The sequence below is a fragment of the Pigmentiphaga kullae genome (genome assembly GCF_004216695.1).
GTDB classification, from domain to species: Bacteria; Pseudomonadota; Gammaproteobacteria; order Burkholderiales; family Burkholderiaceae_B; genus Pigmentiphaga; species Pigmentiphaga kullae.
This window is the reverse complement of sequence record NZ_SGXC01000003.1, coordinates 1,029,149-1,085,848: the sequence shown is the minus strand read 5'-3', so window position 1 is coordinate 1,085,848 and position 56,700 is coordinate 1,029,149. Positions and strand designations below refer to the sequence as shown.

52 protein-coding genes (2 of these 52 only partly in view) are annotated in these 56,700 nt (G+C 68.8%); 24 read left to right on the top strand and 28 right to left on the bottom strand.

Annotated features, from left to right (window positions below):
- The 6 genes from EV675_RS27890 to EV675_RS27865 all read right to left on the bottom strand — a co-directional run.
- A protein-coding gene (locus tag EV675_RS27890; RefSeq protein WP_130361870.1) for a xanthine dehydrogenase family protein molybdopterin-binding subunit crosses the window boundary here: on the bottom strand, positions 1-276 show its beginning. 1,971 nt of this gene lie to the left of the window's left edge; the window shows 276 of its 2,247 coding nt (coding positions 1-276); its start codon is at positions 274-276; its stop codon lies off the left edge, out of view.
- 13 nt (positions 277-289) lie between these two features.
- The gene (locus EV675_RS27885) at positions 290-751 is read right to left on the bottom strand and encodes a (2Fe-2S)-binding protein (RefSeq protein ID WP_124690046.1); all 462 of its coding nucleotides are present in this window, start codon (positions 749-751) and stop codon (positions 290-292) included.
- Positions 752-890: 139 nt separating this feature from the next.
- Positions 891-1,220, bottom strand: a complete 330-nt coding sequence (locus EV675_RS27880) for an ArsR/SmtB family transcription factor (RefSeq protein WP_130361869.1) — start codon at positions 1,218-1,220, stop codon at positions 891-893.
- A complete protein-coding gene (locus EV675_RS27875) occupies positions 1,204-1,722 on the bottom strand; it encodes an SRPBCC family protein (RefSeq protein WP_130361868.1) in 519 nt (172 codons plus the stop codon). Before EV675_RS27875 ends, EV675_RS27880 begins: the two co-directional genes overlap by 17 nt.
- 107 nt (positions 1,723-1,829) lie before the next feature.
- Positions 1,830-3,371: an acetolactate synthase large subunit gene (locus EV675_RS27870; protein ID WP_130361867.1), complete on the bottom strand. Its 1,542-nt coding sequence runs from the start codon at positions 3,369-3,371 to the stop codon at positions 1,830-1,832.
- Positions 3,372-3,486: 115 nt separating this feature from the next.
- On the bottom strand, positions 3,487-4,191 hold the full coding sequence (locus EV675_RS27865) for a Crp/Fnr family transcriptional regulator (protein WP_130361866.1): 705 nt from the start codon (positions 4,189-4,191) through the stop codon (positions 3,487-3,489).
- A gap of 174 nt (positions 4,192-4,365) precedes the next feature.
- On the opposite strand from EV675_RS27865, the gene EV675_RS27860 reads away from it, so the two are divergent.
- The gene (locus EV675_RS27860) at positions 4,366-6,105 is read left to right on the top strand and encodes a thiamine pyrophosphate-binding protein (RefSeq protein WP_130361865.1); all 1,740 of its coding nucleotides are present in this window, start codon (positions 4,366-4,368) and stop codon (positions 6,103-6,105) included.
- Positions 6,102-7,538 carry an NAD-dependent succinate-semialdehyde dehydrogenase gene (locus EV675_RS27855; RefSeq protein ID WP_130361864.1) on the top strand — a complete coding sequence of 479 codons (1,437 nt, stop codon included), beginning with the start codon at positions 6,102-6,104 and terminating at the stop codon, positions 7,536-7,538. Before EV675_RS27860 ends, EV675_RS27855 begins: the two co-directional genes overlap by 4 nt.
- 29 nt (positions 7,539-7,567) lie before the next feature.
- Here EV675_RS27855 and EV675_RS27850 read toward each other — a convergent pair whose 3' ends face one another.
- The 6 genes from EV675_RS27850 to EV675_RS27825 form a co-directional block, all read right to left on the bottom strand.
- The gene (locus EV675_RS27850; protein ID WP_130361863.1) at positions 7,568-8,551 is read right to left on the bottom strand and encodes a Bug family tripartite tricarboxylate transporter substrate binding protein; all 984 of its coding nucleotides are present in this window, start codon (positions 8,549-8,551) and stop codon (positions 7,568-7,570) included.
- 25 nt (positions 8,552-8,576) lie between these two features.
- On the bottom strand, positions 8,577-9,761 hold the full coding sequence (locus EV675_RS27845) for a Rieske 2Fe-2S domain-containing protein (RefSeq protein WP_242621623.1): 1,185 nt from the start codon (positions 9,759-9,761) through the stop codon (positions 8,577-8,579).
- 2 nt (positions 9,762-9,763) lie between these two features.
- Complete coding sequence (locus EV675_RS27840) at positions 9,764-10,633, bottom strand: fumarylacetoacetate hydrolase family protein (protein WP_130361862.1); 870 nt, start codon at positions 10,631-10,633, stop codon at positions 9,764-9,766.
- Positions 10,634-10,749: 116 nt separating this feature from the next.
- Positions 10,750-11,148, bottom strand: a complete 399-nt coding sequence (locus EV675_RS27835; RefSeq protein WP_130361861.1) for an MAPEG family protein — start codon at positions 11,146-11,148, stop codon at positions 10,750-10,752.
- 31 nt (positions 11,149-11,179) lie between these two features.
- A complete protein-coding gene (locus EV675_RS27830) occupies positions 11,180-12,661 on the bottom strand; it encodes a DNA recombination protein RmuC (protein WP_130361860.1) in 1,482 nt (493 codons plus the stop codon).
- Positions 12,662-12,717: 56 nt separating this feature from the next.
- Positions 12,718-13,965 (bottom strand): citrate synthase, encoded by a 1,248-nt coding sequence (locus EV675_RS27825; RefSeq protein WP_165404803.1) that lies wholly within the window; start codon positions 13,963-13,965, stop codon positions 12,718-12,720.
- Positions 13,966-14,184: 219 nt separating this feature from the next.
- On the opposite strand from EV675_RS27825, the gene EV675_RS27820 reads away from it, so the two are divergent.
- The 9 genes from EV675_RS27820 to EV675_RS27785 are packed head-to-tail and all read left to right on the top strand — an operon-like array spanning position 14,185 to position 22,928.
- Entirely contained in the window at positions 14,185-15,300 is a 1,116-nt protein-coding gene (locus EV675_RS27820; RefSeq protein WP_130361858.1) for an amidohydrolase family protein, read from the top strand.
- Between the two features lies 1 nt (position 15,301).
- Positions 15,302-16,357 (top strand): ABC transporter substrate-binding protein, encoded by a 1,056-nt coding sequence (locus EV675_RS29810; RefSeq protein ID WP_165404802.1) that lies wholly within the window; start codon positions 15,302-15,304, stop codon positions 16,355-16,357.
- A complete protein-coding gene (locus EV675_RS27815; protein WP_165404801.1) occupies positions 16,344-17,975 on the top strand; it encodes a gamma-glutamyltransferase family protein in 1,632 nt (543 codons plus the stop codon). Before EV675_RS29810 ends, EV675_RS27815 begins: the two co-directional genes overlap by 14 nt.
- A gap of 24 nt (positions 17,976-17,999) precedes the next feature.
- Positions 18,000-19,094, top strand: a complete 1,095-nt coding sequence (locus EV675_RS27810) for an ABC transporter substrate-binding protein (protein ID WP_130361856.1) — start codon at positions 18,000-18,002, stop codon at positions 19,092-19,094.
- Position 19,095: 1 nt separating this feature from the next.
- Positions 19,096-20,169: a 5-aminosalicylate 1,2-dioxygenase gene (gene mabB, locus EV675_RS27805; RefSeq protein WP_130361855.1), complete on the top strand. Its 1,074-nt coding sequence runs from the start codon at positions 19,096-19,098 to the stop codon at positions 20,167-20,169.
- A gap of 9 nt (positions 20,170-20,178) precedes the next feature.
- The gene (locus EV675_RS27800; RefSeq protein ID WP_242621622.1) at positions 20,179-21,030 is read left to right on the top strand and encodes an ABC transporter ATP-binding protein; all 852 of its coding nucleotides are present in this window, start codon (positions 20,179-20,181) and stop codon (positions 21,028-21,030) included.
- Positions 21,023-21,844, top strand: coding sequence for an ABC transporter permease (locus EV675_RS27795; RefSeq protein WP_130361854.1), 822 nt, complete (start codon positions 21,023-21,025; stop codon positions 21,842-21,844). Before EV675_RS27800 ends, EV675_RS27795 begins: the two co-directional genes overlap by 8 nt.
- A gap of 13 nt (positions 21,845-21,857) precedes the next feature.
- The gene (gene maiA, locus EV675_RS27790) at positions 21,858-22,502 is read left to right on the top strand and encodes a maleylacetoacetate isomerase (RefSeq protein ID WP_130361853.1); all 645 of its coding nucleotides are present in this window, start codon (positions 21,858-21,860) and stop codon (positions 22,500-22,502) included.
- Positions 22,503-22,535: 33 nt separating this feature from the next.
- Entirely contained in the window at positions 22,536-22,928 is a 393-nt protein-coding gene (locus EV675_RS27785; RefSeq protein WP_130361852.1) for a RidA family protein, read from the top strand.
- 17 nt (positions 22,929-22,945) lie between these two features.
- On the opposite strand, the gene EV675_RS27780 is transcribed toward EV675_RS27785, so the two are convergent.
- The gene (locus EV675_RS27780; RefSeq protein ID WP_130361851.1) at positions 22,946-24,304 is read right to left on the bottom strand and encodes an FAD-dependent oxidoreductase; all 1,359 of its coding nucleotides are present in this window, start codon (positions 24,302-24,304) and stop codon (positions 22,946-22,948) included.
- Positions 24,305-24,404: 100 nt separating this feature from the next.
- On the opposite strand from EV675_RS27780, the gene EV675_RS27775 reads away from it, so the two are divergent.
- Entirely contained in the window at positions 24,405-25,316 is a 912-nt protein-coding gene (locus EV675_RS27775) for a LysR family transcriptional regulator (RefSeq protein ID WP_130361850.1), read from the top strand.
- Between the two features lie 6 nt (positions 25,317-25,322).
- Here EV675_RS27775 and EV675_RS27770 read toward each other — a convergent pair whose 3' ends face one another.
- The 3 genes from EV675_RS27770 to EV675_RS27760 all read right to left on the bottom strand — a co-directional run bounded on the left by EV675_RS27770 (position 25,323) and on the right by EV675_RS27760 (position 29,615).
- Positions 25,323-25,754 carry a group II truncated hemoglobin gene (locus EV675_RS27770; RefSeq protein WP_130361849.1) on the bottom strand — a complete coding sequence of 144 codons (432 nt, stop codon included), beginning with the start codon at positions 25,752-25,754 and terminating at the stop codon, positions 25,323-25,325.
- 20 nt (positions 25,755-25,774) lie between these two features.
- Positions 25,775-28,303: an ABC transporter permease gene (locus EV675_RS27765; protein WP_242621621.1), complete on the bottom strand. Its 2,529-nt coding sequence runs from the start codon at positions 28,301-28,303 to the stop codon at positions 25,775-25,777.
- A 151-nt stretch (positions 28,304-28,454) separates the two neighbouring features.
- Positions 28,455-29,615 (bottom strand): BMP family ABC transporter substrate-binding protein, encoded by a 1,161-nt coding sequence (locus EV675_RS27760; protein WP_242621620.1) that lies wholly within the window; start codon positions 29,613-29,615, stop codon positions 28,455-28,457.
- A 187-nt stretch (positions 29,616-29,802) separates the two neighbouring features.
- Between EV675_RS27760 and EV675_RS27755 the strand changes: the two genes are divergently transcribed.
- The 5 genes from EV675_RS27755 to EV675_RS27735 all read left to right on the top strand — a co-directional run bounded on the left by EV675_RS27755 (position 29,803) and on the right by EV675_RS27735 (position 36,074).
- Positions 29,803-31,245: a catalase gene (locus EV675_RS27755; protein WP_130361848.1), complete on the top strand. Its 1,443-nt coding sequence runs from the start codon at positions 29,803-29,805 to the stop codon at positions 31,243-31,245.
- Positions 31,246-31,406: 161 nt separating this feature from the next.
- Complete coding sequence (locus tag EV675_RS27750; RefSeq protein WP_130361847.1) at positions 31,407-31,988, top strand: methylated-DNA--[protein]-cysteine S-methyltransferase; 582 nt, start codon at positions 31,407-31,409, stop codon at positions 31,986-31,988.
- Complete coding sequence (locus EV675_RS27745) at positions 31,985-32,707, top strand: 2OG-Fe(II) oxygenase (RefSeq protein WP_130361846.1); 723 nt, start codon at positions 31,985-31,987, stop codon at positions 32,705-32,707. Before EV675_RS27750 ends, EV675_RS27745 begins: the two co-directional genes overlap by 4 nt.
- Positions 32,708-32,748: 41 nt before the next feature.
- Complete coding sequence (locus EV675_RS27740) at positions 32,749-33,453, top strand: 2OG-Fe(II) oxygenase (protein WP_130361845.1); 705 nt, start codon at positions 32,749-32,751, stop codon at positions 33,451-33,453.
- Between the two features lie 179 nt (positions 33,454-33,632).
- Positions 33,633-36,074, top strand: coding sequence for a penicillin acylase family protein (locus tag EV675_RS27735; protein WP_130361844.1), 2,442 nt, complete (start codon positions 33,633-33,635; stop codon positions 36,072-36,074).
- A gap of 22 nt (positions 36,075-36,096) precedes the next feature.
- Here the strand turns inward: EV675_RS27735 and EV675_RS27730 are convergent, their stop codons facing one another.
- From EV675_RS27730 to EV675_RS27715, 4 genes are all read right to left on the bottom strand, one after another.
- The gene (locus EV675_RS27730) at positions 36,097-37,014 is read right to left on the bottom strand and encodes an ABC transporter permease (RefSeq protein WP_130361843.1); all 918 of its coding nucleotides are present in this window, start codon (positions 37,012-37,014) and stop codon (positions 36,097-36,099) included.
- A 5-nt stretch (positions 37,015-37,019) separates the two neighbouring features.
- Positions 37,020-38,093 carry an ABC transporter permease gene (locus tag EV675_RS27725; RefSeq protein WP_130361842.1) on the bottom strand — a complete coding sequence of 358 codons (1,074 nt, stop codon included), beginning with the start codon at positions 38,091-38,093 and terminating at the stop codon, positions 37,020-37,022.
- Positions 38,080-39,609, bottom strand: a complete 1,530-nt coding sequence (locus EV675_RS27720) for an ABC transporter ATP-binding protein (protein ID WP_130361841.1) — start codon at positions 39,607-39,609, stop codon at positions 38,080-38,082. The genes EV675_RS27725 and EV675_RS27720 overlap by 14 nt, the downstream gene beginning before the upstream one ends.
- Before the next feature lie 69 nt (positions 39,610-39,678).
- Complete coding sequence (locus EV675_RS27715) at positions 39,679-40,107, bottom strand: SEL1-like repeat protein (RefSeq protein WP_130361840.1); 429 nt, start codon at positions 40,105-40,107, stop codon at positions 39,679-39,681.
- Between the two features lie 114 nt (positions 40,108-40,221).
- Here EV675_RS27715 and EV675_RS27710 point away from each other — a divergent pair, with 114 nt between their 5' ends.
- The 3 genes from EV675_RS27710 (at position 40,222) to EV675_RS27700 (ending at position 41,968) form a co-directional block, all read left to right on the top strand.
- Positions 40,222-41,127, top strand: coding sequence for a LysR family transcriptional regulator (locus EV675_RS27710; protein ID WP_130361839.1), 906 nt, complete (start codon positions 40,222-40,224; stop codon positions 41,125-41,127).
- Positions 41,128-41,290: 163 nt separating this feature from the next.
- On the top strand, positions 41,291-41,593 hold the full coding sequence (locus EV675_RS27705; protein ID WP_087841338.1) for a type II toxin-antitoxin system HigB family toxin: 303 nt from the start codon (positions 41,291-41,293) through the stop codon (positions 41,591-41,593).
- A 3-nt stretch (positions 41,594-41,596) separates the two neighbouring features.
- Positions 41,597-41,968, top strand: coding sequence for a helix-turn-helix domain-containing protein (locus tag EV675_RS27700; protein ID WP_130361838.1), 372 nt, complete (start codon positions 41,597-41,599; stop codon positions 41,966-41,968).
- Positions 41,969-42,335: 367 nt separating this feature from the next.
- Here the strand turns inward: EV675_RS27700 and pnp are convergent, their stop codons facing one another.
- The 3 genes from pnp to EV675_RS27685 all read right to left on the bottom strand — a co-directional run bounded on the left by pnp (position 42,336) and on the right by EV675_RS27685 (position 46,373).
- Positions 42,336-44,435, bottom strand: coding sequence for a polyribonucleotide nucleotidyltransferase (gene pnp / locus EV675_RS27695; RefSeq protein WP_130361837.1), 2,100 nt, complete (start codon positions 44,433-44,435; stop codon positions 42,336-42,338).
- Positions 44,436-44,642: 207 nt separating this feature from the next.
- Entirely contained in the window at positions 44,643-44,912 is a 270-nt protein-coding gene (gene rpsO, locus EV675_RS27690; protein WP_124690079.1) for a 30S ribosomal protein S15, read from the bottom strand.
- A 165-nt stretch (positions 44,913-45,077) separates the two neighbouring features.
- On the bottom strand, positions 45,078-46,373 hold the full coding sequence (locus EV675_RS27685) for a branched-chain amino acid ABC transporter substrate-binding protein (protein ID WP_130361836.1): 1,296 nt from the start codon (positions 46,371-46,373) through the stop codon (positions 45,078-45,080).
- A gap of 34 nt (positions 46,374-46,407) precedes the next feature.
- Between EV675_RS27685 and EV675_RS27680 the strand changes: the two genes are divergently transcribed.
- Positions 46,408-46,920 carry a hypothetical protein gene (locus EV675_RS27680; RefSeq protein WP_130361835.1) on the top strand — a complete coding sequence of 171 codons (513 nt, stop codon included), beginning with the start codon at positions 46,408-46,410 and terminating at the stop codon, positions 46,918-46,920.
- 3 nt (positions 46,921-46,923) lie between these two features.
- On the opposite strand, the gene EV675_RS27675 is transcribed toward EV675_RS27680, so the two are convergent.
- Positions 46,924-47,793 (bottom strand): LysR family transcriptional regulator, encoded by an 870-nt coding sequence (locus EV675_RS27675; RefSeq protein ID WP_130361834.1) that lies wholly within the window; start codon positions 47,791-47,793, stop codon positions 46,924-46,926.
- 131 nt (positions 47,794-47,924) lie between these two features.
- Here EV675_RS27675 and EV675_RS27670 point away from each other — a divergent pair, with 131 nt between their 5' ends.
- Entirely contained in the window at positions 47,925-49,328 is a 1,404-nt protein-coding gene (locus EV675_RS27670; protein WP_242621619.1) for an MFS transporter, read from the top strand.
- A gap of 9 nt (positions 49,329-49,337) precedes the next feature.
- On the opposite strand, the gene EV675_RS27665 is transcribed toward EV675_RS27670, so the two are convergent.
- Both EV675_RS27665 and EV675_RS27660 read right to left on the bottom strand, forming a co-directional pair.
- Positions 49,338-50,363, bottom strand: coding sequence for a Bug family tripartite tricarboxylate transporter substrate binding protein (locus EV675_RS27665; RefSeq protein ID WP_130361832.1), 1,026 nt, complete (start codon positions 50,361-50,363; stop codon positions 49,338-49,340).
- Positions 50,360-51,274, bottom strand: a complete 915-nt coding sequence (locus EV675_RS27660; protein ID WP_130361831.1) for a LysR family transcriptional regulator — start codon at positions 51,272-51,274, stop codon at positions 50,360-50,362. The genes EV675_RS27665 and EV675_RS27660 overlap by 4 nt, the downstream gene beginning before the upstream one ends.
- A gap of 116 nt (positions 51,275-51,390) precedes the next feature.
- On the opposite strand from EV675_RS27660, the gene EV675_RS27655 reads away from it, so the two are divergent.
- On the top strand, positions 51,391-54,069 hold the full coding sequence (locus tag EV675_RS27655) for a tannase/feruloyl esterase family alpha/beta hydrolase (protein WP_130361830.1): 2,679 nt from the start codon (positions 51,391-51,393) through the stop codon (positions 54,067-54,069).
- Entirely contained in the window at positions 54,066-55,400 is a 1,335-nt protein-coding gene (locus EV675_RS27650) for an alpha/beta hydrolase (protein WP_130361829.1), read from the top strand. The genes EV675_RS27655 and EV675_RS27650 overlap by 4 nt, the downstream gene beginning before the upstream one ends.
- A 4-nt stretch (positions 55,401-55,404) precedes the next feature.
- On the opposite strand, the gene EV675_RS27645 is transcribed toward EV675_RS27650, so the two are convergent.
- Together EV675_RS27645 and EV675_RS27640 are read right to left on the bottom strand one after the other, a co-directional pair.
- Positions 55,405-56,376 carry a Bug family tripartite tricarboxylate transporter substrate binding protein gene (locus EV675_RS27645; protein ID WP_130361828.1) on the bottom strand — a complete coding sequence of 324 codons (972 nt, stop codon included), beginning with the start codon at positions 56,374-56,376 and terminating at the stop codon, positions 55,405-55,407.
- A 9-nt stretch (positions 56,377-56,385) separates the two neighbouring features.
- Positions 56,386-56,700, bottom strand: partial view of a Bug family tripartite tricarboxylate transporter substrate binding protein gene (locus EV675_RS27640; protein ID WP_130361827.1) — the 3' portion only. It continues 675 nt past the right edge of the window; the window shows 315 of its 990 coding nt (coding positions 676-990); its start codon lies off the right edge, out of view — the gene reads right to left on this strand; it ends in the stop codon at positions 56,386-56,388.

The window sequence follows — 56,700 nt, the reverse complement described above, 5'->3', positions numbered from 1 at the left end:
CAGCTCGTCGGCCACCAGGGTCGCCAGGCCCGTGTAGGCGCCCTGCCCCATCTCCACGTGCTTGGCGTACACCGTTACGCGTCCCTGGGCATCGATGGACAGGAAGGCATTGGGCACGAAGGCCTCCCCCTTGCCCACCGGTTGCGCCGCGGCCAGGGCGCCGGGCAGCTGCCAGCCCAGCACCAGCACGCCCGCGCCCTGTACGAAGCGGCGACGGCTGACATTGACCAGCGAGGCTTGCTGGCGATCCGTGGTGTTGTCGAGGGTGAAGATCATGATGCCTTCCTCCTCAAGCCAGCGCCTGGGCGGCGCGATGGATCGCGGCCCGGATGCGGACATAGGTCGCGCAGCGGCACGCATTGCCGCTCATCGCCCCGTCGATGTCCTCGTCCGTGGGACGCGGATTCGTGCGCAGCAGAGCGGCAGCCGACATGATCTGGCCCGACTGGCAGTAGCCGCATTGCACGACGTCCAACTCCTGCCAGGCGGCCTGCACCGCGCGGCCCACGGCGTCATTGCCCACGCCTTCGATGGTCGTGACCGGCTTGCCTTCGACCGAGGAAACCGGCGTCACGCAGGCGCGCACCGGCGCGCCGTCGACGTGCACGGTACAGGCGCCGCACAGCGCCATGCCGCATCCGTATTTCGTGCCGGTCAGGTTTGCCAGATCGCGCAGGGCCCATAGCAGCGGCATCTCGCCGGGCGCGTCCAGCGCAGTCTGTTTGCCATTGATCTCGAGCTGAATCGCCATTGCCACGTCCCCTGCTGAAAAGATGCCGGATCCTTATCCGGCCCGGGACAGAGGTTACGTAAGGCGGCCACTTGGGGACAATACCGATTCCTGCCTGTGTTTTGCCTGATCCTGCAAACGCCAGGTCGAGCCAGAAACGTCACGGCGCCTCGACGAGTTTCCTCAAGCGCCCGATGGCGCGGTCCCACCCGGCCGAGACCGCGTCCAGGAAGGCCCTGGCCTCGTCCACGCGGCGTGGATCGAGGGTGTACAGCACCTCGCGGCCCTGGCGCGCGCGCACGACCAGGTCCGCCGCTTCCAGCACCTGGAGATGCTTGACGATGGCCTGCCGCGAGATGTCCCGGCCTTCGGCCAGCGCGGTGGCCGACAAGGCCCCGCCGGCCAGCAGGTGGGCGACCAGGGCCAGCCGGGTCGCGTCGCCCAGCGCGGCGAACACCCGCGCCAGCTCGTGCTCACGCCCCTTCGACATGGCGCCGGATGTTGTCGGCCTGGGCGGCCCATCCGCCGTCGTTCATCATGAAGGCGCGTTCGCGCCGGTGCGCCGGCACGCGCTCGAATCCCGACTCGGTGATGGTCAGCCGCGTGCCCTCGGGCACGGTCTCCAGCTGGAACTCGACCAGGGTCGTGGGTTCCTGCTCGGGATCGCACTCGGCATCGATGCCGAACGGCACCCAGCGGAAACTGAAAACGCGCGGCGCTTCCATGCGCTCGACGGTGCAGAACACCTCATGCGGAAGCGGCTGCCGTATCGCCGCCGGCTGCAGGCCCAGCGAGGCCTGGTAGCGCGCGATCTCGTCCTGGTCGAACCCGCCCTCGAAGCTGCCGGTGATGGCGCGGCCGGGGGCGAAGGGCTGGTCCAGCTTGACGCCGAACCACTGGGCGAACTCCTGGATGTCGGTCAGTGCGCGCCACACGCGCTCGACCGGCGCGCGCAACACAACCTGCTTTTCGATGCGGTCGAGCGATGTCATGGCGGAACTCCTATTGCAACCATTTGGTTGCAATATACAGGTCCGGCCAGACGCGCAACGTTTCTGTTGCACACGCTTACCGAAACCGGCTTTCCGGCCTGGCGATGTCACACCATCAGTTCGATCAGGAACGGCGCCTGCCTGCCGAAGCTGCTCTTCATCAGGTCCGCGCAACGCTCCAGCGTGGTGGCCTGCGCCGCGTCGACGCCCATGCCGTGGGCAAGCCTGACCCAATCGAGGGACGGGTTGCCCAGGTCCAGCATGCTCATCGCCGTCTCGCCCGGCGTCGCGCCCACGCTCGCGTACTCGCCGATCAGGATGTTGTACTTGCGGTTGTTGAGGATGATGGTGGTGACAGGCAGCGCCTCGCGCGCCTGCGTCCACAGCGACTGCAGCGAGTACATGGCGGAACCGTCCGCCTGCAGATTGATCACCCTGCGCTGCCTGCAGGCGCCAAGCGCGGCGCCGGTGGCCACGGGCATGCCATCGCCGATGGCGCCGCCCGCCAGATGCAGCCAGTCGTGGGCGGGCGCGGCGTGCGTGAACTTATAGAAACCCCGGCCGTAGGAAATACTCTCGTCCGAGACGATGGCATGTTCGGGCATCGTGGCCGCGAGCGTCCGCGCCAGGCCTTCGGGCGTGGGCGTGCCGGCCCCAGGGGCCGGACGCGGGCCGGGATCCGGCATGGCAACTTCCGGCGCATCGAGCGCCTGCGCCAACGCCCGCAGCGCCTCGACGGGATCCTGGTCCGGGCGGGCCAGGACATGGAACCGGGTCTCGGGGTGGTACTGGATCGACGGCTTGCCGGGATAACCGAAAAAACCCACCGGCGGCTCGGCGCCCACCAGGATGATGTGCCTGTACCGATCTAGCGCCTGGATGGCGTGGTCCATGCCATAGGGCACCCGTTCGAGCGGCATGCGGCCGCGGCCGCGCGCCAGATGCGCGGTCACATAGCTGGCCATCACCGCCGCCCCCGTCGCATGGGCGACCCGCCAGGCAAAACCCTGCGCCTCGCTCAGCACGCCATGCCCCGCCAGCAGGATCAACACGTCGCGGCGATCGCGCAGCAGGCGCGCCGCCGCCTCGACCGCCTGGCCGTCGATGGCCGGGGGCAACGGCGGATCCATGGGTTCCCCGGGCACGCCCCCCTCTTGCCAGGACACGTCGGCGGGCAGGATCAGCGTCGCGATCTGCCCCGGGAAGGTGCGCGCCGCGCGCACCGCCTCCACCGCGTCCCGTCCGAGATCAACAGTCCCGGCGCTGGTGCGCACCCAGGCCGAAACCGTCCGCGCCATGCCGGCGGTATCCGCGGTCAGCGGCGCATCGTAGGGGCGATGGTAGGTCGCCTGGTCACCCACGATGTTGACGATGCCGCTGCGCGCGCGGCGCGCGTTGTGCAGGTTGCCCATGCCGTTGGCCAGGCCGGGGCCGCAGTGCAGCAACGTGCAGGCGGGCTTGCGGGCCAGCCGGAAATAGCCATCGGCCATGCCGGTGACGATGTTCTCCTGCAAGCCGAGCACGCACTTCATTCCGGGGCTCTGGTCCAGCGCGGCGACGAAATGCATTTCGCTCGTCCCCGGATTGGCGAAGCAGGTATCCACCCCGGCGGCCAACAAGGTTTCCACCAGGCTCTTCGCGCCGTTCATCCGCATGTCTCCGTGTTCATGGCGTCATGTTGGCATCCAGCGCCGTGACGGGCGATGGACGATGCCGGGCAATTGTCTCCTTTGTTGCACCTGCACGTGCTTTCCGGGCCGCCCGCTACTCCAACGACGGCAACGACGGCTCCCCCGCCAGCTTCTCCAGTTTTTCCCAATCGACGATGGAGAGCTTTCCATAGCGGATCTCGACGATGCCGTCATCCGCCATGGCGCGCAGCACCCGGTTGACCACCTGCCTGCGCGTTCCCAGCATCGTGGCGATTTCGACCTGCGACAGGCTGACGTCGGCGGACTCCATGCCGCGCCGCGACCGGGCATGGATGGCCTTGAGCAACTGCGCGATCCGGGCATTCGTCGGGTGCGTCGCGGCGCTCTCGAAGTGATCGAGTGCGCGCCGGTGACGCTGGCCCAGGCCGGCGAACAGCGTGAACGACAGCCTGCCGTCCTCGCACAGGATTTCGCGCAGCAGCGGCGCGGGGATACGGACCAGGATGCTCTTCTGCTTGCACATCGCCGTATAGAAATACGGCACCTGGGTCAGGACCGGCCCCAGGCCATGGTAGTCCCCGGGCAGGTGCAGTCCCGCCGTGAAGTTCCTGCCCGACGGCGTCCCCCGGACCAGACGGATGGACCCCGTTGCCAGGATGTACAGGAAATCGGCCGTGTCCCCCGTCCTGATCAGGCAGCTATCGGCCTCGACCGTGCACAGGTCCGCCGCCGCGACGAGGCGCGAGACCACTTCCGCGGGCCATGTGGAGAAAAGCTCCGACTGGGAGATCACCAGCCTGACCAACGTGTTTTCCATAACCTCGGATTTCCTCGTACCTGCCTGGGACGCCAGGAGAGCCTATCTCCCGCCGGATACATAGCAACAAACACGACAATCGCCTTGCCTTGGCCGTTGTTGGGGGCCTGCCTGGCTACCTACACTTCCCGCCAGCCTGCTCTTGCCCAGAGGCAATGCTATCAAGGACCCGCAATGAACGTGACGCCACCGTCCCCCCCAGGCTCCGGCCCCGCCGCCGGGCGAACCGCCAGTGCCGTCCTGGCCAACCAGCTCGCGCTGCACGGCGTCCAGCACATTTTCTGCGTTCCCGGGGAAAGCTATCTCGCCGTACTCGATGCCTTGCTCGACGTCCCCATAGCCGTCACCGTATGCCGGCAGGAAGGCGGCGCGGCGATGATGGCCGAGGCCCAGGGCAAGCTGACGGGAACCCCCGGCATCTGCTTCGTGACGCGCGGTCCCGGCGCCACCAACGCCGCGGCCGGCGTCCACGTCGCGAGCCAGGATTCGACGCCGATGATACTGTTCGTCGGCCAGGTCGCGCGCGACATGAAGGGCCGCGAGTGTTTTCAGGAGCTGGACTACCCGGCCGTCTTCGGCAGCATGGCCAAATGGGTGGTCGAGATAGACGATGCGCGGCGGATTCCCGAGCTGGTGTCGCGCGCCTTCCATGTCGCCACCTCCGGCCGCCCGGGTCCGGTGGTCGTGGCCTTGCCGGAAGACATGCTGACCGACACCGTCGACGTACGGGACGCGTTTCCCTACCAGGTGACGGAAACCTATCCGGCGCCGGCGCAGATCGAACAACTGCGGACACTGCTCGCCCAGGCGCGGCGTCCGCTGGCCATCCTCGGCGGCAGCCGCTGGTCGGCCGAGGACGTCGAGCGCATCCAGGGCTTCGCCCAGGCCTTCCAACTGCCCGTGGTGTGTTCGTTCCGGCGGCAGATGCTGTTTCCGCAGTCGCATCCCTGCTATGCGGGAGAACTCGGCTTCGGTACCAACCCCCGATTGCTGGACCGGATCAGGCAGTCCGACCTCGTCCTGCTGATCGGAGGCCGCCTGTCCGAGGCCCCGTCCCAGGGGTATTCGTTGCTGGACGTGCCGAACCCCGCGCAGAAGCTCGTGCACGTGCACGCCGATCCGGACGAACTCGGCCGCGTGTATCGGGCGCACCTGGCCATCAATGCGACGCCGCGGGGGTTTTGCGCCAGCGTCGCTTCATTGCAGGCCGAGCCCGGACCCGCAGCCGGCGACTGGGTACGCGATGCCGCTGCCGATGCCCGGCGATGGCGCGACCTGTCGCCGATCCAGGTTCCGGGCGAACTCAAGATGCCCGCCGTCATGCGCGCGCTCCAGGAGGAACTTCCCCGCGACACGATCATCTGCAACGGCGCGGGGAATTTCTGTACCTGGGGCCAGCGATTCTGGCCGTTCGAGGCCTACGGCACCCAATTGGCGCCGACCTCGGGCTCCATGGGCTATGGGCTTCCCGCCGGCGTGGGCGCCAAGCGGCTGTATCCGCACAAAACCGTGGTAGTGCTGGCCGGCGACGGCGACTTCCTGATGACCGGGCAGGAGTTCGCGACGGCGGTCCAATACGAGCTGCCGCTGATCGTGCTGCTGATCGACAACGGGATGTACGGCACGATCCGGGCGCACCAGGAACGCGGATACCCGGGAAGAGTGTCCGCGACGACCCTGCGCAACCCGGACTTCGTCGCCTATGCCCGCGCATTCGGCGGGTATGCCGAGCGGCTCGCCACCGCTGAAGACTGCGGCCCCGCGCTGCGCCGGGCATTGGCCTCGGGCCTGCCCAGCCTGCTGCACTGCGTGATCGACCCCGAGGCGATCACTCCTTCCTCCACATTGACCCAGTTGCGCACCCAGGCCCTGGAGCTTCAGGCGAAGCAGGCGCGCGAGGCGGGACCCGCATGAGCTATTCCGACACACGGTTTTTCATCGCCAACCAATGGCAAGACGCGGCCGATGGCCGTACCCTGGCCGTCGTCAACCCGGCCACCGGCGTGCAGATCGGCCGCGTCAGCCACGCGGGGATGGCCGATCTCGACCGCGCGCTTCTTGCGTCGCGGCAAGGCTTCGACACCTGGCGGAACACGCCGGCGGCCGAGCGCGCCCGGCTCATGCGACACGCGGCGACGCTGCTGCGCGAGCGCGCGCCGGACATCGCGGCCATCATCACCCAGGAACAGGGCAAGCCCCTGCCCGAAGCCAGGAACGAAGCCGCGATGGCGGCCGAAATGATCGAATGGTTCGCCGACGAAGCGCTGCGGATCTATGGGCGTATCGTGCCCTCGCGCGTGCCGGGTGCCAGGCAGTTGGTGCTGAAGGATCCGGTGGGGCCGGTGGCGGCGTTCACGCCCTGGAACTTTCCCATCAACCAGGCCACGCGCAAGGTGGCGGCCTCGCTGGCGGCGGGTTGCTCGATCATTCTGAAAGCCGCCGAGGAAACGCCCGCGGCCGCGGCCGCCCTGGTTCGAGCCTTCGCCGATGCGGGACTGCCGCCGGGCGTGATCGGCCTCGTCTACGGCGATCCGGCCGAGATTTCCGCTTACCTGATCGCCCATCCGGCCATCCGCCTGGTCTCGTTCACGGGGTCGACACCAGTTGGCAAGCAACTCGCCGCGCTCGCCGGCCAGCACATGAAACGGGTCACGATGGAACTCGGCGGCCATGCCCCGGTCATCGTGGCCGACGATGCCGACATCGAACTTGCGATCAGCTCCGCCGGCGGCGCCAAGTTCCGCAACGCCGGCCAGGTCTGCATCTCGCCTACCCGCTTCCTCGTGCACGAGAGTCTGTGCGCGGACTTCGCCGCCGCCCTGGCCGCCCACGCGCGGAAACTGAAGGTTGGCGACGGACTCGCCGCGGGCACGCAGATGGGGCCGCTCGCCAACCCACGCCGGCTCGCGGCGATGGGCGAACTCACCGACGACGCGATACGACGCGGCGCCACGGTCGAGGCCGGCGGCGAGCGCCTCGGCCAGGCTGGGAACTTCTGGGCGCCGACCGTCCTCACCGGCGTGCCGCTGGACGCGAAGCTGCTCAACTACGAACCCTTCGGCCCGATCGCCGTGGTACGCGGCTTCACGACGCTGGATGAGGCCATCGCCGAAGCGAACCGGCTGCCCTACGGGCTTGCGGGCTACGCGTTCACGCGCTCGCTGAAGAACGCGCACACGTTGTCGCAGCGCGTCGAGGTCGGCATGCTGTGGATCAACCAGCCCGCCGCCGCATGGCCGGAGCTGCCCTTCGGCGGCGTGAAGGATTCGGGCTACGGCTCGGACGGCGGGCCGGAAGCCGTGGAAGCCCACCTCAATACGCGCGTGGTGTCCGTGATGAACGTGTAGGCCGCCGCCCGGCCCGCGCCGGGCACCGCCTACTGCAATTCGATCCTGGCGTCCTGGATCACCTTCCGCCACCGGGCGATTTCGCTGGATATCAGCTCGCGCGCCTGCGCCGTCGTCCCTCCCAGCACACGCGACCCGTTGCTCTCGAGGCGCGCCCTGATCTCCGGATTGTTCAAGACGTTCTGCATCCCTTTGTTCAGGCGCTCCACCACCGCGTCGGGCGTCTTCGCGGGAGCCAGCAGCATCCCCCAGGACGCGACCTGGACTTTGGGATAGCCCAGCTCGGTGAACGTCGCCACGTCCGGCAGCCGGGGGGAGCGATGCGTGCCGTTGCCTATGGCCAATGCGCTCAGTCCGCCATCGGCGATCAGGCCGTACATCGGCTGCAGGTACTCGAATGCGATATCTATGTCGCCGCTCTGCAAGGCGGTGTTCAGGTTCGCCGCCGTCTTGAACGGGACGATGGTGTAGTCGAGTTTCGCGTTCGACTTGAACAGCTCGGCGGTCAGGTGCTGCAGCGTCCCGATAAGCGATATGCCCACGGTGAACCGGTCGCCCTTGGCCTTCGCTTCGCGGACCACGTCCTGAACGTTCTTGAGCCGGGATTTGCTGCTGGCGAGCATCAACACATCGTTGCTCGTCATGGTCGAAATCGGCACGAAGCTCTTTTCGATATCGTAGGGAGGCGTGCGGAACAACGACTGGCTGATCGCCGTCCCGACGCCGATGTATATCACCGTGTAGCCATCGGGCGCCGCGGCGGCCACCTGCCTGATCGCCCCGATCCCGCCCGCGCCAGGACGATTCTCCACGACGACCTGCTGGCCGAGATCCTCGCCCAGCGCGTTCGCGACGATGCGGGCAATGCCGTCGGCGACGTTGCCCGCCGCGAACGGCACGACCAGGGTAATGGGCCTTGCCGGAAAGCTGCCTTCGGGTGCCGCCGCCATGGCTGGCAAGGCACAGGCCCCCGCCAACAACGCGAAGGCGTACTTCATCGCTTGGTGTCTCATTTTTCTCTCCTCCTTGGAGCCGAACTCAATCGGTTTCTTTCACGTAGCCCATGAGCTTCGATGGCTGGTCGAGCCGCCGCCATGGCTTGGGCGGCCTTCCTGTCTCGACGGCGTCCATTTCGCGCCAGAGGATCCTTCTCAGCATCGAGATGCCGCGATCCGACGCCCCCAGGCATTCGCTGGTCCGATCGGCGATGGTGCCCTGGCCGATCAACGCCACGTAATCCTGGGCGCTGGTCAGGCGCACGAGCGGATCGTCGGGATAATGCCCCGCGAACAGTTCGTCGTGATGGTCGGCCGAGTTGTAGTCATCGCATTCATCGAAGTAGCGCTTCAATGCCGCGTCCGCCTCCGGCGACGTCGATGGGGCCGCCCGCAGGGAAATGCGTATGGTGTGTTCGTCATCGACAGGCACCATCCAGTTCGTCACTTCCATCCAGGGGTCGCCGGCCTTGACGCCCGGAATGACGACCGTGTTGCCATAGGGAAACGTCCAATCGCTGACGCGGACCTGGGTCTTTTCACCAAGCCTGCGGACGGCGGTCTGGCATATCCCCGCCGAGGTTTCCTCGTAGCTGACTTCCGGCACCTCGGCGGGGACGGCTTCGCCGAAAGCGCCCACTTTCCCCATCTGGTGCGCGAAACTCACGTGCACCGCATCCAGGGAATTTTCCGCGACCTGGAGCCAGTTGCACGGCCATATCTCCTTGCGCTGCAACAGGAAAACGCCTTCCTGCTCGCAGGAGCTCCTGCGGACAAGATCGAAATCCGGCGGCGCCCCTTCCCCCATGTACGTGAAAATCACGCCGCAGTATTCCCGGACCGGATAGGCGCCGATCCGCACACTGCCCTCGCTGCCGGGGCGCTCGGCCGGCCGCTCGGTGCATTGGCCGCTGCCATCGTATTTCCAGCCGTGGTACATGCAGCGCACTTGATCGCCTTCGATCCAGCCGGTGTGCAGCAGCGTGCCCCGATGCGCGCACCGGGCTCCCACCAGATGGACGGTCCCGCCCTGGCCGCGGTAAAGCGTCAGGTCCTCGCTCAACAGGCGGACGCGCTTGGCGGTCCCCGCCGCCACGCTTTTCGAAAGCGCGATGGGGTGCCAGAACTGCCGCAGCACCTTGCCCATGGTGGTGTCGCCCGCGGTTTCCGTCAGGCGCTTCAAGCGCTCCGCCTGCTTGTGCGAACTCTTGCCGTCGATTTTTTCCATGTTCATCCCACCTTTACGCACAGCGGCTCCAGTCCGCTGACCTGGATTTGCAGATCGTCGCCCGTGGCGAGAAAACGATTGCGCGCAGAACCGACCCCAGCCGGCGTGCCGGTCGCGATGACGTCGCCAGGCAGCAGCGTCATGTAGGACGACAGCGCAACGATGAGTTCCTCGGTGGAGAAGATCATCTCGGTCATGCTCTCGTCCTGCACGACTTCGCCGTTGAGCCGGGTGGAGATCCGCAGGGTGCGTGCGCGCAAGGCGTCGACGATATCCGGCCCGCAGGCAATGGTCGGTCCCAGGGCGGACGCGCCGTCCAGCCCCTTGGCCGCGGTCCAGTCGGGCCAGGTCTTCGCGTCCGGTCCGGGAGGGCCGAGCGACACCCGGGTCAGATCGCGCGCCGAGCCGTCGTCCAGCGCACAGACCCCCACGATGTGATCCAGCGCCGTTTCGAGCGTCGCATCCTTGCAGACGCGGCCGATGACAACGCCGATCTCGCCTTCGTAGTCGAACTTGGCCGTCTTTCCCACGTTGGGATTCAATACCCCGCCATGGGCAACGAAATTCGAAGGGGCCTTGTAGAAAATGACCGGGCGGATGGGAGGAAGCGTCTTGGCTTCGGCGCCATGTTCCCGGTAATTGACGGCAACGGCAAAGACCCGGGATGCCCGATCGAGCGGAGGAAGGAGCCGTGCCTCGGCAGCGGACACCCTGCGGGTGGGGCTGCCGGCGCCCGTTTCCAGGATGCGAGGAAGCTCATCGCCCTCGCACACGATATCGACGTAGCCGTCCTTGGGGCAGCCGACGACGACCCTGTCGCCGACGAGATAGCGCCCAACGCTGAAATGCCCGTTTGTCACTGTCATCTTCATTCCACGAATCCATGAACAAGTGCCGCCATCTTGGCACTCGCCGCTTCGAGAGACGACGGACAATGCGAGGCAATTGTCTCCTTTGTTGCTCCTGCGTTCTTTCTCCTTATTCGCTCCTAGCCCCCGGTCCGCCCCGCCATCGCCGCCGACACGAACAACCCCAGCACGCACATCATGCTGGCGACGTGCGCGGTCGAACGCAGGCCGGGTTTGTCGCCCAGGTAGCAGCCGATGAACAACAGCCGCGCCGCGACCCACGCCAGCGCCCAGGCGTCGGCCTGGTTCTGCGGGGTACCGGCCAGGTGGGCGACGATCACGGCCGCGGCGAAACCCGGCAGGGTCTCGAACGCGTTCAGGTGCGCGCTCCAGGCGCGCTTGGCGATGCCCTGTATGCGGTTCGGGAAATCGCGCGGATCGCGGTTGTCGCGCAAGGGCCGGGCGCGGTTCCGGGCGATGCCGAAGCAGACGTAGGGCATCAGTATCGCGACGAACACACACCAGAATGCGAGGGTCATGCCGGCCTCCCGGGGTCTGGCCCCGCGTCTCCTAGTTTTCCGCTTCCCCGTCGGCCTCGTCGGCCGCGAGGTTGTCGTCCTCGGTCCCCAGCAACTGGCGCGTCTCGCCTTCCGGCAGCGCTTCGACGGTTTTCAGGTTGCGCAGCATGGCGCGGGTGCGCACCTCGGTCTGCCCGATCTTGTTGCTGGCGGTTTCCAGCGTCTTCTTCACGCTGGCCAGCGCGTCGCCGAACTTGCCGAACTCCGACTTGACCGCGCCCAGCACTTTCCAGACCTCGGACGAACGCTGCTCGATGGCCAGCGTGCGGAATCCCATCTGCAGGCTGTTCAGCAGTGCGGCCAGGGTGCTGGGGCCGGCCACGTTGATGCGCAGCGCGTGCAGCTTGTCCATCAGGCCGGCGCGTCGCAGCACCTCCGCATACAGGCCCTCGGTGGGCAGGAACATGATGGCGAAGTCGGTGGTGTGCGGCGGCGCGATGTACTTGGAACCGATGCGGCGGCCCTCCAGCTCCACGCCGCGCTCGAAGGCCTGCCCGGCGGCGCGCACGGCGTCGAGATCGGCGCGTTCCTGCGCGTCGACCAGGCGCTCGTACTCTTCCTTGGGGAACTTGGCGTCGATCGGCAGCCAGACCGGCACGGCATCGTCGCCGCGGCCCGGCAGGCGGATGGCGAATTCCACCAGTTCGTCGCTGCCGGGCACCGGCTTGATGTTGCGGGCATACTGGGCCGGCGTCATGGTCTGCTCGATCAGCATGCCGAGTTGCACCTCGCCCCAGGTCCCGCGCGTCTTCACGTTGGTCAGCACGCGCTTGAGGTCGCCCACGCCGGCCGCCAGCGACTGCATCTCGCCCAGCCCCTTGTGCACGGCTTCCAGCCGGTCGGACACCAGCTTGAAGGATTCGCCCAGCCGCTGTTCCAGCGTGGCGTGCAGCTTCTCGTCCACGGTGCGGCGCATCTCCTCGAGCTTGACGGAGTTGTCGGTCTGCATGTCCTTGAGGCGCTGTTCCACGGTCGTGCGGACCTCGGCCATGCGGCGCTCGTTGGCCTCGGTCAGCACGCGCAACTGTTCCGAGAAGCGGTCGGCGAAGCGTTGCAGGGCCTGCGCGCTCTCGTCGCGGTTGGCCGCGGCATCGCGGGTCAGCGAAATGCGCAGCGCCTCGAAGCGCTCCTGCAATTGCGCCGTCAGCGTCGTCAGGTTCTGGGCGAAGGCGTCGAGCTGCTGGTTCAGCACCTGGGCCTGCTGCGCCTGCTGGCCGCCCAGGGCCTGCATGCCCTGGGCCAGCGTCTGGCCCAGTTCGGTGCGCAGTCCGCGCGTCGATTCGGCCAGTTCCGACCGCAGGCCGCGCTGGCTTTCGGTGATGTCGGCCCGCAGCGCGCGCTCCAGGCGCTCCTGCTCGGCCAGGATCTGGTCCAGGCGCGGATCCGCCCCCGGCTTGCGCAGCAGCGCCAACAATGCGAACAATGCCGCGAGCACGGCAGCGACGGCGCTGCCCCACAACAGGTATTCGGTCAAGACTCGGCCCCCAAAACCAGGGATTTTAGAGGGAAGACGCGGCGGCCGGCGCCCGGCTATCCCAGGTAGCGGGCGCGCGGCCTGAGCATCACCCCCGCCATGCGCTGTTCGATGGCATGGGCGATCCACCCGGCCGAACGCGCCAGCGCATAGAGCGCGCCCGGCGAACGGCGCGGCAGGCCCAGCACATGGCACAGCACGGTCAGCGCCGCCTCGGCGGTGGGCGCCATGCCGGTTCGCGCCTGGACTGCGGCCAGGTAGCCGGTCCAGTCCGGGCGGCGCCCCCGCGTGGGCTGCGCGCCGGCCGCCAGGGACAGGAGGGGCGCGACCCTCGGATCGCCCTGGGGATACATGCGATGGAAGAATCCCGGCGCCCTGCCGCTGGAACGCAGCGATTCCTCGACGCGCTCCAGGAATCCCGCCTCGTCGGGCGCTTCCAGCAGCAGGTCCTCGATGCGCCGGTACACCCGCCGGCTGCGCGAATTGCTGTGCACGCTCAGCGCGGCGTTCAGGCAGTGCGGCAGGCTGGCGCCGCTGGAGGCCGCAAGCCTGACGGCCACGGCCTGGGGCGTCAGGTGATGATCCGCCAACAGCACCAGGGCGGCGTTGACGGCGCGCTCGCGGACCGGACTCGCCTGCGCGCCGACCGCTCTCAGGATGTGGGCCGCGAGTGTCTCCCCTTCGCGGCCCATGACGAACCCCGCCTCCGGCCCCAGGTAGCCCAGGCAGCCGGCGAACAGGGACAGCGCCGCGCGCGCGTCGGCCAGGGTCGTTCCATGCCGCGTGTCGTGGCGCGGGTCGCCCGCGACCGCGAGCAGCGAGACCGCCACGCCGAAGTACTGGATGGGCTCCATGGCACCATCCAGCTTGCGGAACACATGCGCCGCCAGGGCCGGCAGCGGCTCGGGCGGCCAGGTTTCGGGTTCCTCCGGGCGCACGCCGGTCCAGAGCAGCTCGGCCAGGTTCTCGAACCGCTCGCCGCTTGCCGCCAGGTCGACCGCGACAAGTCCCCTGTAGGCCGGCCCCCGCGGCGTGATCTCGGTCACGGCGGTCTGGATGATGGGCTCCGACCAGTGCGGCTGGTGGCTGCCACCCTTCGTGGGCCCGCCTTCGGCGCGCGCGCGGCTGCGCGACCCCATCCGCTCCACGTCCTCGCGCAGGTACATGACCGGACCGTCGTCGCCCTGGCGCTGGCGCCGTATCCACCCCCGGCTGACGTAGGCATAGAGCGTCTGCTTCTTGACGCGCAAGGCCTGGGCCGCGTCGTCGGCCGTCATGTAGTGGACCTCGTCGATTCCGGGCATATCGTGGCTCCTGGTCTCGGGCATTCCGGGCACTGGATATTGATCAATAAATCAACTTCTACCGGCGGAATGGGCTGATCTATGCTTGGCCAATCATGTTCCGTTCGGGCATCGTGTCCAGCAACACGGATCGACCTGGGGGACATCATATATTGATTTGAATCATGCTCAAGCAATATTGATCAACATGATATTTCCCTCACCCGGAGCAGGCCTCCCATGATCATCGATACCGATTCCCACGTCATCGAATCCGAAGCGACCTGGGCCCATCTCGATCCCGCCTACCACGCCCGCCGGCCCCTTCCTTTCGCCGCGCCCACGGACACGGGCTTCCAGGACTGGAACACCTTCTGGGTCATCGACCGTAAACTGCGCCACTTCGGCGCCACGCCCGTGGCCGGCAACGCCATGGCTGCCCGCAAGACCTTCTCGCCGGGCGTGCAGCAGATCACCGACGTGCCGGCGCGCGTGGCCGCCATGGACAGGATGAAAGTCGGCAAGCAGATCGTCCATCCTTCGTTCGTGCTCTCGACCCTGAGCGAGGATCCCGATCTCGAAGCCGCGCTGATCCGCAGCTACAACACCTTCATGGCCCGCGCCTGCGCCGAGTCCGGCGGACGCATCTTCTTCAATGCCGTCGTGCCGTATCGCCAGCCCGACGTCGCGGTCGAGGAAATCCGCCGCGTGCGCAAGCTGGGCGGCGCGGTCAGCGTCCTGGCCCGCGGCCTGGAATGGGACCGTCCCATGGACGATCCCCGGCATTACCCCATCTTCGCCGAAGCCGAAAGCCAGGGGCTGCCCATCGTCGTGCACCTGGGCCTGGGCTCGCCGGCCATGTATGCCATGTTCGACGGCCGGCCCCACCCGCCGGCCGAGCGCAAGACCTTCTATCCGCCCTACTCCCGGCGGCTGCTCAGCACTCTGACCGTGCAATACGCCTTCTACAACCTGATGGAAGGCACGCTGCTCGACGATTTCCCGCGCCTGAAATGGGCCTTCCTGGAAGGCGGCGGGTGCACCTGGATGGCCGCCGCGCTGCGCACCATCGAGCGGGGCGGCAAGGCCAACGCCGCCGACTACTTCGCCAGCGGCCGCATCCACGTCGGCAGCGAGCCCGACGACGACATCAACTACGCGGCCTCGGTGCTGGGCGAAGAGGCCCTGCTGGTGTCGAGCGACATGCCGCATTTCGACGAGGCCGCGCACGACAGCATCGCCGAGGAATACGAGGAACGGGACGACCTGAGCCCCGCGCTGCTGGAAAAGATGTTCCATCGGAACGCCTCGCGCCTGTTCGATTTCTCCGCGGCGACGGCGGGCGGAGCGCGTTGACATGTCCGCCCCCCGGACGCTGTGGTACACGCGCTGCCCACTGCCGACCGCATCGGGCGTGGCCATCGAACGCGGGCTGCTCGACGCCGCGTTCGCGCCGCTGGGCATCGCCGTGCAATCGCTCAACGCCTCGCTCGAACGCCAGGTCCGCGAGGCCCACTTCGATCACGGCCAGCCCGGGCTGTTCCGCCAGGGCGGCATGATCCCGCCGATCTGGAGCCGGGCGCGCGGCGCCGACACCCTGGTCATCGCCACCGGCTGGATCGATGAATACCAGGCGGTGATCGCCCTGCCCGACAGCGGCATACGCAGCGGCGACGACCTGCGCGGCAGGCGCCTGGGCGTTCCCTGTCGGCCGGGGGAACAGATCGACTACTGGCGGGCGATGTGTCTGCGCGGCTATCACAGCGCGCTCCAGCTTGCGGGCCTGGCGCCCGCCGACGTGGAATTCGTCGCGCTGCCCATCCACGAGGGCCAGATTCCCACGGGCGGCGCCTCGCAGCGGGGCTCGCTGTGGCACGGCGCGCTGCGGGCCCGGCGGCAGAGCCGGGAAGCCCTGGCCCTGGTGCGCGGCGAGGTCGACGCCATCTACACCGCCAGCCCGGCCGGCGCGCAGTTGACGGCCTTCCTGGGCGCCCGGGTCGTGGTCGACATCGGCGCCGCGCCCTCTCCCGCGCTGCGCAGCAACAACCAGGTGCCCGCGATCCTGACCGTGGACGGAACCCTGGCGCGTACCCGGCCCGACCTGGTCGTCCGCTACCTGGCGGCCTTGTTCGACGCGGCCGACTGGGCGCGCGCCCAGCCCGCGGACGCGGCCGCCATTCTGTGCGAGGACGTCGGAGCCACGAAGGAATGGCTGTACGCGGCCCATGGCGACGACGTGGCGGCCAGGCTCGCGCCGGCGCTCGACCCGGTCCATATCCAGGCCGTCTCCGCGCAGAAGGACTTCCTGCTCGGCCTGGGACTGCTGGAGCAAGACTTTGACCTGCAGGCGTGGATCGCCCCGGAGTTCATCCAGGCGGCCGCCGCGACGCGAGGCTCCCATGCAACTGCCTGAACCCGTTCCGTCGGTATCGCCGTCCCGGCCGCTGTCGGCCGCCGGGCGCGGCGTCGTGGCAAGCGCCCATGGTGCGGCCAGCGCGGCCGGCCGCGCCATGCTCGAACGCGGCGGCAACGCCATGGACGCCGCCATCGCGATGGCGGCGGCGCTGGGCGTGGCGCAGCCGATGATGAGCGGCCTGGGGGGCGACAGTTTCATCCTGTGGCACGACGCCGCGACGGGCCGGACCATGTCGATCAACGGCGCGGGGCCGGTGCCCTCGACGGTTCCGGCAGGCACGCCCCCCACCCTGCCGATGCGAGGCCTGGGTTCGGCCTCGGTTCCCGGCGCGGTGGACGCGATGTGCCTGGCCTACGACCGATATGCAAGCGGCAGGCTGTCCTTCGGTGAACTGCTGGCGCCGGCAATCGAGCTGGCGGAACAGGGATGCGAGACACCGCACTTCTGCGCCAGGTTCTTCGCCCTGAACGAAGCCCTCCTGGCGGCCGATCCCGGCGCGCGGCAGGCATTGCTGATAGACGGACGCGTTCCCCGCGAAGGAGAACCGCTCCGGCAGCCGGACCTGGCGCGCACGCTGGAACGCCTTGCGGCGCGCGGCCGCGACGATTTCTACGGCGCAGGCTGGGGCGCCCGGCTGGTGGAACTGAGCCGCCAGACTGGCGGCCCCTTCCGCGACGCGGACTTCGACGGCGTCTTTGCCGAGGTCTCGCCGCCCATCCAGATGCCCTACGGCGACGGTTCGATCGTCAGCAATCCGCCCGTCGCCCAGGGCGTCGTCCTGCTGGAGGCCCTTGGCATCCTGGACCGGCTGGACATGCCCGCGAACGACGAGGCCCTGCGCACACATTGCATGATCGAGGCGCTCAAGCATGCCTTTGCCGATCGCAACGACTTCCTGGGAGATCCCCGCTACACGGAGAATCCGCTGCCTCAACTGCTGGCCGCGCCCCGCCTGGACCGGCTCGCGGCCGCCATCGATCGGTCGCGAGCCGCCGCGGCGCCGCCGCGCGCCCGGTGGTCGCTGGGCAGCGGCGACACGACCTGCCTGGTCGCGGCCGACGCCCAGGGCAATGTGGTCAGCTACATCACCAGCATCTCGACACCGTTCGGCGCGGGCGTCGTCGTTCCCGGCACCGGCGTGCTGCTCAACAACCGCGCCGGCCGCGGATTCTCGTCAAGCCCCGACTCGCCCAACCGCTACGCCCCCGGCAAGCGCACGATGTCCACGCTGCATGTCTACATGGCCCTGGACCGCCACGGGCGGCCGGTCATGGCGGGCGGCACCGCCGGCGGCGACGGGCAGCCTCAGTGGAATCTGCAGATCCTCGACGCCGTCCTCAACCGCGGCCTGTCCCTGCGGCAGGCGGTGGACAGGCCGCGCTGGGAGCTGTTCCCCGGCACCGATCCGGCCCACCTTGCCCATCCCTACGAGATCCGGGTCGATCGACGCATCGACGCGGCGCTGCTCGACCGGCTCCGCGCGCTGGGCCACACTATCAGCGACAAATCGTTGGGCATGCTCGGGGCGGCGCAGGTGCTGGGAATCGCGCCTTCCGGTGGTTTCGTCGCCGCTGCCGACCCCCGGGCGGACGGCGCTGCGTATGCGGTCGGTTGACCATTTGCTTGCCAAGGAGCCGCCATGAAGACCAGACGCCCCCCCGCCTCTCCCGCGCCCTCGTCCACACGCCGCCGGTTTGCCGCCCTGACGTGCCTGGCCGCCGCCGCGCTGCCGCCCTGGACGCGCCTGCTTGCCGCGCAACCCGGCAATCCGCTGCAAAAGGTGCGTGTCGGCATGCTCGACAGCCTGTCCGAAGCGCCCGCGCTGATCGCCTACGAACAAGGCTACTTCAAGGAAGAAGGGCTGGACGTGGAGTTCGTGTCGTTCAGCAACACCGCCGACATGGTGGCTCCCTTGAGCGCCCGCCAGCTCGACGTCGCCTCGGGCGCGCCCACGCTGGCCCTGTTCAACGGCGCCCTGCGGGGACTACCGTTCAAGCTGGTGGCCGACAAGGGGCGCAACTCGCCCGGCCACGGCTTCAACGCGCTCGTGGTGCGCAAGGATCTGGTCGACTCGGGCCGCGTCAAGGGCATCGGCGATATCAAGGGCATGAAGGTGGCGACGCCTTCCCGCCATTCTCCGATGGAACTGCAACTGGACGTGGCCCTGCGGACCGCCGGACTGGGCCTGAACGATGTCGGGCTCGAGCAGCTCGCGTTTCCCAGCATGATCGCCGCGCTGACGAACAAGGCGGTGGACGCCGCGCTGATGATCGAGCCCCTGGTCACGGTCATTGCCCAGCGGCAGATCGGCACGCGCCTGCTGGGGTTCGACCAGACCTCGCCCGAGTTCCAGATCGCCGGCATCATCTATGGACCCAGCCTGACCCAGGCCGATTCCGACGTCGGCAGGAAATGGATGGCCGCTTACGTGCGCGGCATCCGCGACTACCTCGACTCGCTGGAAGGCAAGGGTTCCCGCGACGTGACCGAGCGCGCGCTCAGCCGGCACATCGCGGCCTTCAAGAACCCGGAACTGCTCAAGAAGGTGGTCTACCCGGGATTCGATCCGGACGGCTACCTGAACCTGCAGACCATCAAGGACAGCATGGCGTGGTATGCGGGGCTGGGGCTGCTCAAGACCCAGCCCAGGCTGACCGACCTGGTCGACTACCGCTACCTGGACTACGCCCTGGACCGCCTGGGCCGCAAAGGTGCCCGGCAAGGAGTGAACTGAAATGGGCGCCGACAGCCTCGAACAACTGCATGCCGACATGGAACAGGCGCGCCTGGTGCCCACCTGGAAGTACGTCTCGCAATTCGTGTCCATGCAGCCCGTCGTCAGCTACCGGCCGTTCCTGTGGAAGTGGGACCAAGTTCTGGCCCACCTGATGCGGGCCGGGGATCTCGTGACCCTGGAGCGCGGCGCCGAGCGGCGATCGATGGAACATACGAATCCCGACCTGCGGGCCCGATTCTCGACCTCCCATACCCTGGCCACCGCCCTGCAGCTGGTGCGCCCGGGGGAACGCGCGCCCGCCCATCGCCACCAGGCCGGCGCGGTCAGGTTCGCGGCGCGCAGCCACGGCGGCGAGGTGTTCACCTGCGTCCAGGGCGAACCGCTGCGCATGGAGGAAAACGACCTGCTGCTCACGCCCTCGGGCACCTGGCATGGGCACAGGAACGACACGGAACACGACATCGTCTGGCTGGATGCGCTGGACTATCCGCTGGTCAACCTGCTCCAGGCCAGCTGGTTCGAGCCGGGCGACGACGATTCGGCGCCGCCCCGCCCCGAAGGCTATACGACGGCCCGCTACGGCCACACCCGGCCGGCGGGCTGGGACGGCGATCCGTCGCCCCAGCCCGTCATGCGATACCGCTGGCAAGACATGCGCGAGTCCATCGAGCGCCTGCGCCGGGAGGAAGGCAGCGCCTACGACGGCATCCTGATGGAGTACGTCAACCCACGGACCTCCGGCCCCACCCTGCCGACGATGTCCTGCCGCGCGCAGCTCCTGCGGCCCGGCGAGCACACGCGGGCGCACCGCGCCACGGCCAGCACGGTCCACTACGTGATCGAGGGCGAGGGCAGCAGCATCGTCGATGGGCAGCGATTCGACTGGGCTCGAGGCGACGTCTTCGTCATTCCGAACTGGGCCTGGCACGAGCACCGGAATCCGCACGGCCGCGATGCCATTTTGTTCTGCATCACCGACGAGCCGGTCATGCGCGCGCTGGGCATGTACCGCGAGCAACCCTATCCCGACCACGACGGCCGCCAAACGGTCGGATCCATCTTCACGCCCTAGGAGACGGTGATGAAAGCGATGCCCGAATTCGCGCTTTCCCCCGGCGCGCCGGCGGCTTCCGGACGCCGGCGCGCGATCGTCATGGAAAACCTGGGCAAGCGCTTTCTGGCCGGCAAGGGTGAGTACACGGCCCTGCGCGGCGTCGATCTCGACATCCTGGACGGCGAGTTCGTCTGTATCGTCGGGCCCTCCGGCTGCGGCAAGACCACGCTGCTGCGCATCCTGGCGGGCCTGGACACGCATACCGACGGCAAGCTGGCCGTGCGGCCCGCCCCGCCCGGCAGGCCGCTGACCTCGGTGGTGTTCCAGGAACATTCCATCTTTCCCTGGCTGAGCGTGTACGACAACGTGGCCTACGGCGTGCGTTCGAGCGGCATGCCGAAAGCGGAAATGACGCGGCGGATCGACTACTACCTCGACAAGGTGGGCCTGCGTCCCTTCGCCCACGCCTACCCGCACCAGCTCTCGGGCGGCATGAAGCAGCGCGTCTCCATCGCCCGGGCGTTCGCCAACGACCCGGGGATCCTGCTGATGGACGAACCGTTCTCCGCGCTGGACGAACAGAACCGCGCCGTCATGCAGGAAGAGCTGCTGCGCATCTGGGAAGAAACGCGCAAGACGGTCGTCTTCATCACCCATTCGGTCGACGAGGCGGTCCTGCTGGCCGACCGTATCGTCGTGCTGGGCGGCCGGCCCGGGGGCGTGCGCGCCACGCTGGCCTCGCCCTTCCCCCGCCCGCGTTCCTACGCGGCCCTGCGCGCCGATCGCGCCTACGTCGATCTCGCCTCGCGGGTGGCCGCGCACATCCAGGAATCCTTCCTGCAAACCCGGTCCGAGCAGACAGGAGACGGACATGGCTGAGGACCTGATCCCCATCGCCCCCTCGCGCGACATCGGACACGCGGAACGCCGCCGCCAGCGCATCGAACGGCTGCTGTCCGTCGCCACGCCGCTGCTCATCCTGGCCGCGTGGGAAGCCCTGGTCCGCGCGGGGCTGGTCGACGCACGGCTGTTCTCGTCCCCCAGCCAGATCGCCGGGACGTTCTGGGCACTGGCGCAGTCGGGCGAGCTGGCGCGGCACGTGGGCATCTCGCTGGTGCGCATCGGCGTCGGGTTCCTGCTGGGCGCCATTCCCGGCGTGCTCACCGGCGTCGCCATCGGGCTCTCGCCGCTGGTCAGGGCGGTACTGTCACCCGTGATCGCCTCGCTCTATCCCATTCCCAAGATCGCCATCTTTCCGCTGATCATGGTGATCTTCGGCATCGGCGAGGTCAGCAAGTACGTCCTGGTGGCGATCGCGGTGTTCTTCTTCATGGCGATCAACTCGGCGGCGGGCGTGCTGAACGTCGAACGCATCTACTGGGACGTGGGGCGCAGCTTCCAGGCCGGCCGGCTGCGCCGCGTCCTGACCATCGCGCTTCCCGGCGCACTGCCGATGATCATCGCCGGCATCCGGCTGAGCCTGGGCGTATCGCTGCTGGTGCTGGTCAGCGCCGAGTTCGTCGGCTCGAAAAGCGGCATCGGTTTTCTGGTCTGGGATTCCTGGCAGACCTTCAACATCGAGGTGATGTTCGTCGGCATCGTGGTCATCGGCGCGCTGGGCTGGATCTTCTTCACGGTCGTGGACGAATTCGAGCGGCGCTTCCTGCCCTGGGCGCCCGGCAACCGGCGCTGAAGGGATATCCGCCATGCTCACGCTCTATACCTACTGGCGCTCGTCCACCTCATACCGGGTGCGCATCATGCTCAACTGGAAGGGCCTGCCCTACCGGCCGGAGTACGTCAGCCTGCCTCGCATGGACCATCGGGCCGCGCCCTTCCTCGGCACCAATCCGCAGGGCCTGGTCCCCGCCTTGCAAGACGGGGACTTCGAACTGGCCCAGTCGATGGCGATCTTCGAATACCTGGAGGAGCGCCATCCTTCGCCCGCGCTGCTGCCCTCGGACATCCAGCGGCGCGCCTACGTGCGCATGCTGGCCAACATCGTCGCGTGCGACATCCATCCCCTGAACAACGTCCGGATCCTGCGCCATCTGGAACAGCGCCTGGGCCTGGACGAGGCCGCCCGCAACGACTGGTACGCCACCTGGATCGCCGCGGGCCTGCAAGCCTTCGAAGCGTCGCTGGAACACTGGGGCTGGGATGGCGACTACTGCTGCGGCGACGAACCGGGCATCGCCGACGTCTGCCTGGTACCCCAGCTCTACAACGCGCGCCGGTTCGGCTGCGACCTGCGCCCCTACCCCCGGCTCGTCGCCATCGCGCAGCGCTGCGAATCGCTGCTGCCCTTCGCCGCGGCGCATCCTTCCACGCAGGCCGACGCGGTGGCCTGAAACCTCGCGTCCATTCAAGGAGACTTACCGACCATGAAAAGCATTCACGCGCCTGAAGTCAAACCCGCGCCGCCCCAGACCTGGACCAATTGCAAGGTCCACAACGGCCAGTTCTTCATCTCGGGCATGACCGCCCACGATCTTGCCGGCGGCGTGGAAGGCGATGGCAGCATGTACGACCAATCGCGCCGAACCTTCCAGAAAATCCGGCATCTGGTAGAGGCCTGCGGCGCCACGATGGACGACATCATCCAGCTCAACGTGTTCGTGACCCGGATCGAGGAAAGGCAGGAGGTCTGGCGGGCGCGCAAGGAATTCTTCACCGGCGACTTCCCTTGCTGCACCCTGGTCGAGGTCACGGGCCTGGCCACGCCCGCCCTGAAAGTCGAGATCAACGCCACCGGCTTCATTGGCGGCCGCGCCTGATTTCTCCTGCACGGCCGCTACATGTCCCGGCCCAGGTAGGCCCCGTCCCGCTCCAGCACCCGCTGCAGGTCGGCCACGTCCAGCCGGCGCGGCGCCACGCCGGCGCGCAGCGACAGTGCCGCCGCCGTGCCGGCCGCCTGGCCCATGGCGAAGCACGGGCCGGTCACGCGCGCGGCCGACTGGCCCATGTGGGTCATCGAGGCGCAGCGCCCCGCCACCAGCAGGTTGTCCACGCCCAGCGGCAGCAGCATGCGGTACGGCAGGTGGTTGAAGCCCCGGACGTTGGGCACGTCGACGAACTTGAACACGATGTCGCCGGCGACGTGGGCCTCGACCGGCCAGCCGTTCACGCCTATGGTGTCCTCGAAGCTCGCGCAGCCCAGCACGTCGTCCTCGGTCAACTGGTATTCGCCGACGATGCGGCGCGTCTCGCGTATGCCCACCTGCGGCGCGATCTCCAGGATGTAGGACGCATCGAAGCCCGGCGCGTATTCGCGCAGGAATTCGAAGAAGTCGCGGGCCTGGCGCCGGCCCTGCAGTTCGCCCTCGCTCAGTTGCCAGGCATCGGTGCCGTCGATCGCGGTCCCGTCCGGGTTGCTGAGCTGGGTCACGTTGGCGCGCCATTCGACCGGGTTCTTCTGCGGCCGCACGATGGGCGTCTTGCGCGCGAAGCGGCGGCCGTCACGGGCGGCCTCCTCCATCAGGCGGCCGAAGTGCTCCCAGGCCCTGCCGGCACGGGCCGGGTCGACGTTGTTGACGCGGAACATGGTCGACGGATACAGCATGCCGCCGTGGCCGTCGCCCTTCTCGTAGGGCACGCCCGCCGCGGCCGCCATGTCGCCGTCGCCCGAACAATCGATGTAGATCCTGCCGACCACGGCGGCGCGGCCGGACTTGGTCTCGACCAGCAGCGCGGCGATCTCGCCCGGCGAGCGCATCAGCACGCCGGCCGCCTGCGCATGGAACAGAAGCTGGCTGCCGCTGGAGACGACCAGGTCGTCGGCCGCCAGCTTGTAGGCCGCGTTGTCGTAGGCCTGCGCCATGATCTTGTCCTGGAACATGCGGTGCGGCTCGCACAGCCCCCCCAGCTTCTCCAGCGTGGCCAGCAGTTCGTCCGCCAGGCCGTGCACCACGCGCCGGTTGTCGCCGAAGACGTTGGCGTGCAGGCCGCAGAAATTGGTCACGCCGGCGGCAGTGCCCATGCCGCCCAGGAATCCGTAGCGTTCGATCAGCAAGGTACGGCAGCCGTGGCGCGCCGCCGCGGCGGCGGCCGTCATGCCGGCGGGGCCGCCGCCCAGTACCACCACGTCGAATTCGCCCAGGATGGGGGTCTGCCGCGCGGGTTCGGTCACGCTGGCCGGATGTGCCGTTGTCATTGCTCCACCTTGTCATTCAGGGAAGCAAACATGTTATCTATTTCAAAACGGATTATCTGGTCTAATTCGAAGCACCAGCTTTCGCGTTTTGGAATAGAAAATGGATACCCTGGCCAACCTGCGCGCCTTTCTCGCCACGGTACGCGGCGGCAATTTCTCGGAAGCCGCGCGCCAGCTCGACACCGTGCCCTCGGTCGTCGCCAAGCGCATCGGCCATCTCGAATGGACATTGGGCACGCGCCTGTTCGAGCGCTCCAGCCGCCGCGTGACGCTGACCGAGGCCGGCCACAAGTTCCACGCCCGGGCCCGCGCGCTGGTCAACGATTTCGACGACATCGCCTCGGAACTCAAGCGCGACCAGGATGCGCTGGACGGCCACATCCGGCTGCGGGCCCCGACCTCGCTCACGGTGCTGTACCTGGCCGACATCCTCGCGGCCTTCCAGCGGCGCCATGAACGGCTGACCCTGGAGGTCGCGCTGCTGGACCGGTCGGCCAATCCCGCCGAGGAAGGCTTCGACATCTCGGTCAGCGGCCGCGCCGACAGCTACGAGGGCGTGGTGGACGAGCCGCTGTGCCCGCTGCGCCAGGTCGTCTGCGCCGCGCCCGACTACCTGGCGCGCCGGCCCGCCCCCCGCCATCCGCGCGACCTGGCCGACCACGACTGCCTGGTATTCAACCCCACCGGCCACAGCTGGCACTTCAACAGCGCGAGCGGCCCCGTCAGTATCGACGTGCCCGCGCGCCTGGGCGCCAACGACAACTATGTGCTGTATGCCTCGGCCCGCGCCGGCAACGGCATCGCCGTCCTGCCCACCTATGTCGCGCGGCGCGCGCTCGCGGACGGCAGCCTGGTGGCGCTGCTGGAGGACCACCCCCTGCAGGACGTATGGCTCAAGGCCCTGATCCCGGCGCGCAAGCGCGCCTTGCCGCGCATGGAACTGCTGCTGGCCTGGCTGCGCGAGCATCTGGGCGGCACGCCGCCCTGGGAGCGGCCGGCGGAAAACACATGACCCGCCCTACTCCGGCCGGTTCCGCATCCAGTCCGCCGTGTTGTAGAACGAGGCCAGCAGCTTGTCGGCCAGCGCCGGCTCGACGCCGACCTGCTGCATCGCCCGTCCCATGCAGACCACCCACTGGTCGCGCTCTTTCGTGCCGATCGAGAACGGCAGGTGGCGCGCCCGCAGGCGGGGATGGCCGAAGCGGCGGATGTAGTAGTCCGGGCCGCCCATCCATCCGCACAGGAACCAGAACAGCTTTTCCCGGGCCTGGTCCAGCGACGGGCCGTGCGCGGCGCGCAGCTCCGCCAGGTCCGCGTCCAGGTCCATCAGGTCGTAGAACCGGTCGACCAGCTCGCGCACGCGCGCTTCGCCGCCGATCACGTCGAACACGGTCTGACCGGCCGGAGCCGGTTCCTCGGGCTCGCGTATCAATATCGTCTTGTCGTTCATCTCGGTATCATCGAAAAGCTCTAGGCTTCCCTGAGGGTCGCCAGCGGCGGCTGGCGCAGCACGCCGCGCAGGCCCATCCATCCTCCCGCCCAGGCGCACGCCACGCCCACCAGCAGCCCGGTCGCCCACACCCACGGATTGGGCGTCAGCGCGAAGTTGAACACATAGCGGGCCAGCAACCATGCGATCACCGAGGCGCCGGCAGCGGCCAGCACGCCCGCCGCGCCGCCTATGGCGGCCAGTTCCAGCCATTGCGCCATCGACAACTGACGGCGCGTGGCTCCCAGCGCGCGCAGCAGCCCGGCCTCGCGCACCCGCTCGTCGCGGGTGGATGCCAGCGCCGCATACAGCACCAGGCAGCCGGCGGCCAGCGTGAACAGGAACAGGAACTGCACCGCCGCCACCACCTGTTCCAGCACGTCCTGCACCTGTCTCAGGATGGCGCTGGTGTCGAAGATGGTCAGGTTGGGAAACTCGCGGATCAGCGCGTTCGACAGGTCGGCCTGCTCGGGCGGCAGATGCAGCGCGGTGATCCAGCTTTGCGGCATGTCGCGCAGCGCCGCCGGCGACAGGATGGCGAAGAAGTTGACCTGCATGGAATCCCAGTCCACCGCGCGCAGCCCGGTCACCTTCACATCGACCGCGTTGCCGGCGATGTCGAACCGGAGCGTGTCGCCCAGGTTCACGCCCAGGGTCTTGGCGATGCCCTGCTCCATCGACACCTCGGCGGCATCGGGATCCAGCCAGCGGCCCGCCACGTCGCGGTTGTGGCCTGGCAACTCGTCCATGTAGGAAAGATTGAACTCTCGGTCCACCAGCCGCTGCGCGCGGTCGTCCTGGTAGTCGGCCGGCCCGACCTCGCGTCCGTTGATCTCGATCAGGCGCCCGCGGATCATGGGGTACAGCTGCACGTGACCCAGCCCGGCCTGGGCCAGGCGCTGCGAGACCGCCTCGCGCTGGTCCGGCTGGATGTTGATCAGGAAACGGTTGGGCGCATCGGGCGGCGCGGCGCCGCGCCAGCCCTCGACCAGATCGCCGCGGGTGATCGACAGCAGCAGGATCGCCATCAACCCCACCGCCAGCGCGCATATCTGCGCCACCGTGGCGCCGCGGCGGCGGACCACGCCCGCCAGCGCGAAACGCAGTGCCACCGGCCCGCGCTGCCATTGCCGCAGCGGCTCCAGCCAGCGCAGCCCCAGCCACGAGATGCCGGAGAACAGCAGGAAGCCGGCCAGGAATCCGCCTGCAACCATCAGGCCCAGCTTCAGGTCGCGCGCGAACCAGAGCAGCAGCAACGCGAAGCCCAGCGCGCCCACGCCGTAGCCCAGCGCGGTCCGCGCCGGGGCGACGCCGGTGTCGCGGCGCAGGACGCGGGCGGGCGCGACGTGGCGCAACTGGGCCAGCGGCGGCAGCGCGAAGCCCATCAGCAGCCAGACGCCGGCCAGGAAACCCTGTATCGCGGGCAGGGGTCCGGCACGCGGCAGGTCGGCCGTGATCAGGCCGCCCAGCGCGGCGATCAGGCCCTCGTGCGCGGCATAGCCCAGCGCGCTGCCGACGGCGGCCGCCCCCAGCGCGATGATCAGGAACTCGACGGCGAACAGCCGGGTCAGCGTGGTCTGCGTGGCCCCCAGGCAGCGCATGACCGCCACGCTGTCGAAGTGCCGCAGCGTGAAGCGCCGCGCGGCCAGCGCGACGGCCACCGCCGCGATCAGGGCCGCCAGCAGTGCCACCAGCGACAGGAACTGCTGCGCCCGGTCGATGGTGCGGCGCATCTCGGGCCGCCCGGAGTCCAGCGTTTCCACGCGCTGGCCGCGCTGCGGATGGGCCTGCAGCCAGGCCGCATACTCGCGCGCCGCCGCCGGCTGCCCAGCCGCCAGCAGGCGGTAGGTGATGCGGCTGCCGAAAGTCACCAGTCCGGTCGATGCCAGGTCGTCCTCGCGGATCATGACCCGCGGTGCCACGTTGATGAAGTTCATGCCCCGGTCGGGTTCCACCGTGATCACCCGGGCGATGCGGAAATGCCGGTCGCCCAGTTGCAGGTCGTCGCCCACGCGCACGTCCAGCAGCGACAGCAGCTGCGGGTCCACCCAGGCGGTCCCGGGCGCGGGAATCTCCCGGGTCGGTTCATCGGGCGCGGTGGGGCCGTCGGCCACGCGCAGGCTGCCGCGCAGCGGATAGCCCGGCCGCACCGCCTTCAGGGCCGCCAGTTGCGAACGCGCGGCATCGCCGGTCCCGACGCTGGCCATGGACGGAAACTGCAGGTTTTCGGTTACCGACAGCCCGAGCCGGCGCGCTTCCTCGCGCGGCCCCTGGTCGGCCGGATTGTCGGAAATCAGCACGACGTCGCCACCCAGCAATTGGGCGGCGTCGCGTTCCAGCGCCTGGCGGATGCGGTCGGCCAGGAAACCCACGCTGGAAACCGAGGCCACGGCGATGACCAGCGCCATCGCCAGCAGCCTGAGTTCCCCGGCGCGCCAGTCGCGCACGGTCATGCGCCAGGCCTGGACCAGGAGGGACAGCGGTGAGAACGAACGGATGTCGGAGGTCATGGCCGGCGGGAAAGGAAGTGGATCGAAGGCGGGCGCCCGGGCGATACGCGCCCAGGGCACGGGCGGCGCACCCGGGCAGCCTCGGATAGGACCGTACCGGCCGCCCGCGGTTCACGGACCCCCGCTACTTTACCCGGAGCGCGCGGCGCCCTCAGGCCACCGCCTTGCCCACCACGCCGTCGACGAACCAGTCCATGTGGTCGACGTCCTTCTGGCTCGGCACGCCGGACTGCTGGCGCACCTTGCCCTGGTTGTCCACCAGACGGCCGCCGAAGGGATGCAGTGCACCCGCCGAGATCTTCCGGCACGCCTCGTCCACCGACGCGCGCACCGCCTGGGGCACCTTCGGCGACAAGGCCTCGAGCGCGATCATGCCGTCCTTCAGCCCGCCCATGACGGCGCGCGAAGTCCAGGTGCCGTCCAGCACCTCGCGCGCGGCCTGGATGTAGTGGTCGCCCCAGCGGTGCACGACGGCGCCGAGCTGGCGCGTCGGCGCGTAGCGGCTCATGTCGGACGTGTAGCCCAGCATCCACGCGCCCGCCGCCTCGGCGGCCTGCGCCACCGCGGACGATCCCGAGTGGTTGGTCAGCACGTCGGCCCCCTGGCGCAGGGCGGCCTGGGCCGCGTCGCGCTCGCGCGGGGGATCGAACCAGGTCTGGGTCCAGACCACGCGCACCTGGACCTTGGGATTGACGCTGCGCGCGGCCAGCGTGAAGGCGTTGATGCCCTGGATCACCTCCGGGATAGGCAGGGCCGCGACATAGCCCAGGACATGGCTGCGCGTCATCGCGCCCGCCACCAGCCCGGCCAGGTAGCGGCCCTCGTAGAAGCGGATGTTGTAGGCGCCCAGGTTGCGCGCGAGCCGGTAGCCCGAGGCCTGGTCGAACACCACGCCCGGGAACTCGCGCGCCACCCGCATCACCGCGTCCATGTAGCCGAAGGACGTGGTGAAGACGAGTTTGCAGCCCTGGCGCGCGAGGTCGCGTATCACCCGTTCGGCATCGGCATTCTCGGGCACGTTCTCGACCACGCGGGTGGCCACCCGCGACCCCAGCGCGGCGACCATGGCCAGGCGGCCGTCCTCGTGCTGGCGCGTCCAGCCCGCATCGGTGATGGGCGACATGTAGACGAAACCCACGGACAGCGGATCGGCCGCCCAGCCCATGCGGGGCGCGCCCAGGGCCGCGCCGCCGGCCGCCAGCCAACCCAGGACGCGGCGGCGCCTCGTGCTGGCGGGGCCGGCCATGGTTTCCATTTCGTGGGGACAAGGTTGTTCACGGTGCGCAAGCGGCACCGAAACGAGGTTTTTCACGCTGGTTCTCCTCGAACACGGCTTCCGGGAAAAAGATCCGGCCGGCGGGAAGCTACGCCGGGACGGACACGAACGAACGCGCCATTTTATCATTCATTGAAACGCCCTATTACTGCGATTTATTCAATTCAATTTACCAATTGCACCGGGCAGCCTATCGTGGGGCCTCGACAATTCGGAGCCAGGAATGACGACTCTCACCACCGCAACGGGCGCGCCAGTCGCCGACAACCAGAACTCGAAAACCGCCGGTGCGCGCGGCCCCGTGCTGATCGAGGACTTCCACCTGGTCGAGAAGCTGCAGCACTTCAACCGCGAACGCATTCCCGAGCGCGTGGTGCATGCCAAGGGCTCGGGCGCCTATGGCGTGTTCGAGGTGACCAACGACATCACCCGCTACACCAGCGCCGACCTGTTCGCCCAGGTGGGTCGCAAGACCGACGTCTTCATCCGCTTCTCCACCGTGGGCGGCGAGAAAGGCTCCGCCGATACCGAACGCGACCCGCGCGGCTTCGCCATCAAGTTCTATACCAACGAAGGCAACTGGGACCTGGTGGGCAACAACACGCCGGTCTTCTTCATCCGCGACGGCATCAAATTCCCCGACTTCATCCATACCCAGAAGCGCGACCCGCGCACCAACATGAAGAACCCCACCGCGATGTGGGACTTCTGGTCGCTGTCGCCCGAATCGCTGCACCAGGTCACCACGCTGTTCTCCGACCGCGGCACGCCCGACGGCTACCGCGCCATGCACGGATTCGGCAGCCACACGTTCAGCATGATCGACGCCCAGGGTCGGCGCGTCTGGGTCAAGTACCACGTGCTCAGCCTGCAGGGCATCCGCAACCTGCACCCGCGCGACGCCGCCCGGCTTGCCGGCGAGGACCCGGACTACGCCCAGCGCGACCTGTTCGAGGCGATCGAGCGCGGCGACTATCCCAAGTGGCGCTTCTGCATCCAGGTCATGACCGACGAACAGGCGCACGCCACGCCCTACGATCCCTTCGACCTGACCAAGGTCTGGCCCCACGCGGACTTCCCGCTGATCGAAGTGGGCGTCATCACGCTGAACCGCAACCCGGAAAACTATTTCGCCGAGGTTGAACAAGCCGCGTTCTCGCCATCGGCCATCGTGCGCGGACTGGGCTTCAGCCCCGACAAGATGTTGCAGGCCCGCCTGTTCGCCTACCATGACGCCCACCTGTACCGCGTCGGCACGAACTACCAGGCCCTGCCGGTCAACCGGCCCCACGCGCCCGTGCGGACCTACCAGCGCGACGGCGCCATGCGCTTCGATGGCAACTTCGGCGGCGCGGCCAACTACGAGCCCAACAGCGTGGCCGGCGCGCCCCGCCAGGACGCGGCGCACCGCGAACCGCCGCTGCCGCTGTCGGGCGATGCCGACCGCCACGACCACCGCGCCGGCAATGACGACACCACCCAGGCCGGCGACCTGTTCCGTCTCATGACCGCCGACCAGCAGGCCCTGTTGATCGAGAACATCGTCAACGCGATGAAGACGGTGCCGCGCGAGATCCAGGAACGCCAGATCGCGCATTTCGCCAAGGCGGATCCGCGGTATGGGGAAGGCGTGGCGAAGGGGCTGGGGCTGGGGCTGGCCGCGTAGAGGCCCTTCACCGGCACCACGGTGCCAAGGGCGATCGACGGCAAGATGCGACTTCTTGAATGGCGAGGCGGGAAAAAGAATTCAACCGCAAAGAGCGGAGTTTCAAGAAGGGAATGGACGCCTAGACTGATCCCACCTTGTCACCACAGAGGAACATTGCCATGAAGACCCGTTCCGTTTCCATGTTCAAGTACGACTTTCGCGCCCCCGGCAGCCAGGTGGAAGGCCCTATTCGCTTCGCCGTCGGTCAAGCGGCGCTGGGCGAAGTGCTTGTCGCCCGGAGCCGGCGCGGCATCTGCGCCATCTTCCTTGGCGAGGAGGCGCGGGCATTGAGCGACCAGCTCACGGCTGCCTTTCCGAATATCGAGTTGCAGCCTGATCAGGCTTCTCTACGACACGAGCTTGGACAAATCATTGGTTTCATCGACCAAGACGCGTCCCAGGGCGTTATCAATCTCGACATCGGCGGCACCGCGTTCCAGCAGAAGGTCTGGCAGGTATTGTGCGGCATCCCCGCAGGCAAGATCCGCAGCTACAGCGATGTCGCGCGTGATCTCGGCGTACCGGAAGCCGTCCGTGCCGTAGCGGGTGCCTGCGCGGCCAACGTCCTGGCCATCGCCATTCCCTGTCATCGCGTGGTGCGCAGGGATGGCTCGATCTCCGGCTATCGCTGGGGCGTCGAGCGCAAGCGCACGCTGCTGACCAAGGAAGCCGGCAAGGTGGCTGCGGGGTTCGCGGCATGAACGCCGTGGCAAGCCAGGGACTTGCCACGACGCCCGAGACGTACGACTGGCCGGGCATCGAACAGTCGCTCGATGCACAGGGGAATGCCGTGCTGCCCAGCCTGCTGACGGCGGGGCAATGCGATGGCCTCGCAGCGCTCTATGCGCGAGAAGACGGCTATCGCGCGCGGATCGTCATGGCTCGCCACGGCTTCGGGCGAGGCGAGTACAAATACTTCGCCTACCCCTTGCCACCGCTGCTCGACCAGTTGCGCCACGCGCTGTATCCCCGGCTGGCGCCGATCGCCAATCGTTGGAATCGACAGCTGAAGATCGGCGCGCAGTACCCTCATGACCTGGACGCCTATCTGCGCCGGTGCCATGAGGCCGGCCAGACCCGGCCGACGCCGCTGATCCTCCAGTACGGCGAGGGCGACTACAACTGCCTGCACCAGGATCTCTACGGCGATCATGTCTTTCCTTTGCAGGTTGCCATCCTGCTGTCGGAACCCGGCAGGGACTTCACCGGCGGCGAGTTCATCATGACGGAGCTGTCGAACAAGGGCCACCGCGCGGATGTCGTCGCGCTGCGCAAGGGCGACGCGGTGGTGTTCACCGTCAACCAGCGACCGGCAATGGGTCGGCGCGGCACCCGCAAGGTGGCCATGCGGCATGGCGTCAGTCGCATCCGAAGCGGCCACCGCCATACCGTGGGCCTGATCTTCCACGACGCGAAGTGACCATGGAAACGCTCGAACCTTAAAGGATGGGAGGAGTTCTCATGACCTCGCTTGACGCGCCCCTCGATCGCCTGAACTGGACGGACATCGGCCTGCAGCTCGATGCCGAGGGCCATGTCGCGCTGCCCGGTCTGTTGGGCGTGGATGTGGCGCGCGATCTGGCCCAACAGGCCACGGCGGCTGGCGCCCGCCGAGTGGCTTTGGAATCCGATGATCTTGGGCGCGGTGAGTTGTTCTACTTCGGCGCCGGTATGCCGGCACCTCTGGAACTGTGGCGCACGGCGCTTTATCGCCGCCTTGTCGCCATCGCCAATCGCTGGAACGAAACCCTGGGCGTCGCTCTTCGCTATCCGGCGGAACTGGGGGACTTCTTGCGGCGCAACCGGGAGGCAGGCCAGACGCGGGCGCAGTCCCATCTGAGCCGGCTCGGCGGCGAAGGCCATGTATCGCTGCACCAGCGCAATGACGGCGAGCAGGTCTTCCCCATGCAGATCGTCGCCGTGCTGTCCGAGCCGGGCGTCGATTTCCAGGGAGGCGAATTCGTGATGACCGAGCAACGCCCGCGCATGCAGTCGCGGCCAGCGGTGTTGCCACTCAAGCTTGGAGACGTGGCCGTCATAGCCACGGCGGAACGCCCCGTCAAGGGAAGCCAGGGCTACTACCGGGTCAACCTCAAACACGCCATCAGCCGTGTCCGCACGGGCGAACGCATCGGCTTGGAACTGCTGTTCCACGATGCCCCCTGACGCTGCGGATGAACGGCACAGGCCCACCTCGGCCAGGAAGAAGACCCGTTCATGAACGCGCCACTGTCCATGTCCGCGGACAACCAAGAATTTTTCATCGACCGTCCGGAATGTCGTCCGTTTGAAACAGAACGGGCACAATGTGCCCGGCAAACACATTGGACGGCAATCCGCGCACCATGAAATTCCGTAGACCCCAACGCCCCGCCCGTCTTGCCCTGCTCACGGTGGCGGCGGTGCTCGTCCTGGGCATCGCCGCCATCGCGGCCGCCTGGCTCACCCTGCGCGCCAGCCTGCCCCGGGTCGACGGAGAATTCGGCGCATCCGGCACGGCCCGGCCCGCCACGATCGCGCGCGATGCCCAGGGCAGCGTCACCATACGCGCGGCCAACCGCGCCGACGCCGCCTACGCCACTGGCTTCGCCCATGCGCAGGACCGTTACTTCCAGATGGATCTGGTACGGCGCTCGGCCGCCGGCGAACTGGCCGCGCTGGTAGGCGAGGCCGCCGTGCCGCTGGACCGGCGCGTGCGCGTGCACCGCTTCCGCGCCCGCGCGGAGCAGGCCTACGCCGCGCTGCCGCCCGCCCACCGCGCCCTGCTGGAGCGCTACGCGGATGGCGTCAATGCCGGCCTGGCCGCGCTGGATGCACGGCCGTTCGAATACCTTTTGCTGGGTGCGCCGCCGCAACCCTGGCGGCCCGTGGACACGCTGCTGGCCATCTATGCGATGTATCTGGACCTGCAAGGCGGCGAGCTGCTGCGGGTGCGCTCGCGCGACGCGTTGCGCGACCTCTTGCCCGCTCCGCTGCTCGCCGCACTGCTGCCCACGCGCAGCCACTGGGACGCACCACTGGACCGTCCCCCCTTCCCCGCGCAGCCGGCCGCGCCGGACACCGCGCTGGTGGATGCGCATCCCGACTGGATCGACACACGCCGCGCGCCACGCACGCGCGGCGTGATTCCCGCCGAGCTGATGGTGGATGCCGGCACCGCTTCGTCGGCGCTGGGCAGCAACGGCTGGGCCGTGGACGCGCGCCATGGCGCCGGCGGCCGCGCGCTGGTGGCCAACGACATGCACCTGGGCCTGCGCCTGCCCAACGTCTGGTATCGGCTGACGCTGGAATTTTCCTCGGCCTCGGGCCCACGGCGTATCAGCGGCGTCAGCCTGCCCGGCGCCCCCATCGTGGTGGCGGGCAGCAATGGCGACGTCGCCTGGGGTTTCACCAACAGCTACGGACATTTCATCGACCTGGTGCGGCTGGAGCCCGATACGGCCGATCCGTCGCGCTACCGGGGTCCGGCGGGCACGTGGGAAACCGCGCCGGAAACGATGGAGCGCATCGACGTGAAAGGGGCCGGGCCCGTCATGCTGCCCGTGCGCGAGACCCCATGGGGTCCGCTGCGGCAGGCCAACGGCAAGGTCTACGCGATACGCTGGCTCGCCTACCTGCCGGACGCCGCCAACGTGGGGCTGGCCGACATGGAAGAGGCGCGCGACGTCGGTCAGGCGATGCGCGTCGCCCAGGCGGCCGGGATTCCCACGCAGAATCTGGTGGTGGCGGATCGCCACGGCGACATAGGCTGGACGCTGGCCGGCCCGCTGCCCACCGCGACGCTCGATCCGCTGGGCTTTCCGGTCGAGGCGGACCATGCCGCGACGGCACTCGCCCGCCTCGCTCCCGCGGACTATCCCGCGATCGTCGCACCGGCCTACGGACGGCTCTGGACGGCCAACGGCACGCAGCTCGCGAACGAAGCCACGCAGCGCAGGATCGGGGACGGCGGCGCCGATGTCGGTGCCCGTGGAACGCAGATACGCGATGCGCTGTTCGCCGGCGAACGCTTCACCGAGCGCGACCTGCTCGCCATCCAGCTGGACGACCGGGCTTCGTGGATCGCATTCCTGCGCGAGCAGGCCCTGGCCGAGTTGGACGACGCCGCCGTCGCCAGCCATTCGCAGCGGGCCGCCTTCCGGCGCATCCTGCAATCCTGGAGCGGACGCGCCGACACCGGCAGCGCCGGCTACGCGCTGCTGCGCGCCTACCACGACGCGTTGTACGACGCGTGGTTCGGCGCGTTGGACGAGCGACTGGCCGCCATCGACGGTGGACTGTCGATGCGCCGTGCCTCGTCGCGCGTACTGGCCACCATGGAAAGCCTGGTGCGTGCCCGTGCCTGGAAACCGGCCTATGCCGCGGATTGGCGCGCCTTCATGCTCGAACGCATCGACACGGCCATCGCCTCGGTCAGCGCCGACGGCCGCTCTTTGGACGGCATCCGCTGGGGCGACCGCAACCGCCTCGCCATGGAGCATCCCCTGGCCCGGGTGCTGCCGGCGGCCGTCAGGCCCTGGCTGTCGGCGCCTGCCCGCCCCATGCCGGGCGACATCCACATGCCGCGCATCCAGGGCACGTCGTTCGGCGCGTCCGAGCGTTTCGTGGTGTCGCCGGGACATGAGGAAGACGGATTGATGGAAATGCCGGGCGGCGCCTCGGGCCATCCGCTGTCGCCCTTTTTCCTGGCCGGCCACTCGGCATGGACGGATGGCGAGGCCACGCCCTTCCTGCCCGGCCCCGACGTCCATCGCCTGACGCTGGTCCCCGCCGGGTCCGGCGGCTGACGGGTTCGTACCGGACGACCCGCTACCGTTCCGGCAGGAAAGGCCGGCCCAGCGCGCGCGGCATGTTCCGGCGCATCCAGCCGGGGTTGCCGCCGCGCAAGGCCAGCACCGCGACGGTGCAGACGTAGGGCAGCATCGCCAGGAACTGCGAGGGCACCTGCACGCCCATGCCTTGCAGCTGGAACTGCAGCATGGTCAGGCCGCCGAACAGATACGCGCCCAGCAGGATGCGCAAGGGATGCCACATGCCGAAGGCGATCAGCGCCAGGGCCATCCAGCCCCGACCGGCCACCATGCCTTCGCTCCACAGCTGCGTGTAGACCACCGACAGGTACGCCCCCGCGAGTCCGCAGCACAAGCCGCCCGCCAGGATCGCCAGTACGCGTATCCGCCCCACCGGATAGCCGAGTGCATGCGCCGACTCCGGCGACTCGCCCACCGCCCGCAGCAGCATGCCCGCCCGCGTGCGGTACAGGAATCCCGTCAGCAGACAGGCCAACGCCATCGTCGCGTAGACCAGCGGATGCAGTGCGAACACGGTGCCGCCCAGTCCGGGGATGTCCCGCAGCCATGGCAGCCCGGCCTGCCCCTGCCCGAGCGAGCGCCCCGCATACGACACGCCGGCGAAGGCCGACAGCCCCGACCCCAGCAGCATGATCGCCAGGCCGCTGCCGTACTGGCTGGCATTGAACACCACGACCAGCAGCGCGAACACGGCGGCCAGCGCGACGCCGGCCCCCGCTCCCGCCGCCAGCCCCCATGCGGGGCTGCCGGTGTGGAAGGCCACCGCGAAACCGGCGGCGGCGGCCAGCAGCATCATGCCCTCGGCCCCGAGATTGATCACGCCGGCGCGTTCGTGAATGGCCAGCCCCAGCGCCGCCAACGCCAGCGGCGTGCCGGCGTTCAGGGTCGCGGCCAGGAGCGGCAGCAGGCTTTCCATGCCGATTACCTCGCCATGGCCGCGGAGCGGCGCCAACGGATGCGATAGCGCACCAGCGTATCGCCCAGCAGCAACAGCGCCAGCGCCAACCCCTGGAACACGCCGACGAGGGAAGCCGGCAGGCCCAGGCGCGACTGCGCCAGCTCCCCGCCTATGTAGAGCGCGGCCATGACCAGGCCGGCCAGCATCGCGCCGGCCGGATGCAGGCGCCCCAGGAAGGCCGCGATCACCGCCGCGAAGCCGTAGCCCGGCGACACCGAGGTCGTGAGCCGCTGCATCGGCCCCGCGACTTCGCCTATGCCGGCCAATCCGGCCAATGCGCCGCACGCCAGCATCGAGGTCCACAAGACCTGGCGCGGCGAATACCCCGCATAGCGCGCCGCGGAGGGCGCGGCGCCCGTCACGCGCAGGCGGAAGCCCGGATGGGAACGCGCCAGGAACAGCCAGGCCGCGCCGGTCGCCGCCAGCGCCAGCCACAGTCCGGCGTGGGCGCGCGTGCCCTCCCAGAGCACGGGCAGCACGGCGGCCTCGTCGAACGACCGCGACTGCGGGAAGTTGTAGCCATGGGGATCGCGCCAAGGCCCGAACACCAGATAGCCGAGCAGCAGTTGCACGACGTAGGTCAGCATCAGGCTGACCAGCATTTCATTGGCGCCGAAACGGTCCTTGAGCCAGGCCGTCAGCGCCGCCCACAGCATGCCTCCCAGCATACCCGCGACCATGACCAGCACCACGTAGCCGCGCCATGTGTCGGGTCCGGCCAGCAGGGCCACCCCGCCGCCCGCGATGGCGCCCGCGATCAACTGTCCTTCGGCGCCGATGTTCCAGACATTGGCCCGGAAGCACAGCGACAGGCCCACCGCGCACAAAACCAGCGGCACCGCCTTGACCGCCAGTTCGCCCCACGCGTAGACACCATTGAAAGGTTCGATCAGGAACAGCCGCAGCCCTTGCCAGGCATCGATGCCCAGCATCGCGAACAGCGCCGCGCCGCCCAGCATGGTCAGCGCCAGCGCGGCCAGCGGCGACAGCCAGGCCGCCAGCCGCGAAGCGCGGGCGCGCGGCTCAAGCCGGATCATGGGCCCACCGTCCTTCCATCCAGCGGCCCAGCATGTCGGCCGTGACCTGGGCGCGCGCCACCGCCGGCGACAGCCGCCCGCCCGCCATCACGGCCAGGCGGTCGCACAGCGCGAGCAGTTCGTCCAGGTCCTCGGAAATGACCAGGACCGCCCCGCCGGCCTCGCGCAGATCGATCAGTTCCTGGTGGATGCGCGCGGCGGCGCCGATGTCCACGCCCCAGGTCGGCTGCGCCGCCAGCAGCACGCGCGGCCCGCCGTCGAGCTCGCGGCCCACCATGAACTTCTGCAGATTGCCGCCGGACAGACTGCGTGCCGGCGCACGCGGCGACACCGCGCGCACGCCGTGGCGCGCGATGACGCGGGCAGCGGCCTCGGCCAGTCCACGCCGCCGTATCCAGCCTCCGGATGACGCGGGTCCGCAGGCCATGGTCAGCAGCATGTTTTCGTCCAGCCCCATCCCGGGTACGCATCCCCGCCCCAGGCGTTCCTCGGGAATCGCGCGCAGTCCCAGCCTGCGCCGCGCGGCCGGTCCAAGCCGGCCGATGGGTTGCCCCATCAGGCGCACGGCTTCGTGCGGCACGTGGGCCTCCTCGCCCGACAGCGCCGACAGCAGCAACGACTGGCCGTTGCCGGATACCCCCGCCACGCCCAATATCTCGCCGGCCCGCAACTCGAACGAAATGTCGTCCAAGCCCACGCGCTGGCCGGGCGGAGCGGGCATCGACAAGTCGCGCACGCTCAGCACCGGATCGCCCGCCGGCCGCGGCACGGCGCTGCGGACCTCGTCCACCGAGGTTCCCAGCATCAAGGTGGCCAGTTCGTCCTGCGCCATCTCGCGCGGATCGACCACGGCCACCGAACGGCCCGCCCGCAGCACCGTGCAGCGATCGCACAGCTCGCGGATCTCCGCCAGCTTGTGGCTGATGTAGGCCACGCTGCACCCCTCGGCGGCCAGTTGCCGCAAGGTGGCGAACAAGGCCGTCCTGGCCTCGGGCGACAACACCGAGGTGGGCTCGTCCAGAATCAGCAGGCGCGGCCGCCCGGCCAGGGCGCGCAGCAGCTCGACGCGCTGATGCTCGCCCACCGACAGGTCGCCCACAAAGGCATCGGGGTCCAGGTCCAGGCGATAGCGTTCAATCAGCGGCGCCAGCCAGGCGCTCGGCGCGACGCCGCGCGAGACCTCGCGCGCGAGCCCGGCCGGCAATCCCAGCAACACGTTCTGCGCCACGGTCAGCGTGTCGAACAGCACGAAATGCTGGAACACCATGCCCACGCCCAGCGCGCGCGCATCGTCCGGCGCGCGCGGCGCCACCGGCCGGCCGTCCCACAGGATCTGCCCCGCGTCCGGCGCCAGCGCGCCGTACGCGATCTTCATCAGGGTCGACTTGCCCGCCCCGTTCTCGCCCAGCACGGCGTGGATCTCGCCCGGCGCGATGGCCAGCGAGACCTCGTCGTTCGCGAGGACGCCGGGATACCGCTTGGTGATCCCGCGCAGTTCGAGTCGAGGAACGGCCATGAAGAGGGAACGGATGGACAGGAGGCGCCCATTGTAGACCGCCCCTCCCCGGCCCTTTGGACCTCGAGGCTATCGATATATGGGCGGAGGCCGGCAATCCTTCCGGATGCGCGGCACGTCGCGCAGGCCGTTCAGGACCATCCACTGATGCCGCCCGGTTGCGCTGCCTCGTTCCAGCGCCAGATGGGCCCAGTGCATCGCCTCGCACGGATCGGCCTTCACGCCGGCGCCGTACAGCGCCGGACCGGCCAGCAGGACCGAGGCCAGCATTTCCTGGGCCTCCAGGTCGCCGCGCGTGGCGGCCTGCCGCAGCCGCATCAGCATGGCGCCATAGTCCCCTTCCGAGCGGGCCTCCAGCGCCATCTGGTAGAACTGCTCGGAGGTGGCGATTTCCGAGAGCGGCGGGGCGGCCGGGGCGGCTGGCGCCAGCATCGCCGCGGCAAGCAGCCACGGCGCCGGGGAACAGGCAATGCGGGGGAAGATGTGCGGGCGCTTCACTGCCGTCTCCTTTCTGGACGCCCCTATTGGGCCTGTGCGCACGCTTTGGCACAATGCGGTTCTATGCGTCGTGCCTTCGGCTGTCCCGAAGGCAATCCGCCACGGAGAACCTTCATGCGCCTTGATCTCGCGGACCTGCGCCTGTTCCTCGCCATCGTCGATGCCGGCAGCATCACGCAGGGCGCCGCGCGCGCCAACCTGGCGCTGGCCTCGGCCAGCGAGCGCCTGCGCAACATCGAGGACGATGCCGGCGTACGGCTGCTGGAGCGCCGCCATCGCGGCGTGCTGGCCACCGAGGCCGGCGAGGCGCTGGCCCACCATGCCCGGCTGATCCTGCGCCAGCGGGAACTGATGCAGGGCGAACTGCTGGACTTCGCGTCGGGCGCCCGCGGCACCGTCCGGATCCACGCCAACACCGCGGCCCTGACGGCCTTCTTGCCGCGCAAGCTGGCCCCGTGGATGGCCGCCCGCCCGCACCTGAACGTCGACATCCGCGAGCGCACCAGCAAGGAAATCGTCAAAGCGGTCTCCGCCGGACTGGTCGAAGCCGGCATCACCTCGGACCAGGTCGACGCCGCCGGGCTGCAACTGCACCCCGTCGCCACCGACCACCTCGTCCTGATCACCGCCCGCGGCCACCCCCTGGCGCAGCGGCGCGTGGTCCCGTTCGCCGAGATCGTGCGCGAGCCCTTCGTGGGACTGGCCCCCGGCAGCGCGCTGCAGGACCACATCGACGAACATGCGCGGCGCGCCAGCCACGCACTGGCCCTGCGCATCAGGATGAACACCTTCGGCGGGCTGTGCGAAATGGTTTCGCACGGCGTGGGCGTGGCCGTCATTCCCGACAGCATCGCCCAGAGCCATCGCCGCCGCCATCCCTACCAGCGCATCGCGCTGGCGGACGGCTGGGCCCACCGCCGCCTGTGCCTGTGCCTGCGCGACTGGGCCGGCCTGTCGGCCCCGGTCCGGGACCTGCTGACCCACCTGGCCGGCGACGTCGGCGTGCCGCCGCTGCCGTAGGGTACCGCTGCGATATTCGTGTCCGAGAGCACTCGGCCGTATCGCGAGGATGTTGATACATTCGTCGGCGCAACGGCCCGCCTCCACGAGAGATAGATGAAGCTCTCGGCGGTGCTTCGAACAACCACTTGCAAAAGTCCCAATTTGGGACTAATCTGAACTCATGCGGGTCATTGCCGTCAGCACATTGCGCCAGTTCTGGAAAACCCATCCGGACGCAGAGCAACCCCTCAAGGCTTGGGTGGATGAAGCAAGCCAAGCCACGTGGACGCAACCTTCGGATATCAAGGCTCATTACCGCAGCGCCAGCATCCTCAAGAATCGTCGCGTGGTTTTCAACATCAAAGGCAATGACTATCGATTGATCGTCGCGGTTGCCTACCGCTTGCGCATCGTCTATGTGAAGTTCGTGGGGACGCACTGGGAATATGACGCGATCGATGCCGAGACCATAGAAATGGAGTAAGACATGGAGATCCGCCCCATCCGTAGCGAAGCGGACTACAAGATGGCCCTGAAGGACATCTCGCGCCTCATGGAAAGCGATCCTGAACCCGGAACGCCGGATGGCGATCGCCTCGACATCTTGGCTACGCTGGTGCAAGCCTACGAAGCCAGACACTTTCCCATCGACCTGCCCGACCCTGTCGAAGCGATCAAATTCCGCATGGAACAAGCGGGCCTGACCGCCAAAGACCTGGAGCCCATGATCGGCCGCCGCAACCGCGTCTACGAAATCCTGAATCGCAAGCGCGGCCTGACGCTGCAAATGATCTGGAATCTGCACAAAGGGCTAGGCATCCCCGCCGAAAGCCTGGTCAAACCCCCGTCGAACTCCTGATCCCCCGGTAGAACCACGGTGGCTTGTGAAGAAAATCGCAACACGATCCCATCGTTCGCGCCGGATCCGCACACTTAGAGAAGCGCCTCGATTCCCTTGCGTCGGATAACGTTCAACAGGCCAAAGTCGCTTCCCCACAGGACGGAAACGTCCCACAAATAAAAAACGGCGCCCCACAGGACGCCGTCAGCACTACACCCCTCCCCGACCCAGGGCACAGCGGATCAGGCTCCGCCGGTCCGCCAGTGCCGCCCGGGGGACTCGCCGCTGGGCCGCCCCAAGGCGGGTCCCCGCCCCCACGGGGGGCTGCCGCGTAGCGGCTGGGGGCTCACCATGCTGGGCGCCCGAAGGGCGTAGGGGGGACCGCTTATTCAGCCGCAATCGCCTTCATCGACAGACGCAGGCGGCCCTTGTCATCGGCCTCGATGACCTTGACGCGGACCTGCTGGCCGACCTTCAGCACATCGTTGATATTGGCGATGCGATGGTTGGCGATTTCCGAGATGTGCAGCAGGCCGTCGCGGCCCGGCAGCACCTGGACGATGGCGCCGAAATCCAGCAGGCGCAGCACGGCGCCTTCGTAGATCTGGCCCACTTCCACGTCGGCGGTCAGGTCGGCGATGCGACGCTGCGCTTCCTTGGCGCGGTCCAGGTCGGCGCTGGAGATGACGATGGTGCCGTCGTCCGAGATGTCGATCTGCGTGCCGGTTTCCTCGGTCAGCGCACGGATGGTGGCGCCGCCCTTGCCGATCACGTCGCGGATCTTCTCGGGGTTGATCTTCATGGACAGCATGCGCGGCGCGAAAGCCGACAGCTCGCCGCGCGAACCTTCCAGGGCTTCGCGCATCTTTTCCAGGATGTGCAGGCGGCCTTCGCGGGCCTGGGCCAGCGCCACCTGCATGATTTCCTTGGTGATGCCCTGGATCTTGATGTCCATCTGCAGCGCGGTCACGCCGCCGACGGTACCGGCCACCTTGAAGTCCATGTCGCCCAGGTGATCTTCGTCACCCAGGATGTCGGTCAGCACGGCGAACTTGCCGCCGTCCTTGATCAGGCCCATGGCCACGCCGGCCACGTGATCCTTGACCGGCACGCCGGCGTCCATCATGGCCAGCGAACCGCCGCACACGGACGCCATCGACGACGAACCGTTCGATTCGGTGATTTCCGACACCACGCGGATGGTGTACTGGAAGTCCTGCGGCGCGGGCAGGAGCGACACCAGGGCGCGCTTGGCCAGGCGGCCGTGGCCGACTTCGCGGCGCTTGGGCGTGCCGATGCGGCCGGTTTCGCCGGTGGCGAACGGAGGCATGTTGTAGTGGAGCATGAAGCGATCGCGGTACTCGCCCATCAGCGCGTCGATGATCTGCTCGTCCTGCTTGGTGCCCAGCGTGGCGATCACCAGGGCCTGGGTTTCACCGCGGGTGAACAGCGCGCTGCCGTGCGCGCGGGGCAGCACGCCCAGGCGGATGCTGATCGGGCGCACCGTGCGGGTGTCGCGGCCGTCGATGCGGGGCTCGCCGTTCAGGATCTGGCCGCGCACGATCTGCGCTTCGAAGTCGAACAGAATGTTGTCCACTTCGACGCCGTCGATCGCGGCGCCCGAGGCCTCGGCCTGGGCAGCCAGCTTGGCGTGCACGTCGGCATACACTTCGCGCAGCTTGGTGGTGCGATCCTGCTTGGAGCGGATCTGGTAGGCGGCCTTCAGGCCTTCCTCGGCCACGGCGCGCACCGAGGCGATCAGCGCGTCGTTCTTGGCGGCGGGCTTCCAGTCCCATTCGGGCTTGCCGGCTTCGCGCACCAGGTCGTTGATGGCGTTGATGACGGTCTGCATCTGCTCGTGGCCGTAGACCACGCCACCCAGCATGACTTCTTCGGACAGCTGCTGCGCTTCGGATTCGACCATCAGCACGGCGGCGTCGGTACCGGCCACGACCAGGTCCAGCTTGGAGGTCTTGAGCTGCGAGGCGGTGGGGTTCAGCACGTACTGGTCATCGATCCAGCCCACGCGCGCGGCGCCGATCGGGCCATTGAACGGGATGCCGGAGATGGCCAGGGCGGCCGACGAACCGATCATCGCGGCGATGTCGGGATCGATCTCGGGGTTGACCGACAGCGTGTGGATGACCACATGCACGTCGTTGTAGAAGCCTTCGGGGAACAGCGGACGCAGCGGCCGGTCGATCAGGCGCGAGGTCAGCGTTTCCTTCTCGGAGGGTTTGCCCTCGCGCTTGAAGAATCCGCCCGGGATGCGGCCGGCGGCGTAGGTCTTCTCGATGTAGTCGACGGTGAGCGGGAAGAAATCCTGGCCGGGCTTGGCCTTCTTGGCCCCTACCACGGTTGCCAGCACGACGGTGTCCTCGATGGACACCATTACCGCGCCCGAAGCCTGGCGAGCAACCTCGCCGGTTTCGAGCGTGACGGTATGCTGGCCATATTGGAAGGTTTTTGTGACTTTATTGAACATGACAGGCATCCTTTGCGATTGCCCTACTGAAACGAAAATGCCTGTGACAGGCGGTCCCTGACACAGGCACTCTCATATTTCAGAAGGGGGTTGCTAGAGTGCCGGCTGCGTCGCGCCCGAACAGGAAGCGACGAAACCGGCAACCACCGGAAACGCGGAGCGGCGCTGCGACGGCAGCGCGCGCCGGGTTTCCGATCCCCTGGAAATTCACTTACGCAGACCGAGCTTCTCGATCAGGGCGCGGTACGCGTCGGCGTTGCGGCCCTTCAGGTAGTCGAGCAGCTTGCGGCGACGGCTGACCATGCGCAGCAGCCCGCGACGGGAATGGTGGTCTTTGGTGTGCTCTTTGAAATGGCTGGTCAATTCGTTGATCCGGGCGGTCAGGAGAGCGACCTGCACTTCGGGGGATCCGGTATCACCCTGGGCGCGTTGGAATTCGGTAACGATATTGGCCTTGTTGATGTCGGCGACGGACATTTTTTTCCTCTCGGACTGGCGGCAAGGCCGAGGCGCCCTGCCGTGAAAGTTGACGATCCCGCCGCGACGCTTTCAATCTGGCTGCGGCCGGCGGGGTGTTAAGACGGCTAACGTTCAGTTGTTTCAAATAGACGAAAAGCTGAAAGTTAGCCGGGAAGTATAGCCTTATTCCGGGAGTTTTGCCATTTTGCAACGCGTGGGCAGCGTCAGATCGGCCGCGGACACCTTCAACGTGGTCTCGAAACCATAGCCGCTGCCTTCCACGTCGCGCCGGACCGTGCCGACCCCCTGCTTCTGCATGGTGAAGACATACAGGGGCTTGATGGCCTGGTGGTCGTCGGGCCGCATCCACAGGTCCGCCCCCTCAGCCGTCCAGCGCATGCCCGACAACTGGCGCACGAGGGCCACGGCATCGACCTTGCCCGCCCGCTCCAGCGCCGCCGCCAGCATGTCGGTCATGTGCAGCATCCGCGCGTTCAGGTAGTCGTCGCCCGGCCGCGGAAACATGCGCCGGTAGGCATCGTAGGCGCGGTCCATGCCGGGCTCGCCGGCGTTGTAGTGCCATTCGGCCACCGCCCGCACCTTGCCCACGCCGGCCTCGCCCAGCGCCGCCGGCGCGCCCAGCGCATTGCCGTAGAACGTGTAGAAGCTGCCTTTGAACCCCGCTTCCCGCGCGGCCTTCACCAGCAATGTCAGGTCGTTGCCCCAGTTGCCGGTGATGACGGTGTCGGCGCCGCTGGACAGGATCTTGGCCGCGTAGGGCGAGAAGTCCTTGACCTTGCCGATGGCGTGGAACTCGTCGGTCACGACCTCGACGTCGGGCCGCTTCTCGGCCAGCATGGCGCGGGCGCTGCGCGCCACTTCCTGGCCGAAGCTGTAGTCCTGGTTGATCAGGTAGACCTTGCGCACCTCGCGGTCGCGCCGCATGACCTCGGTCAGGGCCGCCATCCGCATGTCGGAACTGGCGTCGAAGCGAAAGTGCCAGGGGCTGCACTTCTCGTTGGTCAGCGCGGGATCGACTGCCGAGTAGTTCAGGTACACCATGCGCTGGCCGGGATTGCGCTGGTTGTGGCGATTGACGCCCTCGATCAGCCCCGCCGCCACGGCCGAGCTGTTGCCCTGCATGACGATGCGTATGGACTGGTCGGCCGCGCCGCGCAGCAGCAGCAAGGCTTCGTCGACCTGGTTCTTGCTGTCGAAGGGAACGAGTTCCAGCCTGTGGGCGCCGTCGGCCAGCTTCACGCCGCCCCGGGCATTGATGCGTTCGACCGCGAAGCGCAGGTTGCGCATGATGGCCTCGCCGGTATTGGCGAACGGGCCGGACATGGCCTCGATCACGGCGATGCGCACCGGCGCGCCCCCCTCGCCTTGCGCCCGGGCGGGCATGGAACCCGCGCACCCCAGCACAAGTCCTACAATCAGCGAACCATAGCCACGCCTGCGTGACAGAAACACGGTCATCTCCGGTCGTCAATCCAAGAACAAGGTGAATTGTATGAGCATCGCCCTTCTCCTGCGCCGTGGCGCCTGCCTGCTGGGCACGGCGGCGCTGCTCGCGGCCTGCGCCAGCCCGGCCGGCATCCAGCCGGGCGAATCCGGCTCGGCCGTCACCACCCGCCTGGGCCGCCCCACGCTGGAGCGCCCCCTGCCGGGCGGCGGCCAGCGCCTGATCTATTCCAGCCAGCCCATGGGGCAGTACGCCTGGATCACCGACGTCGGCCCCGACGGCAAGGTCATCGGCACCACCCAGGCGCTGACCAGCGAACGCTTCCGCATGCTGGACTCCGGACACTGGGATACCGAGCGTCTGTTGTTCGAATTCGGCCCCCCGGCCGAGATCACCCGCGTCGGCCTGAAAGGCGAACAGATCGTCTGGGGCTACCGCTTCCGCGAGGACGGCGTGTGGAATTCGCTGATGTACGTCTACGTCACCGACAAGGGCGTGGTCACGCGCTACCACCCCGGTCCCGACCCGCTGATGGAGCCCCGCTTCCAGCTGGGCATGTAAGCTTCAGTCTTCGCCCTTGAACGCGGCGATGATGGCATCGGCCACGGCCCGCACGCGGGCCGTGCGGTTCAGGTCGGCATGCAGCACCAGCCAGACGTCCAGGCGCTCGGTCCGCTCGGGCCAGACGCGCACCAGTTCCGGGTCGTCCTGCGCCATCAGCACGGCCAGCTCGCCCAGCCCCAGGCCCGCCCGCACGGCCTCCAGCATCATCAAGCCCGAATTAACCTCCAGCGCCACCCGGGCATTGCCGGTCGACACCCCGCCCAGCCGGCCGCCGTCCAGCGGCCCGATCGGGCGGTCGTACCGGATCACGTCGTGGCCCTTTAGCGCCGCGTCCACCGTGGGCTCGCCCCGGCGGCGCAGGTAGTCGCGCGAGGCATAGACCCCGATCTGCCTGCGCGCCAGCCGCCGCGCGATCAGGTCCGGGCTGGTGGGCTTGACCGTACGCACGGCGATGTCGGCCTCGCGCCGGGTCAGGTTGGTGACCTGGGTGGAGGTGCCCAGCACGACCTTGATGTCCGGGTGGGCTTCGCGCAGCGCCCGCAGCGCCGGGATCACGTAGAAGCTGGCCATGGTGTCCGACGTGGCCACGCGCACCACGCCGCACAGTTTGTCGTCCATGCCCTGCATCTGCCGCTGCAACTGGTCGGCGGCCTGCTCCATCCGCTCGGCGGCGGCGCCCGCAAGGTCCCCGGCCGGCGTGGGTACGTAGCCGCCGGGCGTGCGCAGGAACAGGCGGGCGCCCAGCGCGGCTTCGAGGGCGGCAAGCCGGCGGCCGGCCGTGGCCTGGTCCACCTCCAGCAGCGCCGCGGCGCCCCGCAGCGTACCCGCGCGCCGGATGGCCAGGAAGACCCGGGCATCGTCCCAGTTCACTCTCCCCCCATGATCGACACGGGCCTTGCCAGGTAATGCATTTTTGCATCATCGAACTGCATTTTCACCCCTTTTTCCGCATCACTCCGGCGCCTAGGATAACGCCTTCCCCTGCTTTTCGGACGACCACCGTGCGGTATCCCTGCCCCGACATCCCCCTTTCCCCCACGCCCGCGCGGCAAGCATCGGCCGACCCCGTGCCGCTGGCCGCGCTGGCGGTGGGCTTCATCATGGCCATGCTCGACGTCACCGTCGTCAACGTGGCGCTGAGCGACATCGCGCGCGGCCTGGAAGTTTCCCTGTCGGGCCTGGTCTGGGTGGTCGACGGCTACACGCTGGCTTTCGCCGCCATGCTGCTGGTCGGCGGCGCGCTGGCCGACCGCCTGGGCGCCCGTGCCGTGTATCTGGCGGGACTGGCCGTCTTCACGCTGGCCTCGGTGGCATGCGGCCTGGCCCAGGACGGCCTGGCGCTGGTCGGCGCGCGCCTGGCGCAAGGCGTGGGCGCTTCCCTGTTCGTTCCCAGCTCGCTCAGCCTGCTGGTCCACACCTATGCCGACGAACGCGTCCGGGCGCGCATGGTGGCGCTCTGGTCGGCCATCGTCACGCTGTCGGTGGCGGCCGGACCGCTGGTGGGCGGCTTGCTGATCGCGCATTTCGGCTGGCGCAGCGTCTTCCTGATCAACGTTCCCATCGGCATCGCCGGCGCGCTGCTCACGCTGAAGCTGGTGCGGCCCGCTCCGGCCCGGCCGCGCGCGCTGAATCCCGCCAGCCATGCCCTGGGCATCACGGCGCTGGCCGCCCTGTGCTACGCGCTCATCCAGGGTCCCGAGCGGGGCTGGAGCGCGTTCCCCATCCTGCTGGCGACCGTCCTGGCCCTGGCGGCCGGCGCCCTGCTGGCCTGGCGCGAGCGGCAGGCCGCCGCGCCACTGGTGCCTCGTCAATTGCTGGCCGCGCCGCGCTTCCTGCCCGCCAACGCCTTGGGGTCCCTGGCCAGTTTCGCGGTGTACGGCCAACTGTTCCTGCTCAGCCTCTACCTGCAGCGGGCACGCGGCGCCGGTCCGCTGGACACCGGCTTCCAATTGATGCCGTTGATGCTCATCCTGGTTCTGGGCAATCTGCTGTCCGGCCGCCTGTCCAGCCGGCGCGGCACGCGGTTGCCGATGCTGGCCGGCACCGGCCTGGCCACGCTCGCCACGGCGGTGGCCGCTTTCGATGGCCTCGCGCTGCCCTACTGGCTGCTGATGGCGCTGCTGGTGTGCGGCAACCTGGGCGCGGCCATCGCCATCCCCGCCATGACCGCTACCGTGATGCAGGCGGGCGGCAAGGAGCACGCCAACAGCGCCGCGGCCATCCTGAACGCCAACCGGCAGATCGGCACGCTGCTGGGCGTCGCCGTCATGGGCAGCCTGCTGCACGCGCTGCCCGACTGGACGGACAGCCTGCCGGCCGGCCTGGCCGTGGTCGCCGCGGCCTATGGCGCGGCCTGGCTGATCGTCCTGCGTGCCCGGGAAGCGGAACCTCGCGCCACGCGCTGAAGCGGCCGCTCAGGGCGTCTGGCCGCCGCCCAGCGAACCGGCCTCGACCACCCGCCGGTTCGCCTCGTAGTCGCCCCGCACCGCCGCGCGAAACTCGTCCACGCTGCCCACTGCCGACAGGTTGTACGCGCGCTCCAGCCGCTCGGCCAGCGGCCCCCCGCCCACCAGCACGCGGTGGACCGCGGCGTTGATGCTTTCCTGCACCGCCCGGGGCGTGCCGGCGGGCGCGAACAGGCCGAACAGCGACATCAGGTTGGCCTGGGGATAGCCCAGTTCGTCCAGCGTCGGCACCTCCGGCAGCGCGCCCAGCCTGGCGGGCGCACCCACCGCCAGCGCCTTCAGCCGCCCCGTCCGCACATAGTCCAGTTGCAGGGCCGCGACGTTGGTCGACAGCACCTCGAAGCGGCCGCCAAGCGCATCGTTCAGTTGCGGACCGCCGCCGTGATAGGGAACGTGGGTGATGCGCGCGCCGCTTGCCGCGGCCACCTGCGCCATCACCATGTGGCCCGTGGTGGCGATGCCCGAGCTGGCCCAGCGGATCGCCCCCGGCTTGCGCCGCGCCTGGTCCACCAGGTCGGCGAAATCGCGGCCGGTGAAGGCCGGCGTGCCGGCCACCAGCACCGGCGTGCGCATGACGGCGGCAATGGGCGCGATCTCCCGCAGGGGATCGTATTGCGCGGACGGGCGGCTCAAGAGCGGATTGAGCGTAAGCGGCGTCAACGCGGAAAAGGCCAGCGTATGGCCGTCGGGCGCCGCGCGCGCCACGGCCTCCATCCCCACGCTTCCGCCCGCTCCGCCCTTGTTCTCGACCCAGGCCGGCACGCCCAGGTCCCGCGACAATTCCTCGGCCAGAATGCGGGCGATGGTGTCGCTCACGCCGCCGGGCGGATAGACGACCACCATCCGTATGGCTCGCGCCGGCCAGGCCCGCCCGTCCGACGTGGCGCTTGCACTTGGCCCCGCCCCGGCCAGCGGCAGCACGGCCGCGGCCAGCAGGACGCGGCGGCGCGCCGCCCGGAAGTCGGCGGCCGTCATCGCGCCGCCGCCAGCCGCCGTGCCAGGGCGGCGAAGTGCCGGGCCGGCAGGTTGTCCTCGCCGTGGCGGGACACCAGCGTCAGCGGCGCATCCAGCCTTTCGGCCCGCGCCAGCGGCAAATAGGTCACGGCATGCGCGTGCGCGCCGCTGATGGACTTGGGCACGACCGACACCCCCGCCCCCGCGGCCACCAGATTCAGATTGGTCATCATGCGGTCGACCTCGGCGGCGATGCGCGGCCGCAGCCCCTGGCTCTCGCACAGCGCGAGCAGGTTGGCGTACAGGCCCGGCGCGCCCGGCTGGCGCACCAGGATGATCTTCTCCTGGCACAGCTCGGCCAGCGAAATCGCCCGAGGGCGGCTTGTCTGGCGGTCCCGCGCGAGCGGATGGTCGCACGGCACGGCGGCCACCGCGGGCTCGGTCAGCAAGGTTTCGAACACCAGCCCGTCGGGCCACGACACCGGCACGCGCAGCAGGCCGCAATGCAGGCGGCCGGCGGCGATGGCCCGGGTCAGTCCCGCGGCATTGTCCTCGTGGATGTCCAGTTCCACGCCCGGATAGTCCCGGCGGTACACGCGCAGGGCCTCTGGCGTGAACGCGTGGGCCGCGGCCGAACTGGTGAAGCCCACCGCCAGCAGGCCCTCCTGGCCGTTGGCCACCCGCGCCATGCGCTGACGCATCTGCGCGTAGCCTTCCAGCAGGTTCTCGGCCTCGCGCAGGAAATGCCGGCCGGCATCGGTCAGCGCCACGCCACGCGGATGACGGCGCAACAATTCCACCCCCAGCTCCCGCTCGAGCGCCTTGATCTGCTGGCTGAGCGGGGGCTGCTGGATGCCGAGCCGCTCGGCGGCGCGCGTCATGTGGCCGGTCTCGGCAATCGTGACGAAGTAACGCAGATGGCGCAAGTCCATATTTTTTATATATCGAGTCTCCGCTTTTATTGTATTTGACGTACCGAGCGGCACGCTCGCATCATCCCGCCGTGCACGCGCCCCGCCTCGAGAGGGCCGGCCATGGAGACGATACGATGACCGCACCCCGCCCCTTTCCCGCCCGGCCATTGCCCCTGCTTCTTGCCCTCGCGGCCCTTGCCGGCTGCGGCGGCGGCGACGGCGACTCGTCCTCCGGCAACCCGCCCGGAGAGCCCCCGGGCGCATCGGGCCCGCCCTATGCGCCCGCGCTGGCCTGCGCCTCGCTCGCGGCGCGCGGTTTCTCTCCCGCCCAGCTGACGCTGCCGTCGGGCGGCGCGACGGTGTCCGAGGCGGTGGACGTCGCCGCCGATGCCGAAGGCAACAACCTGGGAGCCTACTGCCGCATCCGCGGCGTCATCAAGCCGGTGAACGCCGGGTCGCCCGACATCAATTTCGCGCTGAACCTGCCGCTGCGCTGGAACGGCAAGACCATCCACTTCGGCGGCGGCGGCTTCAACGGCCGGCTCATCGACGGCACCGAGACGATACGCTTCGGCCCCGCCGACAAACCCGCCCCGCTGGCCCTGGGCTACGCCACCTACGGCGACGACTCCGGCCACCAGAGCGGCAGCATCACCGACGGCAAATTCGCCGCCGACGACGAAGCGCTGTCCAACTACGGCGGCCAGTCGCTGAAGAAGACGCGCGACGTCGCCGCGCAACTGGTGCGGGCCTACTACGACATGGCGCCCAGGCACGCCTATTTCCTGGGCACCTCCACCGGCGGCCGCGACGCGCTGGCGCACATCCAGCGCTGGCCGACGGACTATGACGGCGTCATCGCCAACGAGCCCGCGCTCAATTACTCCGGCACGCGCCTGTCCAACGTCGCGCTCGGCCGCGCGCTGTACGCCAACGGCGGAGCCGGCTGGCTCAACGTGGCCAAGACGCTGATGGTGCAGAACACCGTCAAGCAGGCCTGCGACAAGCTGGACGGCGCGGTCGACGGCATCGTCAGCAGCGTGGAAAGCTGCCGGCTGCTGAACGACGCCAACCTGGCGGCCATGCGCTGCCCCTCGGGCACCGACGAAGGCGACCACTGCCTTTCCACGGCGCAACTGGCCACGATCCGCACGCTCGAAGCGCCGCTGGAATTCTCCGCCTACCGGCTCGCCAATGGCGTCGACCGCGCGGGCGGCTACAACATCCTGGAGGGCGCGCTGGTAGCCGGCCCCTACACCACGCGGGACCTGGGCACGCGCCGCGCGCCCGGCAACCCGGCGACCTCGGCCGATGCCAACATGTACGTGACGGGCGACCAGTGGGTCAAGTATTTCGTCACCCGCTCGGCCACCTTCGACACACTGGGCTTCGATCCGCAGAACCCCGGTTCGTACACCGCGCGCGTGCAGGCCGTTTCCGCGATCACCGACGCCACCGATCCCGACCTGCGCCCCTTCCTGTCCCGCGGCGGCAAGCTCATCATGCTGCACGGCCTGGCCGACGAGGTCATCAGCCCCAACTCCACCATCGACTACTATCAACGCGTGGTCGCCACCGTGGGGCAGGAGGCCGTGGACAAGGGCGTGCGCTTCTACACCGTGCCCGGCATGGGCCACGGCACCGGCGTGTTCATCCCCAACTGGGATTCGCTGGCCGCGCTGGAAGGCTGGGTCGAGCAAGGCCTGCCCCCGGGCACGCCGGTGGCGGTCGACGCGGTGGCCGGGACCTATGGCCGCACGCGCCCCCTGTGCCAGTACCCCGCCTGGCCCAAGTACCGGGGCAGCGGCAGCCAGGATGCCGCGGTCAACTACAGCTGCGTGCAGGAGACGGGCGACCCGCTGGCCTGCCCCTACCTTCCCGCAGCCGCCACCCGCTACAAGGGCGGCAACACGCTGGGCGAGGAGCTGACGGTGACCGTGGATCCCGCCTCGCTGCGCTACACCGTCACGATAGACGCCAGCCTGCAGCGCGCGGCCGGCACCGTGCGCGAGGGCAGCCTGCGCGCGCAGTCGACCTGCGCCTATGCCAGCGACGAGGGCGGCGCGGTCTACGTGTTCGGCGCGGGCGGCGCCCTGCAGGGCGGCGTGCTGCCTGCCTCGGGCAGCGGCTTCGAACCGCTGCTGGCCTTCGCCACCACGTTCGAGAACACGGGTTCGCCCACGGTCTTCAACCCGGTCGCCGCCATCTACGACCTGGTCGGCGTCCACCATGGCGCGGGCGGCGCGCCATCGGCCTACAAGGCCGCCGGCCGGCTGCGCAACGCCGGCACCTTCCAGTTGTGCCGGGATCCGGTCACCGGCGGTTTCATGACCTACGACGCCGCGTGCACGTCCACTGCCAAGGGATACATCGCCTACAACGTCGGACGCGGGGCTTTCGACCTGCTGGCGACCCCGCCCGGCGACCCGGCCGGCACCACCGGCGGCACGCCCGCGGGCTCCATGGTGATCGGACTGGTCAACGGCAATGCCGTCCCGCTACAACTGGTGCGCGAGTCGGCCACCAGCTACGGCCTGCGCCTTTACGCTCCCCAGCAGTCGCTGGCCTCCGGCGCCGCCGACGGGGTCTACACCGTCGCCGGCACCGGCGCGCGCAACCTCGAGGCCACCCTGTCCGGCGCCACGCTGGACCTGGACGGCGGCACGCTGGCCGTGGCCTACGACACCCCGGTGCCGGGCGTCGCCCAGGCGGGCGCCTCGGGCAACGACCACTTCCTCTTCACCAACGGTATCCTGGGCTACGCCTCGGGCACGGGATCGACCGCCATCTTCGCCACCGGAGTCCGCCATTGAAAACCCTGACCCGACTCTCGCTGCTGGCCGCGCTGACCTTCGGCGCCGCCACCGCCCACGCCGCCAGCGACCGCGCGCGGCCCGCCCCCTGCCCCAGGGACGTCCCGACCGACGCGCGTTGCTATAACGGACAGGACAGCGAAGGCGCCTACTACTGGATCGCGATTCCCCGCGACTGGAACCGGGTGCTGGTCATGCACGCCCACGGCGGCCCCGACCTGGGCCCGTCCACCCTGAAACGCAGCCAGGAAGACCTGACCCGCTGGGCGGTGACCGTGAAGGCGGGCTATGCCTGGGCCGGCTCGTCCTACCGCCGGGGCGGCTATGGCGTCACCATGGCCGCCGAGGACACCGAGCGCCTGCGCCGCCTGTTCATCCGGCAGTTCGGCCAGCCCCGCCGCACCCTGCTGCATGGCCAGAGCTACGGCGGCGGCGTGGCCTCCAAGGCGGCCGAGCTGTATGGCACCGTCGAGGGCCGGCCCGGCCCCTATGACGCCGTGCTGCTGACCAGCGGCGTATTGGGCGGCGGCAACACCGCCTACGATTTCCGCATGGACCTGCGCGTGGTCTACCAGTACGTCTGCCGCAACCATCCCCGCCCCGACGAACCGCAGTATCCGCTGTGGATGGGCCTGCCCAAGGATTCCACGCTGACCCGGGCGGAGCTGGCCGCGCGCATCAAGACGTGCACGGGCGTGGGCATGCCGGCCGCGCAGCGCAGCCCCGAGCAGGCGGCCAGACTCAAGACCATCCTGTCGGTCGTGAAGATTCCCGAGCGCACCTTCGTGTCCAACATGAACTGGGCCACCTGGCTGTTCCAGGACCTCACGCAGGAAAGGCTGGACGGCCGCAATCCCTTCGGCAACGAGAAGGTGGTCTACGGCGGTTCGCCGGACGATGCCGCGCTGAACGCCGGCGTGGCCCGCTATCGCGCGGATCCGCTGGCCGTGGGACGGCTGATGGTGGACAGCACGCCCGGCGGCAGGCTGGCCATGCCGGTGCTGACCCTGCACGCCATCCATGATCCGACGGCCTTCGTCGAACTCGAATCGGCCTACCGCGAACTGGTCGACCGGGCGGGCAGCGGCGACAAACTGGTGCAGACGTTCTCGGACGAAGCCGAGCACAGCTACCTGAGCGAGCCCCAGTACCCTGCCCTGTTCACCGCGCTGATGGATTGGGTGGACAAGGGTGAAAAGCCGACGCCCGAAAAAGTGGCGCGGCTCTGCAAAGGCTATGAACGGGACTACGGCCACGGCGGCAAGGAAACCTGCCGCATCCAGGCCGGCTACCAGCCGCCGCCGCTGTCCACCCGGGTCCCGCCGCGCTAGCCGCTCAGGGCTCGATCCCCAGGCTGCGGATGAACGGCACCCAGGTCGCGCGCTCGTTCTTCTCGAACGCCAGGGCCTGGGCCGGCGTGGAAGGCGCCATGATCTCGGCCGTCTGGCGCTGGGCGAACTGGACCACCTGCGGGTCGGCCAGGACCCGGTTCAGCGCGGCGTTGAGCCTGGCGACAACGGCGGCGGGCGTGCCCGCGGGGGCGAACACGTTGTTCCACGTGTAGCCCTTGAAGGCCGGCAGGCCGGCCTGGGCGAACGTCGGGACCTTGGGCGTCGAGGCGCCGCGCCGGTCGATGCCGTTGGCCAGCACCTTGACCTTCCCCTGCTCCACCAGGCCCGCCATGCTGGGCAGCGTCACCAGCATCATGTCGACCCGGCCCGCGGCCAGGTCGGCGGCGGCCACGGCCGCGCCCTTGTACGGCACGTGCATCAGATCGATGCCCGCGGCGCGAGCGAACGCGGCACCGGCGATGTGATTGATCGACCCCACGCCGCTGGACGAATACGTCATCGACTGCGAACGTCCCTTGGCCGCCTTGACCAGGTCGGCCAGCGAACCCGGCCCGCCCGCCGGCACCGCCAACGCCAGCGGCGTGCGCGAGACCAGGCCGATGGGCGTCAGGTCGCGCTCCACGTCGAACGGCAGCGACTTCTGCAGCCCGACGTTCATGACGAGTTGCGAGCTGGTGCCGAAGCCCAGGGTATAGCCGTCGGGCGCGGCCTTGGCGACATAGTCGGTGCCGACCACGCCGCCCGCGCCGGGCTTGTTCTCGACGATTACCGGCTGGCCCAGTTCGCCGTACAGCGTCTTGGCCAGTTCCCTGGCCATCGCGTCGTTCACGCTGCCCGGCCCGAAGGCCACGATGAGCCGGATCGGCCGCGCCGGATACGCCGCTTCCTGCGCCCGCAGCGCGGGCGACGTGGACAACATGGCCGTCCCCAGGACGGCAAACAGGATGGTCCGCATATCGATCTCCTATTCGGGCAGGATGCCCAGTTCCCGGATGGTGCGGCCCCAGCGGTCCTTGTCCTCGGCCAGGGCGGTCTTGAACGCGGCCGACGACATGCCCGGATACTCCAGGCCCATCGAATCGAGCTGGCGTTCGACGTCGGGCAGGCGCATCACGCGGTCGAGTTCGCGCCACAGCGTCTCGCGGATCTCGGGCGCGAGGCCCCGTGGCGCGAGCACGCCGTACCAGTTGACCACGCGGAATCCGCGTACCGTCTCGCCCACCGTGGGGACATCGGGCAGCACGCGGGCGCGCTTGTCCTCGGTCACCGCCAGTATCCG

Bases quoted from the DNA above. Each gene is read 5' to 3' on its own strand.
- EV675_RS27730 (WP_130361843.1), bottom strand. From the start codon at position 37,014: ATGGAAAGCCTGCTGCCGCTCCTGGCCGCGACCCTGAACGCCGGCACG.
- EV675_RS27875 (WP_130361868.1), bottom strand. From the start codon at position 1,722: ATGACATCGCTCGACCGCATCGAAAAGCAGGTTGTGTTGCGCGCGCCG.
- EV675_RS27795 (WP_130361854.1), top strand. From the start codon at position 21,023: ATGGCTGAGGACCTGATCCCCATCGCCCCCTCGCGCGACATCGGACAC.
- EV675_RS27855 (WP_130361864.1), top strand. From the start codon at position 6,102: ATGAGCTATTCCGACACACGGTTTTTCATCGCCAACCAATGGCAAGAC.
- EV675_RS27845 (WP_242621623.1), bottom strand. From the start codon at position 9,761: ATGGAAAAAATCGACGGCAAGAGTTCGCACAAGCAGGCGGAGCGCTTG.
- EV675_RS27705 (WP_087841338.1), top strand. From the start codon at position 41,291: ATGCGGGTCATTGCCGTCAGCACATTGCGCCAGTTCTGGAAAACCCAT.
- EV675_RS27735 (WP_130361844.1), top strand. From the start codon at position 33,633: ATGAAATTCCGTAGACCCCAACGCCCCGCCCGTCTTGCCCTGCTCACG.
- EV675_RS27755 (WP_130361848.1), top strand. From the start codon at position 29,803: ATGACGACTCTCACCACCGCAACGGGCGCGCCAGTCGCCGACAACCAG.
- EV675_RS27835 (WP_130361861.1), bottom strand. From the start codon at position 11,148: ATGACCCTCGCATTCTGGTGTGTGTTCGTCGCGATACTGATGCCCTAC.
- EV675_RS27700 (WP_130361838.1), top strand. From the start codon at position 41,597: ATGGAGATCCGCCCCATCCGTAGCGAAGCGGACTACAAGATGGCCCTG.
- EV675_RS27660 (WP_130361831.1), bottom strand. From the start codon at position 51,274: ATGGACTTGCGCCATCTGCGTTACTTCGTCACGATTGCCGAGACCGGC.
- EV675_RS27775 (WP_130361850.1), top strand. From the start codon at position 24,405: ATGGATACCCTGGCCAACCTGCGCGCCTTTCTCGCCACGGTACGCGGC.
- EV675_RS27665 (WP_130361832.1), bottom strand. From the start codon at position 50,363: ATGACGGCCGCCGACTTCCGGGCGGCGCGCCGCCGCGTCCTGCTGGCC.
- EV675_RS27810 (WP_130361856.1), top strand. From the start codon at position 18,000: ATGAAGACCAGACGCCCCCCCGCCTCTCCCGCGCCCTCGTCCACACGC.
- EV675_RS27740 (WP_130361845.1), top strand. From the start codon at position 32,749: ATGACCTCGCTTGACGCGCCCCTCGATCGCCTGAACTGGACGGACATC.
- EV675_RS27680 (WP_130361835.1), top strand. From the start codon at position 46,408: ATGAGCATCGCCCTTCTCCTGCGCCGTGGCGCCTGCCTGCTGGGCACG.
- EV675_RS27850 (WP_130361863.1), bottom strand. From the start codon at position 8,551: ATGAGACACCAAGCGATGAAGTACGCCTTCGCGTTGTTGGCGGGGGCC.
- EV675_RS27710 (WP_130361839.1), top strand. From the start codon at position 40,222: ATGCGCCTTGATCTCGCGGACCTGCGCCTGTTCCTCGCCATCGTCGAT.
- EV675_RS27865 (WP_130361866.1), bottom strand. From the start codon at position 4,191: ATGGAAAACACGTTGGTCAGGCTGGTGATCTCCCAGTCGGAGCTTTTC.
- EV675_RS27885 (WP_124690046.1), bottom strand. From the start codon at position 751: ATGGCGATTCAGCTCGAGATCAATGGCAAACAGACTGCGCTGGACGCG.
- mabB (WP_130361855.1), top strand. From the start codon at position 19,096: ATGGGCGCCGACAGCCTCGAACAACTGCATGCCGACATGGAACAGGCG.
- EV675_RS27645 (WP_130361828.1), bottom strand. From the start codon at position 56,376: ATGCGGACCATCCTGTTTGCCGTCCTGGGGACGGCCATGTTGTCCACG.
- EV675_RS27725 (WP_130361842.1), bottom strand. From the start codon at position 38,093: ATGATCCGGCTTGAGCCGCGCGCCCGCGCTTCGCGGCTGGCGGCCTGG.
- EV675_RS27780 (WP_130361851.1), bottom strand. From the start codon at position 24,304: ATGACAACGGCACATCCGGCCAGCGTGACCGAACCCGCGCGGCAGACC.
- EV675_RS27765 (WP_242621621.1), bottom strand. From the start codon at position 28,303: ATGACCTCCGACATCCGTTCGTTCTCACCGCTGTCCCTCCTGGTCCAG.
- EV675_RS27840 (WP_130361862.1), bottom strand. From the start codon at position 10,633: ATGAAGATGACAGTGACAAACGGGCATTTCAGCGTTGGGCGCTATCTC.
- EV675_RS27655 (WP_130361830.1), top strand. From the start codon at position 51,391: ATGACCGCACCCCGCCCCTTTCCCGCCCGGCCATTGCCCCTGCTTCTT.
- EV675_RS27770 (WP_130361849.1), bottom strand. From the start codon at position 25,754: ATGAACGACAAGACGATATTGATACGCGAGCCCGAGGAACCGGCTCCG.
- rpsO (WP_124690079.1), bottom strand. From the start codon at position 44,912: ATGTCCGTCGCCGACATCAACAAGGCCAATATCGTTACCGAATTCCAA.
- EV675_RS27800 (WP_242621622.1), top strand. From the start codon at position 20,179: ATGAAAGCGATGCCCGAATTCGCGCTTTCCCCCGGCGCGCCGGCGGCT.
- EV675_RS27860 (WP_130361865.1), top strand. From the start codon at position 4,366: ATGAACGTGACGCCACCGTCCCCCCCAGGCTCCGGCCCCGCCGCCGGG.
- maiA (WP_130361853.1), top strand. From the start codon at position 21,858: ATGCTCACGCTCTATACCTACTGGCGCTCGTCCACCTCATACCGGGTG.
- EV675_RS29810 (WP_165404802.1), top strand. From the start codon at position 15,302: ATGTCCGCCCCCCGGACGCTGTGGTACACGCGCTGCCCACTGCCGACC.
- EV675_RS27685 (WP_130361836.1), bottom strand. From the start codon at position 46,373: ATGACCGTGTTTCTGTCACGCAGGCGTGGCTATGGTTCGCTGATTGTA.
- EV675_RS27825 (WP_165404803.1), bottom strand. From the start codon at position 13,965: ATGCCCGGAATCGACGAGGTCCACTACATGACGGCCGACGACGCGGCC.
- EV675_RS27815 (WP_165404801.1), top strand. From the start codon at position 16,344: ATGCAACTGCCTGAACCCGTTCCGTCGGTATCGCCGTCCCGGCCGCTG.
- pnp (WP_130361837.1), bottom strand. From the start codon at position 44,435: ATGTTCAATAAAGTCACAAAAACCTTCCAATATGGCCAGCATACCGTC.
- EV675_RS27880 (WP_130361869.1), bottom strand. From the start codon at position 1,220: ATGTCGAAGGGGCGTGAGCACGAGCTGGCGCGGGTGTTCGCCGCGCTG.
- EV675_RS27750 (WP_130361847.1), top strand. From the start codon at position 31,407: ATGAAGACCCGTTCCGTTTCCATGTTCAAGTACGACTTTCGCGCCCCC.
- EV675_RS27870 (WP_130361867.1), bottom strand. From the start codon at position 3,371: ATGAACGGCGCGAAGAGCCTGGTGGAAACCTTGTTGGCCGCCGGGGTG.
- EV675_RS27785 (WP_130361852.1), top strand. From the start codon at position 22,536: ATGAAAAGCATTCACGCGCCTGAAGTCAAACCCGCGCCGCCCCAGACC.
- EV675_RS27745 (WP_130361846.1), top strand. From the start codon at position 31,985: ATGAACGCCGTGGCAAGCCAGGGACTTGCCACGACGCCCGAGACGTAC.
- EV675_RS27720 (WP_130361841.1), bottom strand. From the start codon at position 39,609: ATGGCCGTTCCTCGACTCGAACTGCGCGGGATCACCAAGCGGTATCCC.
- EV675_RS27820 (WP_130361858.1), top strand. From the start codon at position 14,185: ATGATCATCGATACCGATTCCCACGTCATCGAATCCGAAGCGACCTGG.